This window comes from Cellulomonas sp. NPDC089187 (assembly GCF_040685135.1).
Lineage (GTDB): Bacteria > Actinomycetota > Actinomycetes > Actinomycetales > Cellulomonadaceae > Cellulomonas.
In genome coordinates this window covers 1-57,523 of record NZ_JBFBHI010000005.1, presented here as the reverse complement: position 1 = coordinate 57,523, position 57,523 = coordinate 1, and the positions used below count along the sequence as shown (strand labels likewise).

Below are 57,523 nucleotides of genomic sequence, written 5' to 3'. Positions count from 1 at the left end.
ATGAGGCCATCGTCGACCGGGCGGTGCTCCGGGTGTTGGCCCAGAAGGAGGAGCTGGGGCTGCTCGACCCCGAGGCCTACACCGACGACCCGCCCACCAGCATCGACCTGGACGACGACCGTCACCGCGCGCTGGCCCGCCGGTTGGCCGAGGAGTCGGTGGTGCTGCTCAGCAATGACGGCGTGCTGCCACTGGCCGCCCGCCGGGTCGCCGTGATCGGTCCGAATGCTGACCGTGCCGATGCCCTGATGGGCTGCTATGCCTTCGCCAACCACGTGCTGCCGCAATACCCAGGCGTCCCGTTGGGCTTCGAGGTGCCGACCGTGGTCGATGCCCTGCGCTCGGCCGGACTGGACCTGACCGTGGTGCCGGGCTGCGCGGTCGAGGGTGCGGACACCTCCGGCTTCGACGACGCGCTGGCCGCCACCCGGGATGCGGAGGTGGCGGTGGTGGTCGTCGGTGACCAGGCCGGGCTCTTCGGTCGTGGCACTGTAGGCGAGGGCAATGACGTCGAGTCCCTGGAGCTGCCCGGTGTGCAGCGTCAGCTGGTCGAAGCGCTGGTGGCGACCGGCACTCCGGTGGTGTTGGTCCTGCTCACCGGACGCCCCTACGTGCTGGACTGGGCGCTGGACGGCGATGCCCGGCCCGCTGCCGTGCTCCAGGCGTTCTTCCCCGGCGAGGGCGGTGGTCTGGCGCTCGCGGACATCCTCACCGGCACGGTGAACCCCTCCGGGCGGCTGCCGATCAGTCTGCCGCGCTCCGCCGGTGCGCAGCCGTATAGCTACCTGCACCCGGTGCTCGGCGGACCCTCGGATGTCACGTCGACGGACTCGACCCCGGTGCGGCCTTTCGGCTTCGGACTGACCTACACCTCCTTCACGCACAGTGACCTGGTGGTGGATGCCGCCGTCGCCGCCGGGGGGAGCTTCACCGCCGAGGTCACGGTCACCAACACCGGCGACCGTCCGGGCCAGGACGTGGTCCAGCTCTACGGGCAGGATCTGCACGCCACGGTGGTCCGCCCGGTGGCGCAGCTGCTCGGCTACCAGCGGGTGGCGTTGGAGCCGGGGGAGTCGACACGTCTGCGGTTCGAGGTGCCGACCGAGCGGCTGGCCTTCAGCGACCGGAGCATGACCCGGATTGTCGAGCCTGGCGACGTCGACATCTGGGTCGGGGACCACGCCGCTGCCTCCGGCGGGGGCACCGATGCCGCCCGGGACACCACCAGCGGCACCATCACCAACCAGCGCGCCAGCGTCGTTCGGGTGGTCCCGGGCACCGCCACTGACCGTGCCCGGCTGCGGGTCACCGGCGAGGTCCATCCGGTCACCGCCGCCGACTCCCGTCTAGTCGAGGTCACCCGGGTGTCGGTGCCGGCCCGCGCATGAGAGCCACCAACCCGGTGCTGTCCGGGTGCTTCCCCGACCCGAGCGTGTGCCGGGTCGGGGAGTGGTTCTACCTGGTCAACTCGACCTTCGAGTACCTACCCGGCCTGCCGATCCACCGCAGCCGGGACCTGGTGCACTGGGAACCGGTCGGCCACGCCGTCACCGACCAACTTGACCTGTCCGGACTATCGTCGTCGCAGGGCCTGTTCGCCCCGACGCTGCGCCATCACGACGGTCGGTTCTGGCTGGTCTGCACCCTGGTCGGTGGCGGCGGGCACCTGCTGCTCACCGCCGAGGACGCCGCCGGTCCGTGGTCCGCGCCGACCTGGCTCACCGGCGAGGGCATCGACCCGTCGCTGTTCTTCGACGAGGACGGTCGGGTCTGGTTCCACGCCACCCGACCTGCCGCCGACCCGCAGTGGCCCGGTCACACCGAGATCTGGCTGCGCGAACTGGTTGACGGCGCGCTGGTCGGCCCCGAGCACGTCCTCTGGTCCGGCGCGGTCCGGGACGCCGTCTGGTCCGAGGGTCCACACCTGTACCGGGTCGACGGCCACTACTACCTGCTCACTGCCGAGGGCGGCACCGAGCGTCATCATGCGGTGGTCGTCGCCCGCGCTGAGCAGGTCATCGGCCCCTATGTCGGCACCCCTGCCAACCCGGTGCTCACCCACCGCCACCTCGGTGCCGCCGCCGACATCGCCGCCGTCGGGCACGCCGATCTGGTCCAGGCACCGGACGATTCCTGGTGGGCGCTGCTGCTCGGCGTGCGCCCGTACGGCGGCTTCCATCACAACCTCGGTCGGGAGACGTTCCTAGTCCCGGTGGTGTGGGAGGACGGCTGGCCGGTGTTCTCACCGGGCGAGGGCCGGGTCCCGCGGGAGGTGGAGGTGCCCTTCGCCTCAGCGCTCGGCATCGACATCGAGTCGCCCGACCTGCCGACCACCACGGCGACGCCCACCGCGGTGACGCCCACCGGGCCGGTGCCAGCGACCAGCCCGACCCCGGCGGTCACGTCGCCCCGGTCCACGCCTGCGATCCCGCCCAGCGACCCCGCGTGGTGCGCGCCGCGCCATCTCCCGAGCGACCTGGCGACCCCGGAGCCCGACGGCTGGCTGCTCCCGGTCCGGCCTACGACTCTGGCCGACACCGCGCCCAGCAGCTTCCTCGGCCTGCGCCAGCAGCACATCGACTGCGAGCTGGTCGTCACCCTCGACCTCAGCGAGCTGGCCGCGGGGGAGTGGGCGGGCCTGGCCGTGCGCCAGTCCGAGTCCGACCACCTGACCCTGCTCACCGACGGTGTCGAGGCTCGCACCGACCTGACCCGGCACGGAACGGCCATCCCGCTCGGCCGCCTCCCGCTGGTCGAGCTCGGGCACCGCGGGCTGCCTGTGCCTGCCCCGACGAACAAGCCAGACTCCGGCTACGGCCACGGCCCCAGTCCACGTCCCGCCCCAACCGCCAACCCCAGCGTCACCGTCGCTCTGCGCGCCACCGGCCAGGATTACACCCTCCTGGCCGGACCCGACCCCGCGCGCCTGTCCCCGGTGGCCACTGCCGATGGCCGCAGTCTGGACTCCGTCAGCGCCGGTGGGTTCCTCGGGCTCTGGCTCGGCCCGTACGCCACCAGCGCCGGCCGCCCCGCCACCGGCCGGGTCCGTGCGCGCACGACCTACCGCGCACTGACGACCACCCGGTAGGGATTGGTGAGGCGGCACGATAGGGTCGGCCTCGATGACTGGGAACCCTGACCTCCGCCGGATCATCTTCCTGGACGTGGACGGCACCTTTGCCGACCACGGTGACGTGCCCCCGGGTCATGTCGCCGCGGTCCGTGCCGCGCGTGCTGCCGGACACCGGGTGCTGTTGTGCACCGGTCGACCCAAGTCGATGCTGCCCGAGCGCATCGTCGAGGCCGGTTTCGACGGCATCGTCGCCAGCGCCGGGGGCTATGTGGAGGTCGACGGCGAGCTGCTGGCCGACCGACGGTTCCCGGCGGAGATCGCCGCCCGTGCGATCGAGGTGCTCACCCGGCACCAGTGCGCCTACGTGCTGGAGGCTCCGGACGCGCTCTACGGCCCGCCGGATGTCCGCGAGCGGTTGCGCGTCGCCTGGGAGGCCCGGCTGCGCGCTGACCCCGACGAGCCCCGCCACGAGGGGCCGATCGACATCCTGGACGGCCTCACCCCGGACGTCGACCTGGCGACCGCGAGCTTCGCGAAGATCACCTGCTTCGACTCCCTGGTCCCGGTGGATCAGCTCGCGGCGGAGATGGGTCCGCAGATCACCGCGCTGCCCAGCTCCATTCCGGGGTTGGGTGACCGCGCGGGGGAGATCTACGTGGCGGCGGTGGACAAGTCCATCGGCATCCGGGATGTCATCGCCCACCTGGGTGTCCCGCGTGAGCACACCATCGCCTTCGGCGACGGACTGAACGACCTGGAGATGCTCGAGTTCGCCGGTATCGGTGTGGCCATCGAGGACGGTGACCCCGCGGTGATCGCGGTCGCCGACCGCACCGCGCCGCCGCCCCGGGCGGAGGGGCTGGTCACGGCCTTCATCGAGCTGGGCCTGATCGACGGGATCTAGTCCCGCCGGGATTCAGCCCTGCCCGGATTCGGCCTGCCGCACCGGCGCGCTCAGCGGGCCACCAGGTACGACCGGCCGTCCGGGCCGACCACCCGCACGAATCCGTCCTGCAACGCCTGATCGCGCTCGCGGTCCTCGTCGGACACGTCGCGGTCCGGGGCCAGGGGGTCGCCGATCTGTGCCGGGCCGAAGACGCTCAGCAGCGCCCGGGTGGTGCCGTCCTCGGCCTCGCCGATCACGCCCATGTCAGTTCTCCTTCATCGCGTAACCCGACCAGGGTAGGTCAGTCGGCGCGGGTCACCCGGCGCACCGCCAGCTCGACATCCGCGTCCACCGGGGGTTCGGTGTCCAGTGCCCGGTGGATGGACAGCCCCTCGATCAGCGCGTCCAGGATGCGCGCGGTGGCCGGGTCGAAGCTGCGTTCCAGCGCCTGTCTGCTGCGTCGCATCCACGCGTTGGTCAGCTCGCGGTACCGCGGGTCCCGGGCGGCCAGGGTGTACAGCTCGTGGGTGAGCACCAGCTCGTCGGTGTCCGGGAACACGTCCTGCGTGATCAGGTCGACCACCGCCTGGATGGCGGCTTCCCGGTCATCGGTGGGTAGCGCGGCGATCCGGGAGGTCCACCGGTCGCTGACCGACTCGGCGAACCGGGTGAAGGCCACGCGCAGCAGCTCATCCCGCCCGGAGAAGTGGTACGTCATCGAGCCCAGCGGCACATCCGCCGCTTCCGCCACCCGGCGCAGCGACACCCCCTCCACCCCATGTGCGGCGATCACCTCGATGCACACGTCCACGATCCGGTCGCGGCGTCCGGGGTCGTGTCGGCGCGGACGGGGGTGGGTGGGGGCGGGGGCGTCAGACATGGCTCAGATGATCTCGCGGATCACCCGGGCGGGGTTGCCGACGGCGACGACATTGGCCGGGATGTCTGTGGTGACCACCGATCCGGCGCCGATCACCGAGTTCTCCCCGATGGTGACGCCGGGGCAGACGATCACTCCGCCGCCGAGCCACACGTTGTCCCCGATCACGATGGGTTGGGCGGCTTCGAGCTTGTCGCGGCGAGGCTGGGGGTCCACCGGGTGGGTGGGGGTGAGCAGCTGGACGTTCGGGCCGATCTGGCAGTCCTCGCCGATGGTGATGGTGGCGACGTCCAGCGCGGTCAGGTTGTAGTTGGCGAAGGTCCGGGCACCGATGTGCAGGTTCTCCCCGTAGTCCACTGACAGCGGCGGCTTGATCCAGGCGTCCTCGCCGAGGGTCCCGACCACCTCGCGCAGTGTCGCCACGGCGCGCTCGTAGTCGGCGGCGATGAACTGGACCCGGTACTCCTCCAGCAGGCGCAGCGCCCGGCGGGAGATCTCCTGGCTGTCCGGGTCGTCGGCGATGTACAGGTCCCCGGCGAGCATCCGCTCCCGGTTGGTGCGTGGGTCTCCGGCGAAGTAGTCGATGGCCATAGGAACGAGCGTACACATCATCGCCCTTCGAGAACCTGGCATCCCGGGCGGCGCGAGCCTGTGCAGCGGAGAAAGCTACCGAGGGTTCGGGATTGAGTGTACGGTCGTACACATGGCTGATCCAGTGTGGCGACGCCGCCGGATGGCGACCACCGGGTTGTTCGTGCTGACCGGGCTGGCGATGGCGCTCTGGGTGGTGAACATCCCGGCGGTGCGCGAGCGGACCGGCGTCTCGAACTCGACCCTCGGTCTGATGCTCCTGCTGCTCGGAGCCGGGTCGGTGATCGGCATGCAGCTGGCCGGCTGGATCAGCGACCGTCACGGGTCACGCCGCGCGGCTGGACTCGCGGCGATCGTGATCGCAGTGACGGTGAATCTGCCCGCCCACGCGACCACCGGATGGCACCTGGCGGTGACACTGCCCCTGCTCGGGCTCGGCACCGGGGCGATCACGGTGGCGGCCAACGACCAGGCGGTCACGATCCAGGACGCCTACGGCCGCCCGATCATGTCCGCCTTCCACGGCTTCTTCTCCATTGCAGGGGCCGTCGGTGCCGGGCTGGGGGCGCTGTTCCACAGCACCGGGGTCCCGCTCTGGGCGGCGCTCGGCACCGCCTCGGTGGCAGTCGCGGTGATCGGTGGTCTGAGTGTTCCCGGTCTGATCCGACCGGACGGTGCCCCGTCACCGGACCCGGGGGTGGCACCGGCGTCCGCTGCGCCGGTGACCGAACCGTCCATCCTCGGACCCGCCGTGGCGCTGGCCGGGCTGGCCTTCTTGCTCAATCTGGCCGAGGGCACCGCCGCCGACTGGAGCGCGGTGCACGCCGTAGAGCACCTGGGACAGAGCCAGTCCGCTGCCTCCCTCGCCTACGGCACCTTCGCGGCGGCGATGACCCTCGGGCGTCTCATCGTGGACCGGCTGGTGGCCCGGGTCGGACCGGTCGCAGTCGTCCGCACCGGCTCGGCCATCGCCACGGTCGGCATCCTGGTGGTGGTCCTCGCACCGGCGTACCCGATCACCCTGCTGGGCTGGCTGGTCTTCGGACTGGGCATCTCCGGGATCGTGCCGCAGATCTTCACCGCCGCCGGTGCGCTGTCGGTGGCCCGCCGCGGCGTGGTGCTCTCCCGGGTGGTCGGCACCGGCTACGCCGGGATGCTCGCCGGACCCGCGGTGATCGGCTGGATCGCCGACGAGATCGGCATCGACCGCGCGCTGCTGACCACCGCCCTGTGCTGTCTGGCCGGACTGGCGCTCGCGGGATTCGCCCGCCCGCGGACCACCCCGGCCGCCCGCCCCGTCACTGCTCTCACCCCGGTCGATTGACCCACCGTCACGCGACCACTCGGGTCGCTGCCACCACAGAGGAGAACCCCATGGACCAGCGCGAGCGCGAGGTGCGTCGTCGGATGGACGCGCAGGAGCTGTACAAGGACGTCGGCCCCGGGCTGGAGGACCTGGAGGAGTCGCGGGTGCGGGGCAAAGAACTGGCCTGGGCCTTCAACCAGCTCGAACCCCGCGACGTCGAGGGGCGGGACCGTGCGCTACGGGAGATCTTCGGCAGCATGGGGGCAGCGGTGTGGGTGGAACCTCCGCTCTACGTCGCCTATGGCGCGCACACCCACCTCGGCACCGGTATCTACGCCAACACCGGGTTGACCATCATCGACGACGGCGAGGTCCGGATCGGTGATCGGGTGATGTTCGGTCCCCATGTCACCATCGCCACCGCGGGGCATCCGCTGCATCCGGACACCCGCAGCCAGGGCGAGCAGTTCTCCGCCCCGGTGGTGATCGAGGACGACGTATGGGTCGGCGGCAATGTCTCGATCCTGCCCGGCGTCACCATCGGTCGCGGCTCGGTGATCGCCGCGGGTGCCGTGGTCACCGCCCATGTGCCGCCGATGGTGGTGGTCGGTGGGGTGCCCGCCCGGATCCTGCGCACCCTCACCGACGCGGACCGCGAGTTCGCCTACCGGGCACCCCGGACGCTCGGCGACCCAGCCTGACCACCCCGACGACCCACCACGGTGCCACCCCGTCGGTCCACCACGGCACGCACCGCCACCCGCAGCAGTCGACGCAGCACCAGCCCCACCGCGGCCGCCACCCCGGCGATCGCCAGCACCCGGCCGTCGGTGGGGTCCAGCTGGAACAGTCGCTGCCCGAGCGGGATCGCCACCACCGCCGTCATCGCGCCGATCATCGCCACCAGCAGGGCGACCTTCCATGCCTGCAACGGCCGGGCCACGTCGATCAGGATGTCGAAGGCCACCACCACCAGCGCGAGGAACGCGGCGGTGGACGTCCGCACGGTGAAGGACGACCCGGTGCCGATCATCGACCGTGCCCCGGCATACGCCCCGTAAGCCGACACGGCCACCGCCACGCCGCCCGGGATCGCCGCGGTCAGCACCCGACCGACGAATCCGTCCCGGGCGGGTTCGCGGTTGGGTGCCAACGCGAGCACCGCCGCCGGGATGCCGATGGTGAACCAGGCGATCAGCGTGATGTGTCGGGGGAGCAGCGGGAACGGCAGCGCGGTCACGGCCACCACCAGCGCGAGCAGCACCGAGTAGACCGTCTTGGACAGGAACAGGGTGGCCACCCGCTCGATGTTGGCCACCACCCGACGGCCCTCCGCCACCACATGCGGCAGCGTCGCGAAGGAGGAGTCCAGCAGCACCAGCCGGGCCACCGCGCGGGCGGCGGGGCTGCCGCTGCCCATCGCCACACCGACGTCTGCCTCCTTCATCGCCAGCACGTCGTTGACCCCGTCGCCGGTCATCGCGACGGTGCGTCCCTGGGCGGTCAGTGCGCGGACCAGTTCCCGCTTCTGATCCGGTCGCACCCGCCCGAACACGCTGGCGGAGTCGGCGACCGCGCCCAGCTCCGTGGCGTCCTGCGGCAGATCCCGGCCGTCGACGGTGGCCTCCGCATGCGGCAGCCCGACCTGGGTGGCCACCGCGCCCACCGCCACCGGGGCATCCCCGGAGATCACCTTGAGCGTGACGCCCTGCTCGTGGAAGAAGCTCAGGGTGTCCGCCGCCTCCGGACGCACCCGCTGGTCCAGCACCACCAGCGCCACCGCGGTGAGCTCGTCGGGCAGGGCCATGCCGTCCAGCGGTCGAGCCGTGCGGGCCAGGGCGAGCACCCGCCGTCCCTGTCCGGACTCCTCGGCGGCGCGGTCCAGGGCCGGGTGGTCGGGCAGCAGGACATCGGGGGCGCCCACCAGCCAGGTGGTTTCCGCGGACTGCGCGGCGGCCCACCGCCTGGCGGAGGAGAACGGCACCCGGGCCACCGCGGACGTCGTGCTCGGCTCGGTGGCCTCCAGGATCGCCCGCATGCTCGCGTTCGGTCGGTCCTCGCCCGCCCCGATCAGCGCCAAGGCATCGAGCGCATTCGCCTCGTCACCGGTCAGCAGCACCAGCTCCCGGATCCGCATCCCGTCCTCGGTGAGCGTGCCGGTCTTGTCGAAGCAGACCACATCCACCCGGGCCAGGGCCTCCATCGCCGGGAGGTCCTGCACCAGACACTGGCGCTGACCGAGCCGGATCACCCCGACCGCCATCGCCACACTGGTCATCAGCACCAGTCCCTCGGGCACCATCGGCACCAAGGCAGCGACCATCCCGCGCAGTGCGTCGCTGAGCGGGAGGTCGGTCCGGGTCAGCTGATTCCAAATCATCAGCGCGCCCACCGGGATCAGCACCCAGGTGAGGTAGCGCAGAATCGTGTCGATCCCCGCCCGCAGACCGGAGGACGGTGTGGTGTAGGCGGCGGCTTCCCGGGCCAGCTGTGCCGCATAGGCCTGCTCACCGACCCCGGTGGCGCGCAACCGTCCGGACCCGGCCACCACCACACTGCCGGACAGCAACGGTGCCCCCGGCGCGGGTGCCAAAGCCTCGGACTCGCCGGTCAGCAGCGACTCGTCCACCTCCAGCCCGGTGCTGGTCAGCAGCGTCCCGTCCACCGGCACCTGATCCCCGGCAACGACCTCCACGACGTCGTCGACCACGATCTGCGCCGGGTCCACCTGTGCGGTGCCCTCCGCCCGGATCACGGTCACCGTGGTGGCGTTCAGGATCGCCAGCCGGTCGAGGGTCCGCTTGGCCCGGATCTCCTGCACCATGCCCACCGCGCTGTTCACCACGATCAGCAGCCCGAACAACCCGTCGAACCAGTGCCCGGTCGACGCCACCACGCAGAACAGCACGAAGTAGATCGCGTTGACCCGGGTAAAGACATTGGCGACCACGATGTCCCGGGCGGAGCGGCTGGTGACCCGTTCGACCCGGTTCACCTCGCCACGACGAACCCGCTCGGCCACCTGCGCACTGGTCAACGGCTCCACCGGATCAGGGTAGAGCCGCCGGGGTGTCAGCTCAGCGACCGAGGCCAGGAATGACGAAGGCCCGGCTCCCTGATCGGGAACCGGGCCTCAGCTGTGCCCTCGATAGGATTCGAACCTACGACCTTCTGCTCCGGAGGCAGACGCTCTATCCACTGAGCTACGAGGGCGGAACGAGGCATGACATTACCAGCCCGGCAGGGGTGGCCGTGTCACTCCTCGCCGAGCAGCCCCGACAGGTAGTCCGCGGTCTCCTGCACGGCCGCGGCGGCATCACCACGGACGATGGCGTCGACCAACCCGTCGTGGTTGTCCCCGTCCTGGAGCACCTGGGCGAAGTTGAACCGGATGTTCTCCGTGATCGCGTCGATCAGGCTCTCGTAGAGGGACAGCAGCACCGGGTTGCGGGCCGCACGGGCGATGGCGCGATGCAGGGCCAGGTCCGCCGCGACCATCCGATCCAGAGCATGGGCGGCGTAGGCCTCGGCGCGGGCATCGCGCAGTGCCGTGATCGACGCGACATCCGAGGTGGTGCGCCGACGGGCAGCCAACCGGGCCGCCTCAACCTCCAACGAGCGCCGTACCTCGACCACATCCCGCTGCCGGGCGTCGGCGATCTGCCGGCTGAACGTGACCGACAGCTCCGAGGCGCTGAGCACGTAGGTGCCCGACCCCTGCCGCCGCTCGACCAGTCCGGAGTGCACTAGGGACTGCACCGCCTCGCGCACGGTGTTGCGTCCCACACCGAGCAGCTCGACCAGGGCGGGCTCGGCGGGGATCCGGGTCCCGACCGGCCATTCGCCGGTGGAGATCCGCTCCCGGAGCTGGGACACCGTCGAATCGATCAGGCCGGTGCGTCGCGTCATGCGGGTACTCTCCCAGGTCAGGTGTGCGGCGATTCAACACGACGAGCGTCCCCGCCCGCTACGGCACGCACCCGAGCAACCCTCCCACGATCCTGGAGTCCGTCATGCCCGCGCCCGCTGCCGTCCACCCCGAGCTGCGTCCCTGGCGTGGCCGCGTGGTCGTGCTGGTCGGGGTGCTCCTGGTCGCGCTGAATCTGCGGATCGCGGTGGCGTCGGTGTCGCCGATCCTGGACCTGGTCCGGGCGGATGTGGCCCTGTCAGCGACCCAGGCGGGTCTGCTCGGCACCATCCCGGTCGCGTCCTTCGCCGTCTTCGGGGCGATGACCCCGGTGCTGGCGCGCCGGGTCGGGCTGGAACCGCTGCTGATCGCGGCGATGGCCCTGTCGGCAGCCGGCGAGATCATCCGGTCCACCGCGGATTCGGCCACCGGCTTTCTGTCCTGGACCGTGGTGGCGCTGGCCGGGATGGGCATGGGCAACGTCCTGCTGCCGCCCCTGGTCAAGCGGTACTTCCCCGATCGGGTCGGGGTGGTGACCTCCGCCTACTCGGTGATCCTCAGCGTGAGCACCGCACTGCCTGCCGCGGTGGTGGTGCCGGTAGCGGACCGCCTGGGGTGGCGGCCCGCGCTGTCCCTCTGGTCGGTGGTTGGCATGATGGCGGCCCTGCCCTGGGTCTGGGTGGTGCTCCGTTCTGCAGCCGCCCGCGCCGAACTGTCCGGGCTGCTGCGGCGCGGACCGGCGAGCACCCCGGCGTTGACCAGCCGACACCGCTCCGGCGGCCGGGTGTACCGCAGCCCGCTGGCCTGGGGGATGGCGGTGACCTTCGCGATGAACTCCCTGGGCTCGTACGCCATGTTCGCCTGGCTGCCGCAGATCCTGATCGACTCCGGCACCTCCTCGCACACCGCAGGCACCTGGCTGAGTGTCTACGCGATCCTCGGACTGCCCCCGGCGTTGATCGCGCCCATCGCGGCCAGCAAGATGCGCAATCCGATCAGCCTGGTCATCGTCTTCGTCTCCTGCTGGCTGTTCAGCTACATCGGACTGCTGGTGCACCCCTCGGGTCCGGTGTGGCTGTGGGTACTGGTCGGCGGAATCGGGCCCGGTGCCTTCCCGCTGCTGTTGGCGCTGATCAACTTGCGCACCCGCACCGCCGCGGGGGCCGCCTCGCTGTCCGGCTTCACCCAGGGCATCGGGTACACCATCGCGGCGATCGGGCCGCTGCTGATCGGCGTGCTCTACGACGCCACCGGGGATTGGACCTGGCCGCTGGTGTTCCTGATCGGGACCCTGGTGGTGCTGATGGCCGGTGCGGTGGTGGCCTGCCGCCCGGTGTTCCTGGAGGACTCCTGGCTACCGAAAGACCACGCGACCTCCTGACCGTCCCGGAGCGCGTACCAGGGACCCCGCCCGGCTCGATACCCTGGGAAGGTGACTCCCGCTGAGCTCTCCGCTTCCCTGCACGCCGCCCTGACCGCGGCGGTGGCCGACGGCACCTTTGTCCTGGCCGCCGACGACCTGCCCGCCACTGTGCACGTGGAGCGACCCCGCCAGCGCGAGCACGGCGACTGGGCCACCAACGTCGCCCTGCAACTGGCCAAGAAGGCCGGCATGAACCCGCGGGCCTTCGCCGAGGAGCTGACCCGCCGCCTGGCCGATGTGCCCGGCATCGCCGCGGTCGACATCGCCGGACCTGGCTTCCTCAACATCACCCTGGACGCCGCCGCCGCCGGTGAGCTGGCCCGCACGGTCGTGGAGGCTGGTGCGGTCTACGGCCGGGGCGAGAGCCAGTCCGGGCAGCGGATCAACCTGGAGTTCGTCTCCGCCAACCCCACCGGTCCGATCCACATCGGTGGCGCACGCTGGGCCGCCGTCGGTGACGCGCTGGCCCGGATCCTCACCGCCGCCGGTGCGGACGTCACCCGCGAGTACTACTTCAACGACCACGGGGCGCAGATCGACCGCTTCGCGCGTTCGCTGCTCGCCCGGGCACGCGGCCTGGAGGCGCCGGAGGACGGCTACGGCGGTCAGTACATCCAGGACATCGCCGACCGGGTGATCGCCGACGCCATCGCCGCGGGCCAGGGCGACCCGCGCGAGCTGTCCGACGCCGAGGCGCAGGAGGTGTTCCGGGCTCGCGGCGTCGACCTCATGTTCGACGAGATCAAGAAGGCGCTGCACGACTTCCGGGTCGACTTCGACGTGTACTTCCACGAGGACTCCCTGCACGAGTCGGGTGCGGTGGAGCGGGCTGTGACCCGGCTGCGGGAGCTCGGCCACATCTTCGAGTCCGACGGTGCGGTCTGGCTGCGCACGACGGACTTCGGGGACGACAAGGACCGGGTGATCATCAAGTCCGACGGTGAGGCCGCCTACATCGCCGGTGACCTGGCCTACTACCTGGACAAGCGCGAGCGCGGGTTCGACCGGGCGATCATGATGCTCGGTGCCGACCACCACGGCTACATCGGCCGGATGATGGCCGCCTGCGCCGCCTTCGGTGATGTCCCGGGGGTCAACCTGGAGATCCTGATCGGCCAGATGGTCAACCTGGTCCGCGACGGGCAGCCGATGCGGATGTCCAAGCGCGCCGGCACCGTGGTCGCCCTGGACGACCTGGTCGAGGCAGTCGGTGTGGATGCCGCCCGGTACTCCCTGGCCCGGTCCTCGGTGGACTCCAGCATTGACCTGGACCTGGACCTGCTGGCCAAGGCCACGAACGAGAACCCGGTGTTCTACGTGCAGTACGCGCACGCCCGCACCGCGAATGTCGCCCGCAATGCTCACGACGCCGGGGTGCAGCGAGCCGACGGATTCGACGCCGCGCTGCTGGATCACCCCTCGGAGTCGGTGCTGCTCGGGCAGATCGCCGAGTTCCCCCGGGTGGTCGCCCAGTCCGCGGAGCTGCGTGAGCCGCACCGGGTCGCCCGCTACCTGGAGGAGCTGGCCGGGGCCTACCACAAGTGGTACGACCAGCGCCGGGTCACCCCCTTCGGTGAGGAGCAGGTCTCCGACGTGCACCGCACTCGGCTGTGGCTGAACGACGCCACCCGCCAGGTGCTGGCCAACGGCCTGGACCTGCTCGGGGTGTCCGCGCCGGAGCGGATGTGAGTCCGACCAGGCTCGGTCTGCCGTGGCCTGCCTCGGCGGAGCGCGGCGAGGACGGCGCGGTCCGGGTGGCGGGGATCGACCTGCGCACCCTGGCCGAGCAGCAGGGCACCCCGGCCTATGTGCTGGACGAGGCTGACTTCCGGGACCGGGCGCGCACGCTGCGCGCTGCCTTCGAGGCCGCCTTCGGCGCGGTGGACATCTACTACGCCGGGAAGGCCTTCCTGTCGGTGGCCGTAGCCCGCTGGGCGCATGAGGAGGGCCTGCGGGTGGACACTGCCACCGGTGGCGAGCTCGCGGTGGCCCTGCGTGCGGGGGTGCCCGGTGCGGACATCGGCCTGCACGGCAACAACAAGTCAGATGCTGAGCTGACCCGGGCGCTGGATGCCGGGGTCGGTCGGATCATCGTCGACTCGTTGCCCGAACTGGACCGGATCGCCGCGCTGGTCCGGTCCCGCGGCGGTGAGCCAGCACCCGTGATGGTCCGGGTCACCACCGGGGTGCACGCCGGTGGGCACGAGTACATCTCCACCGCGCACGAAGACCAGAAGTTCGGGCTGTCCATCGCCGGGGGAGCGGCGCTCGACGCCCTGCTGCGGGCGGTGGAGCTGCCGGAGCTGCGACTGCTCGGCATCCACTCGCACATCGGTTCGCAGATCCTTGACCCGGAGGGCTTCACCGTCGCCGCCCGCGCCGTACTGGCTCTGCGGGCGGAGCTGGCGGCCCGCACCGGGCTCCTGGTCCCCGAGGTCGACCTCGGCGGCGGATTCGGCATCGCCTACCTGCCCGGTGAGGTCCCGCTGGACCCCGAGCGGATGGCCAAGGACATCGCCGCCGCCGTGAGCGATGCCTGCGCCGACCTGGGTACCCCCGCGCCGCGGCTGTCCTTCGAGCCCGGCCGCACCATCGTCGGTCCCACCACGCTCACCTTGTACCGGGTGGGCACGGTCAAGCCGGTCCGCCTCGACGACGGCCGGGTCCGCACCTACGTCTCGGTCGACGGCGGGATGAGCGACAACATCCGTCCCGCGCTCTACGGCGCCGACTACACCGCTGCTCTGGTGAACCGGACCGGCACCGCGGAGACGGTGCTGGCCCGGGTGGTCGGCAAACACTGCGAGAGCGGCGACATCGTGGTGCACGAGGTGCAGCTGCCCGCCGATATCACCGCCGGCGATCTGCTCGCGGTCGCCGCCACCGGTGCCTACGGTCGGTCGATGGCCTCCAACTACAACCACGTGCCACGGCCCCCGGTGCTGGCGGTGCGGGACGGCAGCGCTCGGGTTCTGATCCGTCGGGAGACCGAGGACGACCTGTTGGGGCTCGATCTGGGTTGATAGCATCTCCTATCAGGAGGTGCCGCGATGGCCGAGGACGATGCACTGACCGGAGTGGACCGAGCACTGCTCGACTACCTGGACGACGTGGGCGACTACGCCGACCGCCTGCGCCAGGAGGCCTCCCGGGCGCTGACCCGGGCGGTGCGCCAGGCCGCGGACTTCGGTTGGAGCCAGCGCCGGATCGCCGCTGCCATCGGCCGCAGCCAGCCGGAAGTCGCACGACTGCTCCGCGCCACCCAGCCGCCGCTGGTCGAGTACGCGATCACCATGCCCGACCACCGGACGAGCGCGACCAGCACCCCCGAACCTGACCAGCCGAGTGACAACGCCGCACCGGAGCCGACGCCGACCGAGCGCAAGCACAGCACGCTGACCTGGGTGCTGCGCGACAAGCGGGATGAGATCGTCCGGATCGCGGCCGAGAACGGGGCGCACAACGTGCGGGTGTTCGGCTCGGTGGCCCGAGGGGAGGACGACGCCGACTCGGACATCGACTTCCTGGTGGACTTCGATGAGGGTGTCGGGCTCTTCGACCGGGCCGGCCTGATGCTCGCACTGGAGCAGTCGCTCACCCGACCGGTCGACGTGGTGAGTGCGGGGGCGTTGATGCCTCGGGTCGCCCGGCACGCGCTGCCCGAGGCGGTCACGCTATGACCCGGGACCCCGCCCTGAACCTGGGCCTCGCGCTGGACCACTTGGCACTGCTCGAGGGCTACCGAGTCGATCCGACCCTGGTGAACACCGCAGCGGCCTTCGACGCGGTGTGCATGCGGCTCCAGGCGTCGATCGAAGCCGCCTCGCGTGTGCCGCGGGAATGGCTCGAGGAGGAGTTCGGCGACCGATGGCCGCACATTCGCGGTCTGCGGAACGTCATCGCGCACACCTACGAGGGGGTGGACGATGCCGTGGTACGTGATGTGGTCGAGCGCCAGCTGCCGCTCTTCGCCGCGGGGCTGCACCGCCTGATCGACCGCCACGCCCCCGGCCTGGAACCCGAGCTGCCCTGACCCGCGCCCACGCTATGGATACCCGCCTGCACCCCACCCCCGCGCCCCTATCCTGGGCGTCGGCCGCAGGAACCGACTCGATCCGAACGGAGACACGGTGAGTCAGCAGCACACGCCCGACGCCCCGACCGCGCACACCCCGGTGCGGGTGGCACTGCTCGGCTGTGGGGTGGTGGGCACCGAGGTGGTGCGCCTGTTGACCACGCAATCCGCGGATCTGGCCGCCCGGGTGGGTGCGCCGCTGGAGCTGGTCGGCATCGCGGTGCGCGACACCACTGCCCCCCGGGACCCGGTCGTGGACGGGGCGCTGCTCACCGACGACGCGGAGTCGCTGGTTGACCGCGCGGACGTGGTGGTGGAGGTGGTCGGTGGCATCGAGCCCGCTCGGACCCTGCTGCTGCGCGCCTTGCGCAACGGTGCCTCGGTGGTGACCGCGAATAAGGCGCTGCTCGCCGAGGACGGCCCGACCTTGTACGCCGCCGCCGACGCCGCCGGGGTGGACATCTACTTCGAGGCGGCTGTGGCCGGGGCGATCCCGCTGGTCCGCCCGGTGCGCGAGTCGCTGACCGGTGACCGGGTGCGTCGGGTGCTCGGCATCGTCAATGGCACCACCAACTTCGTGCTGGACCGGATGGCCACCGACGGGCTCGACCTGGACGTCGCGGTCGCCGAGGCACAGCAGCTCGGTTACGCGGAGGCCGACCCCACCGCCGACATCGAGGGCTATGACGCCGCGGCCAAGGCGGCGATCTTGGCCTCGCTGGCCTTCCACACTCGGGTGTCGCTCGCCGATGTCGACCGGCAGGGCATCACCGGGGTCACCGCGCAGGACGTCGCCTGGGCCGCCCGCACCGGTCACGTGGTCAAGTTGTTGGCCATCGCCGAACACCGCCCGGCCGACGGTGACACCCCCGAGGGTGTGCAGGTCCGGGTGCATCCGGCGTTGGTGCCGACCGAGCACCCGTTGGCCGGTGTGCGCGGCTCCTTCAACGCGGTCTTCGTCGAGGCGGAGGCGGCCGGAGAGCTGATGTTCTACGGCCGGGGTGCCGGCGGTGCACCGACCGCCTCCGCGGTGCTCGGTGACTTGGTCTCGGTGGCCCGCCACCGGGTGCACGGTGGTCGTGGCCCGGCGGAGTCTTTCTACGCCGCGCTGCCGGTGCTGCCTGCTCGTGCCGCCCGGACCCGCTACCAGATCCGACTCGATGTCGCCGACCGCCCGGGGGTGCTGGCCCAGGTCGCCACCATCCTGGCCGAGCACGGGGTGTCCATCGAGGCGGTCCGGCAGTCCGTCGAGTCCGCCGGGTCGGTGGCCCGACTGGTGATCACCACACACGAGGCGACCGAGGCGGCCTTGTCCGCCACCGTCGCCGCGATTGCCGAGCATGACGCGGTCCGCGAGGTCGTGTCCGTCCTGAGGGTTGAGGGAGTCTGATGGCCAAGCAGTGGCGTGGCGTGATCGCGGAGTATGCCGACCGGCTGCCCGCCCACGTCCAGGACCGGGTGATCACGCTCGGCGAGGGAGGCACCCCGTTGGTCGCCGCCCCCGCACTGTCCGAGCTCACCGGCGCGCAGGTGTGGGTGAAGGTCGAGGGGATGAACCCGACCGGCTCCTTCAAGGACCGGGGCATGACCACCGCGATGTCGGCCGCGGCCGGCCGGGGTGCCAAGGCGGTGGTCTGCGCGTCCACCGGGAACACCTCGGCCTCCGCGGCGGCCTATGCCACCCACGCCGGGATGCTGTGTGCGGTGCTGGTGCCGGACGGCAAGATCGCGATGGGCAAGCTCAGCCAGGCGATCGCGCACGGGGCGCGGCTGCTGCAAGTGGACGGCAACTTCGACGACTGTCTGATCGCGGCACGCAAACTCGCCGAGGTGTACCCGGTCGAGTTGGTGAACTCGGTCAACCCGGACCGGATCGAGGGCCAGAAGACCGGCGCCTTCGAGGTGGTGGACGCGCTCGGGGACGCCCCGGACATCCACGCACTGCCGGTGGGCAACGCCGGGAACATCACCGCCTACTGGAAGGGCTACCGCGAGTACGCGGGTCTCGACGCGGGTGCCGAGCACGGCGCGGTGGCCACTCGGACCCCGGCGATGTGGGGATTCCAGGCGGCAGGTGCCGCGCCGATCGTCGCCGGACACCCGATCACCGAGCCGGAGACCATTGCCACTGCGATCCGGATCGGCAACCCGGCCTCCTGGCAGCAGGCCGAGCAGGCGCGGGATGTCTCCGGTGGTCTGATCGAGGCGGTCACGGACGAGCAGATCCTGCGTGCGCACCGCATTCTGTCCTCGCAGGTGGGTGTGTTCGTGGAGCCCGCTTCCGCAGCGGGAGTCGCTGGGGTGTTGGCCGCCGCGGAGCAGGGGCGCGTCCCGGCTGGTGCGCGGATCGTCATCACCGTCACCGGTCACGGCCTGAAGGACCCCCAGTGGGCACTGCGGACCGATGACGGCGGCGAGGTCGAGACGGTGCGGGTGCGCCCGGACGTGGTGGAGATCGCCGCCGCGTTGGGCCTCGACTGAGGCCCGGCGGTGCGACTGGGAGCTGACCGGGTCCGGGTGCGGGTGCCCGCGACCAGTGCGAACCTCGGCCCGGGCTTCGACACCGCCGGTATGGCGCTCGGCCTGTACGACGATGTCGAGGTCCGTGCCCTGGGGGTCTCCAATGTGATCGTCGACGTGATGGGGGAGGGCGCGGACGACCTGCCGGACGGTGAGGATCATCTGGTGGTCCGGGCACTGCGCCACGCCCTCGACCATGTGGGAGCGCCCCAGACCGGGGTGCAGCTGATCTGCCGCAACCGGATCCCGCACGGTCGCGGACTCGGCTCCTCTGCCGCCGCGGTGGTGGCCGGCATCCTGGCCGCCCGGGCGCTGGTGTCCGAACCCGAGTCGCTGGACGACGCCGTCGCCCTGACCCTGGCCACCGAGCTGGAGGGCCACCCGGACAACGCGGCACCCGCCCTGCTCGGCGGCGCGACTCTGGCCTGGACGGACGGACCGGATGCCCACGCGATCCGGGTCGACGTGCACCCCTCGGTGGTCCCGATCGCCGTGGTGCCATCGCACCGACTGTCCACCAGCCACGCCCGCGGTGTGCTGCCCGCGCAGGTCCCCCATGGTGACGCCGCTTGGCAGGCCGGACGTTCTGCGCTGTTGGTCGAGGCGCTGGGCCGTCGACCGGAGCTGTTGTTCACCGCCACCGGTGACCGACTGCACCAGGAGCAGCGCCGCGGTGCCATGCCCGAGTCGCTGGCTCTGGTCGACGCCCTGCGCGCCCGGGGTATCCCCGCGGTGGTCTCCGGAGCGGGGCCGACCGTCCTGGTGTTGGCTCGCTCGGATGCGCCCGCCGAGCTGCCGGCGGACGAGCGGCCCACTGACGCCGATCAGGCACTCACCGAGGTCTTCGGCGGTGCGATGGGCGGCTGGCGGATCCTGCGGTTGGGGCTCAGCGCCGAGGGCGCCCTGTGGCGTCGACTGCCCTGAATGCCGGTGCTATGCTCCAGCTGTTCCTCGGGCATCGTCCGACGGACCCACCACGACACACTCCCGCCGTTCGATGCCGCAGGAGGGGTGGGACACCACGTGCTACGGCCGGGAACATCCAGCCCCACATGCCACGTCAGTGACGTGGGCTGTGCGGCCTCCGTTGCGATCCGCCCGGAGCGAGGCGGACGCCGACCGTGCCCCGAAGGTGGGCAGTGGTCCCCGACGAGGGGGAAGGGTCCTTCGTGACAGACACCATCGAGTCCGCGTCGAGCGCACGCTCGGGCGGCTCCATCTCCGCTCTGCCCAAGCCCGAGTTGCAGGCGTTGGCCGCCCAGCTCGGGATCACGGGCACGTCCAGGATGCGCAAGGACGCCCTGGTCGAGGCCATCCAGTCCCGTTCCGGCGGAGGCACGGGGCAGTCGCGGAGCAAGAAGACGACCGCGGAGCAGCCCACCGAGGCACCCGCGCGCAGCCGCCGCGCCACCCGTCCGGCCGAGGCTCCGGCCGACAGCCAGGACGGCCAGTCCGCCGACGGACGTCCGTCGCGATCCACTGGCGCGGCAGCCGATGAGCGTGCGGCCCGCGGTGCCCGTGCGACCCGTGCGACCCGTGCCGAGGGCAGTGACACGACTGAGGACACCGGCTCGCGCGGTCGCACCGCCCGTGCCGCCCGGGGAGGCAAGGCCGACCGCGCCACGACCGACGGTGCCTCCGGCACGCAGGAGGTGCTCGCCGATCTGGAGGCAGCTCTCGATCGTCAGCAGAGCCACCAGGGCCAGAGCGACGCCCCCGGTGCCACTCGCGGTGATGAGGGCGGCGAGCGTCGCTCCCGTCGTGCGGGCCGTACCGCCGGCGCCCCGGTGATCGACGTCGACCTGCCTGAGGGCCCCACCGGTGGTGAGCGCCGGGAGCGTCAGGACAAGAACCAGGACGGTCAGCGCCAGCAGCGGCAGGGGAACGCCGGGCAGCAGAACGGTCAGAACCGGGCTGATGACGATGACGAGCGCGGTGGCCGTCGTCGTCGCTCCCGCGACCGGTACCGCGACCGCAACAAGCGCAACCGCCGTGGTGGGCAGGACTCGTCCTACGAGGAGATCGAGCTCACCGAGGATGATGTGCTGGTCCCGGTCGCCGGCATCCTGGACGTGCTGGAGAACTACGCCTTCGTCCGGACCAGCGGGTACCTGCCGGGTTCCGGGGATGTGTACGTGCCGCTGGCCCAGGTCCGCAAGGCCGGTCTGCGTCGCGGTGATGCGATCACCGGTGCGGTGCGCGCCCCCCGTGAGGGTGAGTCTGTGCCGCAGCAGCAGGGCAACCGGCCGAATAAGGCGAATGCGCTGGTCCGGCTGGACACGATCAACGGCATGTCGCCCGACCTGGCCCGCCAGCGTCCGGAGTTCAGCAAGCTGACCCCGCTGTACCCGCAGGACAGGCTGCGGCTCGAGCACGATGCCAGCCACATCACCCCGCGGGTGATCGACATCGTCGCCCCGATCGGCAAGGGCCAGCGCGGTCTGATCGTCGCGCCCCCGAAGGCCGGCAAGACGATCATCATGCAGCAGATCGCCAACGCGATCACCGCGAACAACCCCGAGGTCCACCTCATGGTCGTGCTCGTCGACGAGCGCCCCGAGGAGGTCACCGACATGGAGCGGACGGTCAAGGGTGAGGTCATCGCCTCGACCTTCGACCGCCCCGCCTCGGACCACACCATGGTCGCCGAGCTGGCCATCGAGCGGGCCAAGCGCCTGGTCGAGTTGGGTCAGGACGTTGTGGTGCTGTTGGACTCGCTGACCCGTCTGTCCCGGGCGTACAACCTGGCGGCCCCGGCCTCCGGGCGCATCCTGTCCGGTGGAGTGGACGCCTCCGCGCTGTACCCGCCCAAGCGGTTCTTCGGCGCGGCCCGCAACATCGAGAACGGCGGCTCGTTGACCATCCTGGCCTCGGCCCTGGTGGAGACCGGTTCCAAGATGGACGAGGTCATCTTCGAGGAGTTCAAGGGCACCGGGAACATGGAGCTGCGGCTGTCCCGCTCGTTGGCGGATAAGCGGATCTTCCCGGCGGTGGACGTGAACGCCTCCGGCACCCGCCGCGAGGAGATCCTGATCGCCCCGGACGAGCTCAAGATCGTCTGGAAGTTGCGCCGGGTGATGGGTTCGCTGGATCAGCAGCAGGCCATCGAGCTTCTGCTCGGCAAGCTGCGTGAGACCAAGTCGAATGTGGAGTTCCTGCTGCAGGTGCAGAAGACCACGCCGTCAGTGCACGGCAAGACCGAGGACTGACACCGGCTCGACCCGAACGAACGGCGACGACCCGACCCGGGTCGTCGCCGTTCGGCGTTCGCGCGGAGCGCTGCTCAGCGTCGACGTTCCAGCCCCTCCTGGTACCAGGCCAGGGTGCGCTCGGTGATCGCCCCGGCCTCGAACCGCTGCGCCGCACGCCGCTGGTGGGGCACCACAGCCGACCGCCCGGCCGGGTCGTCGATCCAGCGGGCGAGCAGCCGGGCGAAGCCCGCAGTGTCCCGAGGGTCGACCAACTGCGACTCCAGACCGGCCATCGTCGTGCGGTAACCCGGGTTGTCCCCGGCGATCACGACCCCGGTGGCCACGGCCTGCGCCTCCACCACCGAGATGCCGAAGCTCTCCCCACCGAGTGAGGGCAGCACCACCAGATCGGCACCGGCGAGCAGCGCGGTCTTGTCCTCCTCGGCCACGAATCCCGGGAAGTCCACCCGCTCGGCGATCCCGGCCGCGTCGACCTGGCGGCGGAGCGCCTCTACCAGGGGTCCCCGCCCGGCCATCGTCAGCGTCCACGCTCGGGTGGGGTCGGCTGCGTGCAGGGCCGCCGCCGCTGCGACCAACTCCCGTGGCCCCTTGCGCTCCACCAGCCGGCCGAGGAACACGATGCGCGGCGGGCCGTCATGGGTCACCGCCTCCGGTTCGGGCAGCTCCACCGGTGCCCCGATCACCGGCACCACCCGCCGATATGCGCCCTCGGCGGACTCCTGCGCCGCCTCGGACAGCGCGGAGAGCATGTCGAAGCGGCGCAGCCTTTGGCGCTCCAGCACACCGAGCGCGCGGATACCCCACCGGGTCAGCGCGTCCTGCGGGTAGATCATGAACGAACCACAGACGGCGGTTCTCGGCCCCACCGCGGACACCAGCTGCCCGGCCAGCACCGGGCTGTACGGCATCGCCACATGCAGCACATCCAGGTCGAGTCGGCGCACCAGCGCCCGCGCGGTGGAGCGACGCAGTGGCAGGGGAGTGCCCAGCCGGTTCCCGTTGAACTTCACACTGACCGTGCGGGAGAGGACGTGCAGATTCGGCAGGTCGGTGCGTTCGGTGCTGGAGGTCAGGTAGTGCACCTCGTGCCCCAGCGTGGTCAGGCGACGTCCCAGCGTGAGGATGATCTGCTGCACTCCGTCCGGCCGGTCGAGTCCGTCGTCGATCACCAGGCCGATACGCAGCATGGCCGCCATCGTAGGGGCGCGGTCGGTCGATCCATCCCGTCGACCGGGAAGATTTCGCCCGGCGTTGCTGTTCTGGCACAATGTTCCGTCGGTCTGCGGTTCACGTGCACGGGCCCGTGCACGACCCGGAGACACTCTGACTAGGAGAGCACCCCATGAAGTCTGGTATCCACCCCGAGTACGTGGTGACCACGGTGACCTGCACCTGTGGCAACACCTTCACCACCCGGTCCACCGAGACCTCCGGCGAGATCCGCGCCGACGTCTGCAGCGCCTGCCACCCGTTCTACACGGGCAAGCAGAAGATCCTGGACACCGGTGGCCGTGTGGCCCGGTTCGAGGCGCGCTACGGCAAGCGCTCCAACTGACGACCCTGGCGCCGGTGACGGCGGGCATGAGCGCCCGCGGTCACCGGCGCTTGTCATGTCCGCACCCGGGACGGGGAGTCCGATGAGTGAGTCCTTCGCGGCAGCGCGACCCATGCTGGACGAGCACGCCCGGATCGAGCAGCAGTTGGCCGATCCGGCGGTGCACGCCGATGCCGCCGAGGCCCGACGACTGGGCCGCCGCTACGCCGAGCTGGGCCGTGTCGCCGCTGCCTACCGCGAGTGGGCGACCGCTGAGCAGGACCGCGCCGACGCCACCGAGCTCGCCGAGTCCGATCCTGCCTTCGCCGCCGAACTGCCCGGCCTGGTCGCCGCCGCCGAGCAGGCCGCCGACCGGCTGCGTCGGGTGCTGGTGCCCCGTGACCCCGATGACGCCCGGGACGTGATCCTGGAGATCAAAGCGGGAGAGGGCGGTGAGGAGTCCGCGCTGTTCGCCGGGGACCTGTTGCGGATGTACCTGCGGTTCGCCGAGCAGCGCGGCTGGAAGACCGAGGTGCTGGAGTCCACCGGCTCTGACCTGGGCGGCTACAAGGACGTCCAGGTCGCGGTGAAGGCACGCGGTACGGTCACCGACCCCGCGGAGGGGGTGTGGGCGGCCCTGAAGTACGAGGGCGGCGTACACCGGGTGCAACGGGTACCGGTGACCGAGTCCCAGGGCCGGATTCACACCTCGGCCGCCGGGGTGTTGGTCTTCCCGGAGGTCGAGGACCCCGGTGAGGTCGAGATCGACCCGAATGACCTGCGGATCGACGTCTACCGTTCCTCGGGGCCGGGTGGGCAGTCGGTGAACACCACCGACTCCGCGGTGCGGATCACGCACCTGCCCACCGGCATCGTGGTGTCGATGCAGAACGAGAAATCTCAGCTGCAGAACCGCGAGCAGGCGATGCGTGTGCTCCGCGCACGCCTGTTGGCCGCGCAGCAGGAGGCCGCCGCTGCCGCTGCCAGTGCCGCCCGGCGCTCGCAGGTGCGCACCGTCGACCGCTCGGAGCGCATCCGCACCTACAACTTCCCGGAGAACCGGATCGCCGACCACCGCACCGGCTTCAAGGCGTACAACCTGGATGCGGTGTTGGACGGCGAGCTCGGCCCGGTCATCCAGTCCGCCATCGACGCCGACGAGGCCGCCCGCCTGGCCGCCGCCGGGCAGGACGCATGACCACCCCGACCCTGCGAGACATGGTCGACGGTGCCGCCCGGTTGTTGGCCGATGCCGGTGTGGGCTCCCCGCGGCACGACGCGATGGCGCTGGCCGCCCATGTGCTGGATCTGCCGCGGATCGACCTCATCCTCCCGCCACCGGTGCCGGAGGGTTTTGCTGCCGCCTACGCCGAGGTGGTGGACCGGCGTCGTCGCCGGGAGCCGCTGCAGCACATCGTCGGAACCGCGGCGTTCCGCTATCTGACCCTGCGGGTCGAGCCCGGGGTGTTCGTCCCCCGGCCGGAGACCGAGACCGTGGCGCAGCTGGCGGTGGACGAGGCGGCCCGCCTGGTCGGTCTGGGGCACGACCCGGTCGTCGTCGACCTGTGCTGTGGTGCCGGGGGGATCGCGCTGTCGGTCGCCTCCGAGGTGCCCGGTTGCCAGGTGTGGGCCGTCGACGCGTCACCGGCGGCGGTGGACCTGACCCGGCGCAATGCGGCGGAGGCCGGTGTTGATCCGACCGTCCTGCTCGGCGACGTGCGCGACCCCCAGCTGCTGTCGGAGTGGAACGGGCGGGTGGACGTGTTGGTCTCCAATCCGCCGTACATCCCGCCGGACGCGGTGCCGGTCGATCCCGAGGTGCGTGACCACGACCCCGACCTGGCCCTCTATGGCGGGGGAGCGGACGGCCTGGACGTGCCCCGTGCAGTGATGGCGGCAGCGGCACGACTGTTGGTGCCCGGAGGACTGTTGGTGATGGAACACGCGGAGGTCCAGGACGCTCAGGCCCGCACCGCCGCGGTGGCGACCGGCGCCTTCGTCGAGGTGCGGACCGCCCCGGACCTGACCGGTCGCCCGCGCACCCTGGTGGCGCGACGCGCGGACACGGTGGGCGAGCCGTCACCTGCTCTCAGCTCGACGTGACAGACTCACACCCCGTGAGTGCCGACTCAGTTCTGGACGCCACCGACCCCGCCACGTGGGGACCGGCCATCGACGCTGCGGTGCACACCGTGTCACGCGGCGGGTTGATCGTCCTGCCCACCGACACCGTCTACGGCATCGGAGCCGATGCCTTCACCCCGGAGGCCGTGGCCGCGCTCCTGGCCGCCAAGGGCCGGGGTCGACAGCAGCCACCGCCGGTACTGATGCCCGATGTCGCCACCCTGGACGGGTTGGCCACCTCGGTGCCCGACGCGGTGCGCGACCTGGCCGCCGCGTTCTGGCCCGGTGGTCTGACCATCATCGTGCGCGCCCAGCCGTCCCTGGTCTGGGACCTGGGCGAGACCCACGGCACCGTCGCCCTCCGGGTGCCCGACCACCCAGTGTCGCTGGCCCTGCTCAAGCGCACCGGCCCGCTGGCGGTCTCGTCGGCCAATAAGACCGGGCAGCCCTCGGCGCTCGACGTGACCGAAGCGCATGAGCAACTCGGCGACGCGGTGCGGGTCTACCTGGACGGTGGTCCGACCCCGGGCGGGGTCGCCTCGACCATCATCGATGCCACGGGTGACGACCTGCGCGTGGTCCGTCAGGGCGCGATCAGCATGGAGGACCTCCGGGCGGTGGCCCCGGTGGAAGGCGACGCCGGCCAGTGAGGGTCTACGTCCTCCTGCTGCTGATCGCGGCGGCGTCCACCTACCTGCTGACGCCGCTGGCCCGCTGGTGCGCGCTGCGCTGGGGTGCTATCACCGCGGTCCGCTCCCGGGACGTGCACACCATCCCGACCCCCCGACTGGGCGGTCTGGCGATGCTGGTCGGCATGCTGGTGGCCCTGGCCTTCGCCACCCAGATGCGCTTCCTGTCCGACGTCTTCATCAACCCCAATCCGGTGATCGGGGTGGTGATCGCGGCCGTCATGGTCTGTCTGCTCGGGGTCGCAGACGACATCTGGGATCTGGACTGGATGACCAAACTGGTCGGCCAGGTGTTGGCAGCCCTGGTGATGGCCTCCCAGGGAGTGCAGCTCTACCAACTGCCCATCGGCGGCGTGGTGCTCGGCTCGGACCGGATCTGGCTGGTGCTGACCGTGCTGACCGTGGTGATCGCGATGAACGCGGTGAACTTCGTCGACGGCCTGGACGGCCTGGCCGCGGGGCTGATCGCCATCGGCGGGGCCGGGTTCTTCCTGTACTCGTACTGGCTGACCGTCAACGCTGGCTCCACCAGTTACGCCAGCCTCGCGACCATGATCATGGCGCTGCTGGTCGGTGCCTGTCTGGGCTTCCTGCCGCACAACTTCCATCCGGCGCGGATCTTCATGGGTGACTCCGGCTCGATGCTGATCGGGCTGATGATCGCCGCCGCCGCGATCCGGGTGACCGGTCAGATCGACCCCGGCACCCTGCCCCGGCAGTCCTTCCCGGCGTTCCTGCCGATCCTGCTGCCGGTGGCCGTGCTGATCCTGCCGCTGCTGGACATGGGCATGGCGGTGATCCGGCGGATCGGCTCCGGTAAATCGCCCTTCCACCCGGACCGGATGCACCTGCACCACCGGATGCTGGCGCTCGGTCACAGCCATCGTCGGGCCGTGGTGATCCTGTACGTGTGGACCGCCGTCTTCACCGGCACCGCCGTGGCCCTGGTCTGGTTCAGCACCACCGCCGTGCTGATCGGCACCGGCGTCGGTGTGGTGGTCGCGCTGCTGCTGACCCTGGGCCCGCTGCGCGGTGGGTCGACCGGTACCCCGGACAGCGCGGATGCCGCCCCCGACGACGACGCCCCCGCGCCCCCTGAACGCCCGGTGCCGCTGGCCCGGACCGCACTCACCGACCCGAGGACGCACCCGTGAGCAACGATCCGACCGTGCCCGACCCCGCCGCACCGGCTGTCCCCGCGGACCGGGCAGCCGCGCCGGAGACCACTGCGCAGGCCCCGCAGACCCCCGAGCAGATCCGGGCCGCCAAGGAGCGCGCGATCCTCGCTGCCACCGCCGCGCCCCAGACCGCGCCGGTGTACCGCACCGCCCTGCGCCACACCCTGCTGCTGAGCGCCGTCCTGGTCGTGGTCGGTGGCGGCATCGGTCTGGCGGTCTCCGGGACTCCCGGGTTGTGGGGTGCGCTGATCGGGGCGGGCCTCGCGCTGCTGTTCTCCGGCGCGACCCCGCTGTCGATGCTGGTGACCGCCGGCTCCACCATCCAGCGGATGACCGCCGTGGTGATGGGAACCTGGTTGGTCAAGGTGATCGTCGTGATCGGTGTGCTGGTGGTGCTGCGCGGCCTGGACTTCTACGACAGCACCGTCTTCGGCATCGTGCTGCTGGCGGGCGTAGCCGCCTCGGCGTTCCTCGACTACCGTGCGGTCGTGGGTACCCGAGTGCCCTACATCTCGCCGGTACCGCCCAACTCTGAACAGATGTGATGTACCAGTCATTCTGTGAGTTAGGCTGCACCCCGTCCGACAGCCACTACGGTGCCGGCTGAGCCCCTATGACCTCAGGAGCCTGAACCTTTGTTCAACCTCGTGCCTTCGATGATGTCCGCCGCGGGGGACGAGTCCGGGTTCCACGTGCCCACCATCGGGGAGTTCTTCCCTGACGCGATCCTGTTCGAGGGGACCCCCTTCGAGTTCAACCGGATCATGATGGTCCGGGTCATCGCGACTCTCGTCCTCTGTCTGCTCTTCATGCTTGCTGCCCGCCGGGTCCGCCTGGTGCCCGGCCGCGGCCAGAACATGGCGGAGATGGCGCTGGACTTCGTCCGGGTGCAGATCGCTGAGGAGATCCTCGGCAAGGAGAACGCCCGCAAGCACTTGACCCTGCTGACGGTCCTGTTCTTCACCGTGCTGGCCATGAACATCACCGGCGTGATCCCCGGGCTGAACATCGCCGGGTCCTCGGTGATCGGTCTGCCGCTGGTGCTGGCGATCATCGCCTACGTCGCGTTCATCGTGGCGGGCATCCGGGCACACGGTGTCGGGGGCTACCTCAAGGAGTCCCTGTTCCCGGCCGGTGTGCCATGGCCGGTGTACATCATCCTGACGCCGATCGAGTTCATCTCGACCTTCGTACTGCGGCCGGCCACGCTGACCATCCGTCTGCTGGTGAACATGGTCTCCGGCCACCTGCTGCTGGTGCTGTGCTTCGCCGCGACTCACTACCTGTTCTTCGAGGCCACCGCTGCCTTCAAGGCGATCGGTGCGGTGACCCTGGCCGCCGGCCTGGCCTTCACCCTGTTCGAAATCTTCATCGCGGCGCTGCAGGCGTACATCTTCACCCTGCTGACCGCGGTCTACATCCAGCTGTCCGAGTCGCACCACTGACCGGACGCCCCTCGTACCCATCGTCGGCGCCCTGCCGACTCACGCGTTCCGCCCCGACCGCCGGGGCGCACAACGGAAGGAATCACGATCGTGGAGATCACCGGAAACCTCGCCACCATCGGCTACGGTCTCGCTGCGCTGGGCCCCGGCATCGGCCTGGGCATCATGGTCGCCAAGACCCAGGAGGCGACCGCTCGTCAGCCTGAGGTGGCCGGTCTGCTGCGGACCAACATGTTCATCGCCCTGGCCGCCATCGAGGCGCTCGGCCTGATCGGCTTCGCGGCCGGCTTCGTCTTCTGAGACTGATGTCCGCCATCATCACCGCCGCCGAGGAGGGACAGCAGTCCCTGCTCCTTCCGGCGACCTACGACATCGTCTGGTCGCTGGTCTGCGCGGTCGTGATCGCCGTGGTGTTCATCAAGGTCCTGCCCAAGTTCCTCAAGGTGCTCGATGAGCGCACCGCGAAGATCGAGGGTGGCCTGGAGCACGCGGCCGACGCTCAGGCCGAGGCACAGCAGCTGCTGGAGGAGTACAAGCAGCAGCTTGCCGAGGCGCGGGCCGAGGCCGCCCGGATCCGGGATGACGCCCGGACCGAGGGTGCGGCGATCGTGGCCGAGCTGCGCGAGAAGGCCCAGTCCGACGCCAGTCGGATCCTGGAGACCGCACAGCGCCAGATCGAGGCCGAGCGGCAGCAGGCCGCCGAGTCGCTGCGTCAGGACGTCGGTGACCTCGCCGTCGAGCTGGCGTCGCGGATCGTGGGCGAGTCGCTGTCCGACCAGGCCCGGCAGACCCGCGTGGTCGACCGGTTCCTGGATGAGCTGGAGACCGAGGCCAGCACCATCAGCAGTGAGTCGGGGCGCTGATGCGCGCCGCGAGTGAGGCGTCCCTGGCCGCCGCGTCCGAGCGCTTCGAGCTGCTCTGGCAGCAGGTCGGGGCGGATGCGGCCGTGCTCGGTGGCCAGGTGCTGGCCTTCGCCGACGTGGTGCGCGGATCGGGTGCGCTGCGGCGTGCCCTGACCGACCCCGCGGCCCCGTCCGAGGCGAAGGCCGCCCTGGTGGGCAACCTGCTCGGATCCGGCGCGGACGGCCGCGTGGTCGACCTGCTCGCCGGTGTGGTCCGTTCCCGCTGGTCCACCGAGGCCGATCTGGCCGAGGCGCTCGAACAGCTGGGTCGCCAGGCCGTGCTGGCAGGTGCCCAGGCCGAGGGCGCGTTGGACACCGTCGAGGAGGACCTGTTCCGTGCCCAGCGGTTCCTGGTCGGACAGCGGGACGTGCGGGAGGCCCTGGCCGCCCGGTCGACGCCCGCTGCGGCCCGGGAGGAGCTGATCCGGCAGCTGTTCGGCCCCGTGGTGCACCCGCGGACGCTGACTCTGCTGGAGCGGATCACGCATCAGAGCGACACGGCGGGCAGCGTCTCGGCGGTGGCCGCCCTCGCGGATGCCGCAGCCGAGCGTCGCTCGCGCACCGTCGCGGTGGTCACCAGTGCCACCGCACTCACCCGGGAGCAGGAGGACCGCCTCCGGTCCGGCCTGGCCCGGGCCTATGGCCGCCAGGTGCAGCTGAACATCACCGTGGACCCTGCGGTCCTCGGCGGGATGCGGGTCCAGGTCGGTCCGGACGTCATCGACGGCACCGTCTCGGCGCGGGTCGCCGATGCCCGCCGCCGTCTGGCCGGATGACCCGGCGCAACCAGAATCTGACCGTCTCCCACGCTGGAGCGGTTTCGACAGGAGAGAACAATGGCTGAGCTGACCATCGGGCCGGACCAGATCAAGGCTGCGCTCGACAGCTTCGTGAAGTCCTACGAGCCCACCGCCGCCGCCTCCGAAGAGGTCGGTCGCGTCACCCTGGCTGCCGACGGCATCGCGCAGGTCGAGGGCCTGCCGGGTGCGATGGCCAATGAGCTGCTGCGGTTCGAGGACGGCACGCTCGGCCTGGCGTTGAACCTGGATGTCCGGGAGATCGGTGTCATCGTCCTGGGCGAGTTCAGCGGCATCGAGGAGGGCCAGGAGGTCCGCCGCACCGGTGAGGTGCTCTCGGTTCCGGTGGGCGACAACTTCCTCGGGCGTGTGGTGGACCCGCTGGGTCAGCCGATCGACGGCCTGGGCGAGATCACCGCGGACGCTCGGCGCGCGCTGGAGCTGCAGGCCCCCGGCGTGATGGCCCGCAAGTCGGTGCACGAGCCGCTGCAGACCGGCATCAAGGCCATCGACACGATGATCCCGATCGGCCGCGGGCAGCGTCAGCTGATCATCGGTGACCGGCAGACCGGCAAGACCGCGATCGCCATCGACACGATCATCAACCAGAAGGCCAACTGGGAGACCGGCGACCCGACCAAGCAGGTGCGCTGCATCTACGTCGCGGTCGGCCAGAAGGGCTCCACCATCGCCTCGGTGCGCGGTGCCCTGGAGGAGGCCGGTGCGCTGGAGTACACCACCATCGTGGCCGCTCCCGCCTCGGACCCCGCGGGCTTCAAGTACCTGGCGCCGTACACCGGCTCGGCCATCGGCCAGCACTGGATGTACGACGGCAAGCACGTCCTGATCATCTTCGACGACCTGTCCAAGCAGGCCGAGGCCTACCGCGCGGTCTCCCTGCTGCTGCGTCGTCCGCCGGGCCGCGAGGCCTACCCCGGTGACGTCTTCTACCTGCACTCCCGCCTGTTGGAGCGTTGCGCGAAGCTCTCCGACGAGTTGGGCGCGGGCTCGATGACCGGTCTGCCGGTGATCGAGACCAAGGCGAATGACGTCTCGGCGTACATCCCGACCAACGTCATCTCCATCACCGACGGCCAGATCTTCTTGCAGTCCGACCTGTTCAACGCGGACCAGCGCCCGGCGGTCGACGTCGGTATCTCGGTCTCCCGTGTCGGTGGTGACGCGCAGATCAAGGCGATGAAGAAGGTCTCCGGCACGCTGAAGCTGGACCTGGCCCAGTACCGGTCGCTGGAGGCGTTCGCGATGTTCGCCTCCGACCTGGACGCGGCCTCCCGCGCCCAGCTGACCCGGGGTGCCCGCCTGATGGAGCTGCTCAAGCAGCCGCAGTACTCCCCGTACCCCGCGGAGGAGCAGGTCGCCTCGGTCTGGGCCGGCACCAAGGGCAAGCTGGACGATGTCCCGATCCAGGACGTCGCCCGGTTCGAGTCCGAGCTGCTGGACCACCTGCGCCGCAACACCGACGTGCTGTCCACCATCATCTCCACCGGCAAGCTGGAGGAGGACACCGAGGACGCTCTGGCGGCCGCGGTGGAGGAGTTCCGCACCGGCTTCCTCAAGGGCGACGGCACCCCGCTGGTGGGTGGCGACGAGGAGGAGTCCGAGACCCCGGTCGAGCAGGAGCAGATCGTCCGTCAGAAGAAGGGCTGAGCATGGCCGGTCAGCAGCGGGTCTACCGCCAGCGCATCAGGTCGACCCAGTCCCTCAAGAAGATGTTCCGTGCCCAGGAGCTGATCGCCGCCTCGCGGATCGGTCGCGCCCGGGACCGGATGACGGCAGCCACTCCCTATGCCACCGCGATCACCCAGGCGGTCTCCGCGGTGGCCACCCACTCGGATGTCACGCACCCGCTGCTCGCGGAGCGGGACGACACCACCCGGGTGGCGGTGCTGCTGATCGCTTCCGATCGAGGCATGGCCGGCTCCTACTCTGCCAGCGTCATCCGGGAGACCGAGGCGTTGATCGAGCGGTTGCAGGCTGAGGGCAAGCAGATCGCGCTCTACGTCTCCGGACGTCGGGCCGAGGCGTACTACACCTTCCGGCACCGTGAGCTGGCGGCGTCCTGGACCGGACAGTCCGACGCCCCGTCCGCGGAGCTGGCAGAGGAGATTGCCTCGCGCCTGCTCGCCGACTTCGCGGCCCCGGCCGACGAGGGCGGCGTGTCCGAGCTGCACATCGTCAGCACCCGGTTCCAGAACATGGTGACCCAGCGTCCCCAGGTGATCCGGATGCTCCCGATGGAGGTCGTCGACGGTGTGGCCGAGCCCGGCGAGGGTGAGGCATTGCCGCTCTACGAGTTCGAGCCCAGTGTGGAGGAGGTGTTGGACGCGCTGCTGCCGCGGTACGTCCGCACCCGGATCTACTCCTGCCTGCTGCATGCCGCGGCCTCGGAGCTGGCCTCCCGGCAGCGCGCGATGCACACCGCCACGGAGAACGCCGAGGACCTCATCCGCACCTATACCCGGCTGGCCAACCAGGCCCGTCAGGCCGAGATCACCCAGGAGATCAGCGAGATCGTGTCGGGAGCCGACGCACTCGCCTCCTGACAGTTCCGCAGACCAGAACCCCCACGCCGCCCGCACGCGGCGGCAAAGATAAGTGAGGCAGACATGACCGCCACCACCGTCGACGCGAAGGACACGGCCACGCCGGGCGTGGGCCGCGTCGCACGCGTGATCGGGCCCGTCGTGGACATCGAGTTCCCTGCGGACCAGATCCCGGAGATGTACAACGCGCTGACCGTCGACATCGACCTGTCCGGTCAGGGCGAGGGCGAGGGCGCATTCACCATGACCCTCGAGGTCGCCCAGCACCTGGGTGATTCGCTGATCCGTGCCATCGCGCTCAAGCCGACCGATGGTCTGGTGCGCGGGGCCAAGGTCACCGACACCGGGGCACCGATCTCGGTGCCGGTGGGCGACATCACTAAGGGCCACGTGTTCAACGTGACCGGTGAGGTGCTCAACCTGGCCGAGGGCGAGAAGCTGGAGATCACCGAGCGCTGGCCGATCCACCGCAAGCCGCCGGCCTTCGACCAGCTCGAGTCGAAGACCACCATGTTCGAGACCGGCATCAAGGTCATCGACCTGCTCACCCCGTACGTCCAGGGTGGCAAGATCGGCCTGTTCGGCGGGGCCGGCGTGGGCAAGACCGTGCTCATCCAGGAGATGATCCAGCGCGTCGCCCAGGACCACGGTGGTGTGTCGGTGTTCGCCGGTGTCGGCGAGCGCACCCGTGAGGGCAACGACCTGATCGGTGAGATGGAGGAGGCCGGGGTCTTCGACAAGACCGCCCTGGTCTTCGGCCAGATGGACGAGCCGCCGGGCACCCGTCTGCGGGTGGCGCTGTCTGCTCTGACGATGGCGGAGTACTTCCGCGATGTGCAGAAGCAGGACGTGCTGCTGTTCATCGACAACATCTTCCGGTTCACCCAGGCCGGCTCGGAGGTCTCCACCCTGCTCGGGCGCATGCCCTCCGCGGTGGGCTACCAGCCGAACCTGGCGGACGAGATGGGCCAGCTGCAGGAGCGGATCACCTCGACCCGTGGGCACTCGATCACCTCGCTGCAGGCGATCTACGTCCCCGCGGACGACTACACCGACCCGGCGCCGGCCACCACCTTCGCCCACCTGGACGCCACCACCGAGCTCTCCCGTGAGATCGCCTCGCGTGGTCTATACCCGGCCGTGGACCCGCTGGCCTCGACCAGCCGCATCCTCGACCCGCGGTACGTCGGCCAGGAGCACTACGACGTGGCCACCCAGGTGAAGTCGATCCTGCAGCGCAACAAGGAGCTGCAGGACATCATCGCGATCCTCGGTGTGGACGAGCTCTCGGAGGAGGACAAGACCGTCGTGGCCCGTGCCCGCCGGATCCAGCAGTTCCTCTCCCAGAACACCTACATGGCCGAGAAGTTCACCGGCGTGGTGGGCTCCACCGTGCCGGTGGCCGAGACGGTCGAGGCCTTCAAGCGGATCGCCGCCGGCGAGTTCGACCACATCGCCGAGCAGGCCTTCTTCAACATCGGTGGCCTGGAGGATCTGGAGCGCAACTGGGCCCGGATCCAGAAGGAGTACGGCGTCTGATGGCCAAGAAGCTCGAGGTCGACCTGGTCGCCGCGGACGGCTCCCTCTGGTCTGGTGCCGCCCGTGCGCTGACCGCGCCCGCCACCGACGGTGAGATCGGCATCCTGCCGGGCCACACCCCGGTGCTGTCCGTGCTCGGCACGGGTCAGGTGCGGATCACGACCGAGGGCGGCTCGACTCAGCAGTGGGTCGTCGCCGGCGGATTCCTGTCCGTCGACGACGACCAGGTCACGGTGGTGGTGGACGGGGTCGTCGAGACCCCCGGTTCGGCCGCCTGATCCATCCGTGTCCGGGGTCCACATCGCGCTGATCGCGCTGTTTGTCGTGGTCGCGCTGCTGGCGGTCGGGGGCGTCGCGTTCTCGCGTTGGCACACCCTGACCCGTCGGGTGGGCTCGTTCTCCTGTGCTGTGCGCGCCGGGGGCCGTCTGGTCCCCGGCGTCGCGCATTACGGGGCCAGGAGTCTGTACTGGTTCACGCTGCGGTCGCTGTCGTTCAGGGCCCGTCGGACCTGGGCCCGTTCGGCGCTGAGCGTGCTGGAGCGCACTCCGTTGCAGGAGGGGCGTCCCGGATCGCCGCTGCTGGTGCGCTGCCGGGTGGCCGGCGGCCCGGTCGGCATGGAGGAGACCGTCGACCTGGTGATGTCCCGGGAGGCCTACGCTGGACTGACCTCCTGGTTGGAGGCCGGGCCGACCGCCCCGCACCTGGTGATCTGAGTAAGGAATCGCATGCGTCTGCTCGTCGCCCGCTGTGCCGCCCGGTACAGCGGCCGCCTGAACGCCCACCTGCCGCTGGCCACCCGACTCGTGGTGGTGAAGGCCGACGGCTCGGTGCTGCTGCATTCGGACGGTGGCTCCTACAAGCCGCTGAACTGGATGAGCCCGCCGTGCACGTTGCGCACTGCCCCCGCTGAGGGTGAGGCCCTCGAACGTGGCGTCGAGCAGGTGTGGACCGTGCAGCACACCAAGAGCGATGATCGCCTGGTGATCGAGATCCACGAGGTCCTGCACGACTCCGAGCACGATCTGGGCGTGGACCCGGGGCTGATCAAGGACGGCGTCGAGGCGCATCTGCAAGAGCTGATGGCCGCGCAGATCGAGGTCCTGGGCGTGGGGCACACCCTGGTCCGCCGTGAGTACCCCACGGCGATCGGCCCGGTGGACATCCTGGCCAAGGATCCAGCCGGCGGCACCGTCGCCATCGAGATCAAGCGCCGGGGCGACATCGACGGCGTCGAGCAACTGACCCGCTATCTGGAGCTGCTGAACCGGGACCCGCTGCTGGCCCCGGTACAGGGCGTGTTCGCCGCACAGGAGATCAAGCCGCAGGCCCGGGTGCTGGCCACCGACCGGGGCATCTCCTGCCTGGTGCTGGACTACGACGCGATGCGCGGCGTCGACGACGTCGACTCCCGGCTGTTCTGAGCTGCACACGTAGGTCGGATGGCCGTGGCCGTCGTGAGGTGCGGCGGTCCACAATGGTCCGGTGAGCGAGCGCACCCTTCAGTCCCCGACCCTGCTGCGTGGCCAGGTCGTCACTCCGACCGAGGTTCTGCCGGACGCCGTCGTGGTGCTGACCGGCGACCGGATCGCCTGGGTCGGACCGGTGGAGCAGGTGCCGGGGGAGTGGCGCGACGGGTTACCGGACGCCCCGGCGGCGGGCACCACTGTCCTGCCCGGTCTGGTGGATATCCACGATCACGGCGGCGGCGGTGAGTCCTTCCCGGATGCGACCACGGTGGAGCAGGCCCGGACCGCGGCGCGCGAACATCTGCGGCACGGCACCACCGCCCTGGTGGCCTCGCTGGTGACGGCACCGCGGGATGTCCTCCTGTCCCGCGCGGCGCTGTTGGCCGATCTGGTGGACGCCGGTGAATTGGTCGGCATCCACTCCGAGGGCCCGTTCCTCAGCGCGGACCGGTGCGGGGCACAGAACCCGGGCGACATGCTGACCGGTGACCCGCAGCTGGTGGCGGACCTGGCCGCGGCGGCTCGGGGGCATCTGGTGACCATGACGGTGGCACCGGAGGTGCCCGGGGTGGCGGATGGTGACGCCGCTCACGCCGACGTGATGGCGGCGTTGGTGGCTGTCGGTGCGCTGCCGTCCATCGGGCACACCGATGCTCACGCCCCGGTGGTCGAGGCGGCGGTGGCCCGTGGGCGTGCGCTGCTGGCCGGGGGAGCGCAGGCTGAGGCCGCGGGTGGCACCTCCCGCGCCGGTCGGTCGCCGCGCCTGACCGCGACCCACTTGTTCAACGGCATGCGTCCCCTGCACCACCGCGACCCCGGCCCGATCGCGGCCTGTCTGGCGGCAGCGGCCCGCGGTGAGCTGGTCGTGGAGTTGGTCGCGGATGGCACGCACCTGGACCCGGTGACGGTACGCAGCGTCTTCGACCTGGTCGGTGCCGAGTCGATCATGCTGGTCACCGATGCGATGGCCGCGGCGGGCATGGCCGATGGTGACTACCGGCTCGGGCCGATGGCGGTGCGGGTCGGGGAGGGTGTCGCCCGGCTGATCTCCGAGGACGGCAGCTCCGGGGCCATTGCCGGGGGCACCGCGCATCTGCTGGACGTGGTGCGGGCGACCGTGGACGCCGGGGTGTCGTTGGTGTCGGCGGTGCGCTCGGCGGCCACCACCCCCGCCCATGTGCTCGGTCGGGAGGACCTGGGCGCGCTGGTGGCCGGGCGTCGCGGCGATGTGGTGGTGACAGACGGGGCTCTGGTCCCGGTGGCGGTGTACCGGGCCGGGGACCTCATCACGGTCTGATCCGCACTCATCGAGCGGATGCGCCTTACTCAAAGGGCGCATCGGTTCCGAGCGCTCTCCCTATCCTGCGGTGGTTTGCCTGACGACCGCCCCCAGGAGAGATCTCGATGAGCCAGCCCACGCCCGACACCAGCACCACCGACGAGGACGGCCCGCTGTCCTCCGCGTTCTGGGCGTTGATCTGCGCGGCGTTGGCGGTGGCCCCGCACATCCCGATGGTCTGGGAGCAGATTGCTGACCCGGACGCGCGTGGACGCCGGTCGGGGTGGAAGCGCCTGATCGACTGGATCGGGCCCTGGCCGATCACTGTGGTCTTCGCGATCGGTGCCCTGGTGCTCGGGTACAGCGTGGTGTCCTCGCTGCGTCGCTCCCGGCGCTGAGTCGGCCCGACGGAGGCCCCCGCCGCGGTTCGGTCCGCGACGGGGGCCTCGTCATGTGCTGACCTGCCGTCTAGGCCGTCTAGGCCGTCTAGGCCGTCTAGGCCGTCTAGGCCAGGTGGGGCTGCCGTGCCCACCACAGGTGCACTGTGGCTGTCCCACCCGTCCTGCGCCATCGAAACGTTTCGCCCAGAGCGGACCGATCGGCGTCGGATCAAGAGATGATCACCCCATCGAAGCGTTTCCGCGCCATCTCTAGACCGCGATTAGTTCGGCGGTTAGAGTAACGGCGCGCGAAGCGCTTCGACCCCGCAACGGTGTGGGGCCGTGCCGTCGAGGAAGAGGGCAGTGGAGTGGTGGTGACCATGCAGGATGTCGCTCGGCATGCCGGTGTCGCCCTGTCCACCGTCTCCGCGACGCTCACCGCCGCCCGCCCGGTCTCCGCGGCCACCCGCGCCAGGGTGCAGGCCTCGATGGCTGAACTGGGCTACCGACCCAATGCGCTGGCCCGCGGCCTGGCCACCAAGCGCAGTCACGTGCTGGCGCTGGCCTTCCCGATGGGGCCCGCCGGGCTGTCGCGCACCTCGGCGGAGTTCGTGCTCGGCGCCACCGAGGAGGCCCAGGGCCGGGGCTACCAGCTGGTGCTCTGGCCGTTCGCCGCGGCTGATGCCGTCGGCCTGCTGGATGTGGCGGCACAAGGCCTGGCCGACGGCGTGCTGTTGATGGAAGTCGCCTTGACCGATCCTCGCGTACGAGCGCTCACCGCCGCGGGCATCCCGCAGGCACTGATCGGCCGCACCGTCGACGCCGGGCTCCCGGTGGTGGACATCGACTTCGACGCGACACTGTCGGCCGCGGTGCGCCACCTGGCAGGGCTCGGCCACCGGCGGATCGCCTTCATCAACCACGCTCCGCACCGGGTCACCGAGGGGCACGGGCCCACGGTGCGGGCCGCAGAGGCGTACCGCCGCAGCTGTGCTGCCCTCGGCATCCAGGCTCGGGAGTTGCACGTCGACGAGTCGGTGCCGGGTGGGCGACTGGCGGTCGAGGACCTGTTCGACCGCGCCGAGCCACCCACCGCGCTGATCGTGATGAACGAGGACGCCGCCTTCGGGGTGATGGCCGAGTTGGGGGCCCGTGGCGTGCGGGTCCCCGCGGACCTGTCGGTGGTGGCCGTGATCTCCACCCCCGCGGTCGCCGGCCAGTCGGTGCCGCCGCTGACCACCTGGCATGCCCCCGGCGTCGCGCTCGGCCGCGCCGGCGTGGACACCCTGCTGACCCTGCTCGACACCGGCGAGGTGCCCGCGCCGGTCCTGATCGGCTGCGAGCTGGTCGACCTCGGCAGCACCGGACCGGTGCCCGCGCTCGACCCCGCAGCCCTCGCCCCAGACCCCCGGTGAGTCACCGGTCGCACGACACCCTGCAGTAACTCGATGAGGAGGAACGACGTGAAGGCTCAGCGCACCAGGTACGTGGCGGGCGCCCTGGCGCTCGCCCTGCCCCTGGCCCTGGCGGCCTGTGGTGGGGACAACAGCGGCGGGGGTGGGGGCTCCGACGCCGACACGCTCACTGTCTGGCACTACGAGAACGACGAGTCCGCGATGGGACAGGCGTGGGCCCGTGCCATCGAGATCTTCGAGGAGGAGCACCCGGACGTCACCGTCAAGGTGGAGAACCAGACCTTCGAGCAGATCCAGAAGAACGCGTCCATCTTCCTGACCGGTGACGATGTGCCGGACGTGATGGAGTACAACAAGGGCAACGCGACCGCCGGTCAGCTGGCGTCCCAGGGGCTGATCAGCCCGCTCACCGACGAGGCAGAGTCCCGCGGCTGGGGCGATATCCTGCCCGCCTCGATCCAGACCACCGGGATGTACGACGAGCAGGGCCTGATGGGCTCCGGCGACTGGTACGGGGTGGCCAACTACGGCGAGTTCGTCGGCAACTTCTACAACAACGACATGTTCGCCGCCAACGGCATCGAGATCCCGACCGACTTCGAGTCCTTCGAGGCGGCGCTGGCGGCGTTCAAGGCCGCGGGCATCACTCCGCTGGCCGAGGCCGGGTCGGAGTACCCGATGGGTCAGCTCTGGTACGAGCTGGTGCTGCACTACGGCGACCGCGACCTGGTCGACGACTACCAGCTGTTCGCCGATGACGTGGACTTCGAGGGTGAGGCCTTCACCCAGGCCACCGAGAAGCTCGACGAGTGGATCAAGGCCGGCTACATCGCCTCCGACTCCGCCGCGCTGACCGCGGAGGACATGGGCGTGTCCTTCATCAACGGCACCTACCCGATCATGGTCTCCGGCTCCTGGTGGTTCGGTCGCCTGAACGAGGAGATCCCGTTCAAGTGGAGCCAGACGCTGTTCCCGGGCAATGACCTGCACCCGGGTTCTTCCGGCAACCTCTGGGTCGTCCCGGAGAACGCGGCCAACAAGGACCTCGCCTATGACTTCATCGACATCACGCTGAGCGAGGAGGTCCAGGAGATCCTCGGCCAGGCCGGTGGTCTGCCGGTGGCCGGTGACGCCTCGACCATCACGGACGAGAAGACCAAGGAGATGACCGAGAACTTCACCACGGTCCTCGACGAGGACGGTCTGGCGTTCTACCCGGACTGGCCGGTGGCGGGCTTCTACGACGTCCTGGTTTCGGAGATGCAGTCGCTGATCAACCAGTCGAAGACGCCGGAGCAGGTGCTCGACTCGCTGTCTAGCGCCTATGAGCAGGGGAAGACGGATCTGCTCGAGGGCTGATTCCTCCCGTCGGCCCCGCCGTCGCTCGGGCGGCGGGGCCGACGCAGCCCCTATCCCTTCACCCCCTGCGGAGATTTGATGTCCACCACCACCGCCACACCGCGTCGTCGGAAGAACCGGGGCCGGCTGGGCTATGTGCCCTACCTGTTGCCCGGGCTGATCGGCTTTGTCGTCATCATCCTGATCCCGTTCGGGATGAACATCTACTACTCCCTGCACAAGTGGAAGGGCGGCAACGCCCCGATGCGCTGGTACGGCCTGGGCAACTACGCCGACCTGATGCGGGACGAGCAGTTCTGGACCTCGTTCAAGAACTCCATCGCCATGATCGGCGCGATGGTCGTCGTGCCGACCGTGATCGGTCTGCTACTGGCCACTGTGCTCTTCGACGTCCTGGGCAAGAGGTTCGGACCCCGGGTCGCCTCCACCCTGCGCGCGCTGTACTACCTGCCCCAGATCCTCCCGGTCGCGGTGGCCGGTGTGCTGTGGAACTGGATCCTCAACTCCCAGACCGGTGCGGTGAACGTCATCCTGCGCGGGATCGGCATCGACAACCCGCCGAACTGGCTGGGCTCCACCGACACCGCGTTGCCCAGCGTGATGCTGGTGCTGATCTGGATCCAGATCGGCTACCCGGTGGTCATCTTCATGTCCGCCCTGCAGCGGGTCGACCCCGAGCTGTACGAGGCTGCCGAGTTGGACGGCGCGGGTTGGTGGCACCGGTTCCGCGCGATCACCCTGCCGCAGATCAAGCCGGAGACCTTTGTCATCACGCTGACCTGCACCGTGGCTGCATTGAAGGTCTTCGGACCGATCTACGTGCTGACCCGCGGCGGCCCGGAGAGTTCCACGCTGGTGCCGAGCTACTACTCGTACCTGAACTTCTTCGACAAGTCGAAGGTCGGCTACGGCGCCGCCATCGCCAACGTCCTGACGGTGCTGATCATCGTGGTCGCCGTCGTCATCATGGTGCTGCAGGCCCGCAGCGCCCGCCGCGAGGAGGAGGGGCACTGATGGCCACCCAGATCGAGACGCTGCCTGCCGCCGGATCGGTGGGTTCGGGCGCGCTGCCCCGCAAGTCGAAGTCCCGCGACATCGACCGTCGTCACCGCCGGGGTGCCGCCCGCTGGTTCGTGCTGGCCGGGGCGATCATCGTCGCGGTGTTGATGATGATCCCGTTCGTCATCATGGTGCTGAACGCCTTCAAGTCCCCGGCGGACTACTCCACCAACGGGCCGCTCAGCCTGCCGCAGGAGCTGTACACCGACGGTCTGGTCAACTTCTGGGAGCGGACCAACTTCCCGCAGAAGCTGCTGAACTCAGTGTGGATCTCCAGCTTCGTGGCGATCTTCGCGGTGGTCGTCTCCCTGCTCAGCGCGTATGCGATCGGCGTCGGCAGGATCAAGGGCCGGATGTCGCTGGTCACCCTGTTCCTGCTGGCGAACATGCTCCCGCAGGAGGTGCTGGTCTACCCGCTGTTCCAGATGGCGCAGAAGGTCGGGCTGAGCAACAACCAGTGGTCGATCATCCTGATCTTCACCGTGATCCAGGCGGCCTTCGGCACGTACCTGCTGTCCTCAGTGCTAGGCACCTTCCCGAAGGCGCTGTTGGAGGCCTCGGCGCTGGACGGCGCGGGCAAGTGGCGCACGCTGTGGAGCGTGGTCTTCCCGGTGGTCCGCCCGACGATGTCGGTGCTGGTGATCTTCTTCTTCATCTGGACCTGGAACGAGTTCTTCATCCCGCTGGTCATGCTGACCACCAATGCCACCCAGACCATCCCGGTGGCGCTGGCGTCGCTGCAGGGCGACCGGATGATGGATGCGCCGACCACCAACGCCGGCGCCCTGGTCTCGATGATCCCGGCGATCATCTTCTTCGTGATCTTCCAGCGGACCCTGACCCGCGGCATCACGGCAGGCGCCGTCAAATAGGCGTACGGCGAGGCCCGACACGTCGATGCACGTGCCGGGCCTCGCACTTGCTACAGTCGTTCCCGGCGAGTCGAAGCGCTTCGACGGCGGTCGAGACGCCGGCCCCAGATCAAGGAGGATCATGAAGTTCACCGACGGCTACTGGATGACCCGACCGGGCGTGAGTCTGCTCCGCCCGGTGGGACTGGACGAGGTGGTGGCCGGCGACGGTTCTCTCACCGTCTACGCCGCCACCGCCAAGCTCACCAAGCGCGGCGACACCCTCAACCGCCCGCTGATCACCATCACCCTGGACTCCCCGGCCGAGGGCGTGCTCGGCGTCACGGTGGAGCACTTCCGGGGCGCCAACGACCCCGGTCCGCACTTCCAGCTCCACGACACCGGACTCCCGGTCGCCAAGGTCGAGACTCCTGCGGACGGCCCCGCCACGCTGACCACCGGCAACCTGACCGCCACCGTCTCCACCGAGGACGGCTGGTCGCTGGACATCGCCGTCGACGGCCGCCGGGTCACCGGCTCGGATGCCCGCGGTCTGGCCATCGTCGACGACAACGGCACCAGCTACGTGCGCGAGCAGCTCGACCTCGGCGTCCGCGAGCACCTCTACGGCCTGGGCGAGCGCTTCACCGCCTTCGTCAAGAACTCCCAGACCGTCGACGTCTGGAACGCCGACGGCGGCACCTCATCGGAGCAGGCGTACAAGAACGTGCCCTTCCTGGTCTCCGACAAGGGCTACGGCGTCTTTGTCGACCATCCCGAGCACGTCTCCTTCGAGATCGGCTCCGAGGCGGTGTCCCGCACCCAGTTCAGCGTGCCCGGCCAGCGGCTGCGCTACTACGTCATCGCCGGACCGGACCCCAAGGACGTGCTGCGCCGCTACACCGCCCTGACCGGCCGCCCCGCCGCGGTGCCGGACTGGTCCTACGGCCTGTGGCTGTCCACCTCCTTCACCACCTCCTACGACGAGGACACCGTGATGTCCTTCATTGACGGGATGGCGGACCGGGGGCTGCCACTGAGCGTCTTCCACTTCGACTGCTTCTGGATGCGGCAGTTCCACTGGAGCGACTTCGTCTGGGACCCGGCGACCTTCCCGGACCCGCAGGGGCTGCTCGCCCGCTTGCACGAGCGCGACCTCAAGGTCTGCGTCTGGATCAACCCATACATCGCCCAGCGCAGCTATCTCTTCGATGAGGGTCGTGAGCTCGGCTACCTGGTGAAGAACCCGGACGGCTCGGTCTGGCAGTGGGACCTGTGGCAGGCCGGGATGGCCCTGGTCGACTTCACCAACCCGGAGGCGGTCGCCTGGTTCCAGAGCAAGCTGCGCGCGCTGCTGGACATGGGCGTCGACTGCTTCAAGACCGACTTCGGTGAGCGGATCCCCACCGACGTGGTGTGGCACGACGGCTCCGACCCGCAGGCGATGCACAACTACTACACGCACCTGTACAACAAGGCGGTGTTCGACCTGCTGGTCGAGCAGCGCGGTGAGGGCGAGGCGGTGCTCTTCGCTCGCTCCGCCACCGCCGGTGGTCAGCAGTTCCCGGTGCACTGGGGTGGTGACTGCGAGTCGACCTTCGTGTCGATGGCTGAGTCGTTGCGCGGTGGGCTGTCGTTGTCGATGAGCGGCTTTGGCTACTGGTCGCATGACATCGGCGGCTTTGAGGGCACCCCGGACCCGGCGGTGTTCAAGCGCTGGCTGGCCTTCGGTCTGCTGTCCAGCCACTCCCGGCTGCACGGCTCGACCTCCTACCGGGTGCCGTGGGCATTCGACGAGGAGTCGGTGGAGGTCACCCGCCGGTTCACCGAGCTGAAGCTCTCGCTGATGCCCTATCTCTCCCGGGTCGGTCGCACCGCCCATATCGAGGGCCTGCCGGTAATGCGGCCGATGGTGCTCGAGTTCCCCGGGGACCCCGCCACCGCCACCGTCGACACCCAGTACATGCTGGGGGAGAGCCTGCTGGTCGCCCCGGTGTTCTCCGCCGACGGCGAGGTCGACGTCTACGTGCCCGACGGAACCTGGACCAGTCTGCTCGACGGGTCCACGGTCACCGGCCCGCGCTGGCACCGACAGCAGCACGACTTCCTCTCCGTGCCGCTCCTGGTCCGCCCGGACACGGTTCTGCCCATCGGTGCCCGCACCGACCGCCCGGACTACGACCACGCCGACGGGGTGACCCTGCGCGTCTTCGAACTCGCCGACGGGCACGAGTCCACCACCACCGTGGGCGACGTGACCTTCCGGGTGACCCGCACCGGCGACACGATCACGGCAGTCGCCACCGGGGCCACCGCCGGATGGTCGCTCCAGCTCGGCGATCGGATCGTCACCGCCGACGGCGACATCGCCACCATCTGAGCGCCACGCCGGCCGCGCTCTCGTCACCGGGGGAGCGCGGCCGGCTCAGGCCTCGGGTGTCGCCACCGATCCGCGCTCGGTGAGCTCCGGCGACACCAGGCGCGTGCTGGTCAGCTCATCGCCACCCAACTGGGCCATCACCATCTCCACCGCCACCCGGCCAATGTCCTCGCCCGGCACATCGATCCCGGTCAGCGGCTTGGCCAGCGCGGTGCCGGTGTCCGCGGCCCCGATCGCCACCACGGAAATGTCCTCCGGCACCCGAACCTCGAGGCGTTCCAGTGTTGACATCACACCGGGCAGCGCCAACTCGTTGTGCACGACCAGGCCCGTCACGCCAGGTGTGGTGTCCAGGACGCGTTCCACCGCATCGACACCACCGACGAAGGTCGGCTCGCAGGGCAGCACCGCGCACTCGGCCCCGCGCAGCTCGGCCTCCTCCAGTGCGCCCGCCCGCATCCGGATCGCATAATTCGCGCGACGGTCGAACCGGTCCTGCGAGGCACCGATCAGCGCTACCCGACGGTGTCCGGCGTCAGTCAGTCTGCGCACCGCCATCCGCCCGGCGGCGGTGAAGTCCAGGTCGACGCAGGACAAGCCACTCGGGTCCGAGGGCACACCGATCAACACTGAGGGCTGCTTCATCGCGCGCAGTGCTGGCAGGCGCTCATCCTCGGCCTCCACATCCATCACGATGATCGCGTCCGCCATCGAGGAGGACGCCACGCGGTCGACCCCGCTGCTGTCGTCCTGGGTCAGCAACAGCACATCGTGGTCGTACGCCCGGGCCGCGGTCACCGCCCCACCGACGAAGCGCATGATGATCTGCACGTTCACCCCGGGCCGGAAGGGCACCATCAGGGCGATCACGTTGCTGCGGCTGGATGCCAGAGCACGCGCACCCGCATGCGGGCGGTAACCGAGCTCGCGGATGGTCCGTTCCACCCGCTCCCGCGTGCGTGGGGAGATCGGCCGCTTGCCGCTGAGTACGTAGCTCACCGTGGAGGCCGAGACCCCCGCCGCCTTCGCCACGTCATCAATCGTCGCCATGGTGCCCACCCTAGTGCGGGCCGAAGCGGTTCGACCGGCTTGTGCCGCGTCACGAAGCCGAACGAAGCGCCACAACCCGCCAGATCGTCGAATTCCTGATCGATCACTCGTCGCCGGGGCTCGCGGGAGCGTTCCCACCGCGCTATCGTATCGTTTCGATACCTGCCGACACCGTCGTCAGCACCGGGGCCGCGACCCCCGTGCCGTCGATGGATCCCGACCGAAGGACCCGCATGCCCGCCACCCGCCCGTCCGGACGCCAGTTCCCCGCCGACTTCGTCTGGGGCTCTGCCACCGCCGCCTACCAGATCGAGGGTGCCGCCACCGAGGCTGGTCGCGGACCGTCGATCTGGGACACCTTCTCCGCTGTGCCCGGCGCCGTCCTGAACGGCGACACCGGTCTGGTCGCCGACGACCACTACCACCGGGTTCCCGAGGACATCGCGCTGATGCAGCAGATCGGTCTGGAGGCCTACCGCTTCTCCATCTCCTGGGCCCGGGTGCAGCCGGACGGCTCGGGGGAGTGGAACGAGGAGGGCATCGCCTTCTACGTCGACCTGGTCGACCGTCTGCTGGCCGCCGGGATTAACCCGGTCGTCACCCTGTACCACTGGGACCTGCCGCAGCCGCTGGAGGACGAGGGCGGGTGGACCAACCGGCGTACCGCGTACCTCTTCGCCGAGTACGCCCGCAAGATGGCCCAGGTTCTCGGAGACAAGATCGAGATCTGGACCACCCTGAACGAGCCCTGGTGCTCGGCCTACCTCGGCTACGCCTCCGGAGTGCACGCCCCCGGTCGTCAGGACCAGGCCGCCTCGCTGGCTGCCGTGCACCACCTCAACCTGGCGCACGGCCTGGCCGCCAGCGCCATCCGCGAGGAGCTCGGCGAGGACACCACCGTGTCCATCACGCTGAATCTGCACGTCACCCGCGCGGACAGCGACTCCGCCGAGGACCTGGCCGCCCGGCACAAGATCGACCTGATCGCGAATGAGGTCTTCTTGCAGCCGCTGATCGAGGGCCACTACCCGGAGGAGATCTTCGAGCAGACCGCCGCGGTCTCCGACTGGTCCTTCATCCAGGACGGCGACCTCGACCTGATCTGTCAGCCGCTCAGCCTGCTCGGCGTGAATTACTACTCCACCGGTCGGGTCCGCGCGCTTCAGGGCGAACCGCAGATCGGCGACGGCAGCCCCGGTGTCGACGGCCACAAGTCCTCGGCGGTCAGCACCTGGGTCGGCGCGGAGGACGTCGAGTGGCTGCCGCAGCCCGGCCCGCACACCGCGATGGGCTGGAACCAGGAGCCGCAGGGGCTGACCGACCTGCTGGTCTCCCTGCACCAGCGCTATCCCGAGCTGCCGATGGCCATCACGGAGAACGGTGCCGCCTTCGCCGACGAGGTCTCTGCCGATGGTCGGGTGCATGACGAGGACCGCGTCAGCTACCTGCACGACCACATCGACGCCGTCGGTGCCGCGATGGACCAGGGTGCCGACGTCCGGGGGTACTTCGTCTGGTCGTTCCTGGACAACTTCGAGTGGGCCTACGGTTACGACCGCCGGTTCGGCATCGTCCGCGTCGACTACGACACCCTGGAGCGTCTGCCCAAGGACTCGGCGCATTGGTACGGCGAGCTGATCCGCACCCGCACCATCGCCCCGGTGGAGACCGCCGCCGAGCTGTCCTGACCCTCCGACCGGCCGTCGACGGCTGGACAGTCGCGCCGTCGATCGACCAACCCTGCACCGCCCGCCCCGGCACGTCCCGGCGGCGGGCGGTGCGCTGTTCGCAGCGCCGGGGTCATCTCCCGGCTCCGGCGCGCGTCATTAGCGGTCCGTCCCAGCAGGACGGCTACCTCGCGGACCGCGCCCCGCCGCATCGGGGAGAATGGGCGGCGTGCCACGTTCCCGTCGCTCCGGCAAACGCCCCTACAGCGCCGAGCACATCCCGCTCGACCTGGACCGCCTGGGCGGTATTCGCCGCGCCGAGTCCGGCCCCGACGGCGAGTGGACCACCCAGCGGGTCGGTGGCTCCGACCGCACCTTCCGCTGCCCGGGCTGCGATCAGCTGATCGCCACCGGCACGCCGCATGTGGTCGCCTGGCGGGCGGACAGCATCCTCGGCGACGCCGCCGCGTTGGACAACCGTCGCCACTGGCACACCTCCTGCTGGCAAGCCCGCCTGCGCCGTCGCCCCGGCCGCTGACTAGGCTCGGCGGTGATGAGCACCGAGATCCGTTCCATGACCGTCCTGCCCGCACGCCGGGAGGACATCGAGCTGCACACCGCTGACGGCCTGACCCTGGTCGGCGAGCTGGCCACGCCGGTGAACCCCGACGGCAGCCCGCGCACACCGGCGGCCACCCTCGTCACGCTGCATCCGCTGCCCACTCACGGCGGCTACATGGACTCCCACGTCCTGCGCAAAGCCTCCTGGCGACTGCCCGCGCTGGCCGACATCGCCGTGCTCCGCTTCAACACCCGCGGCACCAGCAGCCCGCGCGGCACCAGCGAGGGCGCATTCGACGAGGGCCGTGCCGAGCGATTCGACGTGCACGCCGCCATCGAGTTCACCGAATTCCACGACCTGCCGCACCCGTGGCTGGTCGGCTGGTCCTTCGGCACCGAACTCACTCTGATGCATGGCCTCGACCCGCTCATCGAGGGCGCGATCCTGCTGTCACCGCCGCTGCACCGCGCCACCGATGCCGACCTCGACGCCTGGTCCGCCGACGGTCGTCCGCTGGTGGCCCTGATACCCGAGCACGACGACTACCTGCGACCGGAGCAGGCACGCGAACGCTTCGCCCGGGTGCGACAGGCCGAGATCATCGGCGTCGATGGGGCCAAGCACCTGTGGGTGGGGGAGCCCTCCGTTAGGCGGGTGCTGAACGAGATCGTCGGACACGTCCGCCCCGACTTCCCGCTGCCACTGCCCACCACCTGGGACGGCCCGGTCCAGCAGGCCGACCCGGAGGAGGACCGATGAGGCTCACCACCCACACCCTGCGCTCGGGCACCGGCACCCCGGTGGTGCTACTGCACGCCTTCCCCCTCGACGCCCGGATGTGGGCCGAGATGGCGGCGCTGCTCCCGGCGGGCACCCCGGTGATCGCGGTCGACCTGCCCGGCATGGGTGCCTCGCCGCTCCCCGACACCCTGGCACCTGCGTCCACCCCGTCATCCGACATCACCCCCTCATCCGACACCGCCCCGTCGCTCGACACCGCCGCCGATGCCGTCGCCGCGCTCTGGACCGAGGGTGGCCCGCTCGACCGTCCAGCGGTCGTCGCGGGCCTGTCGATGGGCGGCTACGTGGCTCTGGCCCTCGCTGAGCGCCATCCGGAACTGATCGCCGCCCTCGCTCTGCTCGACACCAAGGCCGTCGCCGACACCTCGGAGGCTGCTGCCCATCGCCGCCGGATCGCCGACGAGGCCGAGCACACTGACTCGGTCGACCCCGTCCGCCCGATGGTGAACACCCTGCTCGGTGAGAGCACGCGCGCCACTCGCCCCGATCTGGTCGCTCAGGTCGCCGACTGGATCGAGGACCAGCGCCCCGCAGGGATCGCCTGGTCCCAGCGCGCCATGGCCGCGCGCGCCGACCGAACGTTGGTGCTGCGCAGCTGGAACCGTCCTTCGCTGGTGCTGGTCGGAGCCGAGGACGGCCCGACTCCGCCGGAGCAGGCCACCGCGATGGCAGCAGAGCTCGGCACCGAGCCGGTGATCGTCCCGGCCGCAGGACACCTCACCGCGTTGGAAAGCCCGCTGATCGTCGCCGAGGCGCTCAGCGCCCTGCTCGCCCGGCTCTGACCTCGGGGCAGGGAACTGCCCCGAGGTCAGAACGACAAGACCGCAACCGCCGCACCGTGGGCCGACGAGCCAGGTGTCGCTCTCACTCGTCGCCGAGCACTCGGGCCAGTGCGATCGGCAGGTCCAACGATTCGCCGTCCTTCCCGCCGGCCCCGATCACCAACGGAGGGTCCTGCGGCTGCACCTGCACCCCGCGCCACCGCGCCGCCACCGATCCCGGCACGGTGAGCACGTAGAACTCCCCGTCGGCACCGACCGCCACCGTGCGGTCGCGGCGCAGGTACCACCCGTTGATCCCCGTGCGGAACGACCCACGTCCGCCATACCCCTGCGCGCGCAGCGGCTCCGGGGCCACCCCGCGCTCGCGGGCCTGTGCCACGAACTCGCGGATCAGCTCCCGGGCGCGCTGTGACTCCGCCTGCTGCCGGGCGACGAGCGCCGCCTCATGTGCCGCAGCCGCCTCCCGACGCTGCTCACGCCAGTCGGCGGCTGCGGACTCGGTCACTTCTGCTCGGCCCCGTCGTCCGTCGTCGCCGGTGCGTCCTGCGCATCCGCCGCGGCGTCGGCGGCCTCCGCGCCCGTCGTGGCCGCGCTGTCCTTCGCGTCCTTCGCCTCTGGTGCGGGGGAAGCGTCCGGCGCGGAGCTGTTCGTGCTCCCTGCCGCATCACCGCTGGGCACCGCGCTGGTGTCCGTGTCGTCGGCCGATGCCGGTTCGCTTGCTGGGCTCTCCACGCGCGCGGCCTTCTTCGGCCCGGCAGCAGACACCGGTGCCGGGCGGGTCTTCGCCTTGGCCGGGGTGCGCGCCGGCTTGGCGGCAGCCGGAGCCGCAGCCTCTCGCTCGAACTTCTCCTGCGCCCGGTCTGCGCGCTCCAGGGTCTGCCGGTTCGGCACCGGGTCGGAGCCGAGCAGGTTGCGCAGCTCGTCCAAGTAGGTGGTGATCGACTCGCGCTGACGGTTCAGGTCCTCGACCTGGCGCTGGGCGGTGGTCCGCTCCCGCTCCGCCTCACTCATCGACTCCGACAGGGTCTTCTCGGCGTGCTCACGAGCCTCGGCCACCACCCGGTCGGCGTTCTGGCGGGCGTTCGCCAGCAGCTCCTTGGCCTGGTTCTGCGAATCGATCCGCACCTTCTCCGCCTGCTCCAGTGCGGCAGCGACCCGCTGCTCAGCAGCTGCGGCGTGCGCCTCGGCATCGGAGACCAGCTTCTCGGTCTCGGCCCGGGCGACCTCGTGCCGCTCGGCATCGGCACGCTCGGCTTCCTCGCGCTGCGCCGCGATCGACAGCGTCGCCTCGGCCAACGCCTGTCGTGCCTCCGCCTGCATCGCCTCGGCCTCGGACCGCGCCCGGTTGGTCAGCTCCTCCGCCTGACGACCCGCCTCGGTCAGCTGGCGTTCGACCTGCAACCGGGTCTGCTCACGCGACTCGTCGGTCTCGCGCTGGGTGGTGGTGCGCAGCTCGTCGGCCTCGCGCTGGGTGCGCTCGCGCAGCTCCGTGGTCTCGCGTTCGGCGGTGGCCCGCAGCTCAGCGGTGTACTGCTCCGCCTGAGAACGCTGCGTGCTGGTCTCGTGCTCCGTGCGCTCGCGCAGCTCGGTGGTCTCGCGTTCGGCGGCGGCGCGCAGCTCAGCGACGTACTGCTCGGCCTCCGCACGCACCGCGCTCAGCTCATGCTCCGCCTGTTGCCGGGTGGCGGCGATCTCCTCGGCGACCTGCGCACGCAGCTCGGCGGTCTCCCGATCAGCGGTTGCCCGGACGAACCCGGAGTACTGATCCGCCTCAGCGCGCACCGCGGCGGTCTCGGCCGCGACCTTCTGCTGCAACTCGGTGGCGGAACGCTCCGCCGCGGAGCGGACCTGGTCGGCGTAGGCATTGGCCTCCGCCCGGACGCGGGTGACCTCTTCCCCGGTGAGCTGGCGCAACTCGGCGACCTCGGTGGCGGCAGTCGTCCGCTGCTCGGCGGCCCACCGCTCGGCCTCGGCCCGCAGCTCGGCGACCTCGGTGGTGGTCTGCTGTCGCAGAGCCGAGGTCTCCTGCTCCGTGCGCTGCCGCAGCGCGGAGGTGTCCGCGTCGGCGCGCTGGCGCAGATCCTGGTCGTAATGCTCGGCCTCGGCGCGCAGCGCGGCGGTCTCGGCCTCGGCGGCGCTCCGCAGCTGCTCGGCAGCCTGCTCGGTGCTGATCCTCAGCTCCGTGGTCTCCCGCTCGACCGTGGCCCGCAGGGTGCCGAGCTCGCGCTCCAGGGTGGCCCGGCGCTCGCTGGCCTCCGTGGCCTGTGCGGTCTGGATACGAGCGGCCTCGCGCTCGGCGGAACCGACCATCTCCTCCGCGCGACGCTGTGCCGCAGTCAGGACGCTCTCCGCCTCGGCGTGGGCGGTGGTGCGCTCCTCGGTGGCTTCCCGCTTGGCCGTCGCGATCAGTTCCGCGACCTCATTTTCCGCCCGTGCCCGCAGCTGGCCCGCAGCCAGTCGAGCCCGGGCCAGGGCGTCCGAAGCCTGAGCATTGGCCTGCTGCACCACGTCGGAGGACTGCTCCTCGGCGGAGCGCAGGAGCATCTCGATCCGGGAACCCAGACCGGAGTACGTCGGGCGCTCGGCCTCCCGCAGCTGACGGTGCGCCTCGGACAACTCCCCGGAGATCTGGAGCACCCGCTCGTCCATCGAGGCGACCTGCGACCGCGCCTCGTTGAGCGCCTTCTCCAACTCGGTCATCCGCGCGTCGACCTGTTCACGGTCGTAACCGCGGAAGTTGACGACCGGGAACAGCATGCGGTCCTCTGGCACGGAAGATCCTCCTGGAGCAGGCAGCGGGGCTCCCTGTGGACGGGAGAGACGCGCGCGTCGGCCACGGACGGCGTCCGCGTTCCAGCGTATCCGTACCCGAGGACACAGCGGCAGTGAGCGCCGGAGCGGCGGTCGGTACCGGGGGAGTGGACCGGTGAGCTCCTGTGATGTCGCCGTGGCCTGTTCAGCTGCCTATCCTGGTGCGTCACGTCAGGAAGGAACATGCGTGCTTCAGCGATTCATCGCGGCCCTGCTCGGGCTGCTGGGCATCGCCGCCGCGGCTCTGGGGATCGCCTCGGCGACGGCCTGGCGTGCGGACGACCCCTTGGTGGCCACGGCGACCGCCGACGCCCAGACCCTGATCACCGAACCCGGTGTGCTTGAGGTGGCCGGAGACCCGGTCACTGTCACGGTGCGCGCGTCCGGGTCGCCGGTGGTCCTCGCGGTCGGACGGGACACCGACGTCGCTGCCTGGGTTGGTGACGATCCGCACCAACTGGTGACCGGCCTGGCTGATTGGCACGACCTGGCGCTGACCGACGGGACCGCAGCGGAGCCCTCTGCCACCGCCACATCAGAACCGACCGACCCGGCCGGGGAGCCGAGCCCGTCGCCGTCCGCGACCGAGCAGTCCGACACCGCCGCCACCGCTGCCGACCCCACCGGATCGGATATGTGGATCACGGAGGTCACGGGCGAGGACTCCGCGACGCTGGAATGGACCGCGCCGAGTTCCGGTCGCTGGTCGCTACTCGCGGTGAGCCTGGGCGACACCCCGCCGACTCTCGACCTGTCCTGGCCGCAGGAGGTCACCACTCCGTGGCTGTGGCCCGGAGTTGCGGTCGGCGTCCTTCTGCTCGCCATCGCCGCCATCCTGTTCATCCGCATCCGTCGCGCCGATCAAGGCACCGACTGGCACGACGTCACCACGGGCATGATCGCGGTCGTCACCCCGACCGGTACGCCGGGAACCGATGCGCCCGCCCCTGTCACCGGCCCGCTGCCGCAGGTCGACCCGACCACCGGTGCCTTCCCTCTGATCGACCCCGCTACCGGTCAGCCGCTGACCCGCCGGCAGATCCGTGAGGCCGAAGCAGCCGCCCAGGCTGCCCGCCGCAGTCGGCGCGGAGCGACCGGCGCGATCCCGGTTGTCACCGGTGCGATCCCCACCGTCGCAGCCGCCGAGCCGGACTCCGATCACTCGTCCGTCGCTGACTCCGATCCCAGCAGCCCGAGCGACATCCCCGCCGCGGCTGGAGCCCCGTCGACGGCATCGCAGCCCCACCCCACCACCGACGCCGAGGGGACCAACGCCGCACCCGCCTCGGGCGACTCCGCCGACCCGTCCCTGGCCAGCACCGCGGCGTCAGCGCACGCGGACGACCTTCGCCCCACCGCCGCGACGAGCGCCGACGACGCCCCATCCGCTACCGCCGCGCCCGCCCAGGCCTCGGCCGACGCTGTCCCCGCGGACCGCCCCGACCCCGGGGTGGTCGACCCGACCGTCCCCGACCCGGCCCCCGCAACGACACAGTCGGCACCTGCGGTCGACACCACGGGCGCAGCGCACACGGATGTCACCGCGGAGCCGTCGAGCCCGAAGCGCTCCTTGCTGAGCCGATTCCGTCGCCGCGCGGCGGTCGAAGAGCCCTCCGCCCAGAGCGACCCGTCGAGCCCGATCGACGCCGACCACACCGACCCCGGCACGTCGTCGACCGCCACGGGTGCCGACCCCGCGTCGACCCACACCCCGCCGTCCGCTGAGGACAGCACGACCACTCGGCCGGACCCGGGCGACCGCCCCTGGGGCACTCCGGTGGCGTTGACCCCACCCGGTGCCGCCCCGACGACTCCCGCCCGCGGTGGCTCCCCGTCGTCAGAGTCCTCGGCCACGGACATCACCGCCGAGTCCGCTGCGCGCCCCTGGGGAACTCCGGTCCGTCCTGGCACGACGGCCGGACCTCGGATGAGCGCCACCACCGACGCCACATCAGGTGCCGCTGCCACCCCTGCCGGGCCCCTACCCGCGACCAGTTCCGCGCCGGTGACCAGCCGATCGATACCCGAGGACGACGCACCGCCCTCGGGCGGGGCTACACCCGACACCGGCCCCACACGGCTCGCCGCGACCGAGGGGGCCGCGTCGTCGTCGCACCCGAGCGAGGCCGCGACGACCGCCGCGACCCCCGAGGTGGCAGCGTCAGTCGTCGCGGATGACACGGAGCCGTCCCGTCGCCGCGGGCTGGCAGGACTGATGCCCTGGCGACGTCGCGATGAACTCCAGTCCGCCGCCCCGACTGAGGAGACTGCGCCCGTCGCCTCTCCGGTCGCCACCGGTCCGGTAGATGACGAGGAGGAGCCAGCCGTCCCCGGCGTCGACGAGCAGGACGAGAACCTGACCACCACCCAGCGCGCCGACTCGTGGCGGCGGATGTGGGGCTTCCCCGCCGATGCCGGCGACCCGCAACCCGGACCCAGCACCGCACCGGATGCCCCTGCCCCGCATGACGCGCCACGTCCCGACCGGGAGGAGGACCGATGAACGCCCACCGCCGCACCAGCGCCATCGCCCTGGCTCTCGCCACCGTCGTCGCTCTGGGCGCGTGCGCTCAGCCCCTGCCGGAGCCGCAACCTGAGCCCGTGCCCGCACAGGCCCCTCCGGTGTTGGACGCGACCCAGTCCGCTGCCGTCCTCGGCAAGGTGGGGGAGGTCCTCGCCGACAGCGATGCCGCTCTGGACCCCAGCGGTCTTGACGCTCGGCTGACCGGCCCGGCCCTGGCCATCCGCGGCGCGGAGTACACCCGTGCGCAGGCCACGAATGGTGAGCGCACTCCGGTCGCCATCCCGACGCAGGCGCAGACCACCATCACCCCGGACACCACTGCCTGGCCCCGTACGCAGATGGTCGTGACCGAGCAGCCTGCCGACCTGCAAGCGCCACTGCTCTTGGTTCTGGTCCAAGAGAACCCACGCGCCGACTACGAGTTGTGGGGATGGGCGCGTCTGGGGGAAGGCGTCCAGATGCCGGCCACTGCCGACCCGGAGATCGGCAGCCCGGAGCTCGCGGCGGATGACGATTCCTTGCTGCTCAGCCCGCAGGACACGGTCGCTCAGTTCGCTGACGTGCTGACCAACGGTGACGCGTCTGCTTACGCCGGGACCTTTGGTGCCAGCTTCTTCCGCACCGCGATCGAGGGTGCCCGCGCCCAGACGGTGGCCGGCCTGCAAGCGGTGGCATCGGTGACGGAGACCGTGGCGGCGGAGCCGGGGGCGATGGCTCTCGGAACAGCCGACGGGGGAGCCATCGTGGTTGGCCAGATGACCACGGTCACCACGGCCACCCTGAGCCAGGGCAGCATCACCCTGAACGATCCCCTCGATGCGGCTCTCGCCGGTAGGGACAGCGTCAGCCAGAACCTGGTGCGCACCTGGACCGACGTTGTTGCCTTCTACGTCCCACCCGCCGGCAGCGACTCCGGGGTGCAGGTGCTCGCCGCCGAGCATGCGCGAACCGGCGTCACCGGCCAGTGACACCTTGACCCAGTAGAGCAGGAGCGAAAGCAGCATGACCGAGAACCCCACCGGTGGACCGCGGCTCAACATGCGTGGTGCAGTGGATCTGTCGAGCCTGGCCCGTCCGGCGACCCCGCCGCCGGGAACCCCCGGTGGCCTGCCGACACCGGGTGCGTGGGTGGTCGATGTCGACACCGAAGGGTTCCCCGCGCTGGTGCAGTCGTCGACCGGATACCCGGTGATCGTCCTGCTCTGGGCGTCGTGGAGCGAGGCGAGTGTGAAGCTCGCGGCTGACCTCGGGAGCCTGGTCGGTCAGTACAACGGACGTCTCCAACTGGCGCGGATCGATGCCGACGCTAACCCGCAGGTGGCGGCCGCGTTCCAGAGCCAGTCCGTGCCGACCGTTGTCGCCGTGCTGGCCGGGCAGCCTCTCCCACTGTTCCAGGGAGCCCCCGAGCTCGACCAGATCAAGGGTGTCTTGGACCAGGTGTTGGAGGCCGCCGCCGCGAATGGCATTACCGGAACAGTGCCTGGCGCACCGTCCGAGCCGGCGGCTGCCGAGCCCGAGCCGGACGAGCCACCGCTGCCCCCGTTGCACCAGGCGGCCTACGACGCGATCGAGCGCGACGACTTCGGTGCTGCGGCCGCTGCATATGAGCAGGCGCTCAAGGAGAACCCCCGCGATGACATGGCGCGTGCCGGACTGGCACAGGTGGGACTGCTGAGCCGCACCCGTGACGCCGATCTCTCCGCCGCGCGGACCGCCGCAGCCCAAGCTCCCCAGGACCCGGACGCCCAGATGGCAGTCGCCGATCTTGATGTGTTGGGTGGACAGGTCGAGGACGCCTTCGCCCGACTGATCGACACCATCCGCGTCACCTTCGGACCGGATCGGGAACGGTTGCGCGTTCGACTGGTCGAACTCTTCGATGTGGTCGGTGCCGAGGATCCGCGGGTGCAGCAGGCGCGACGCGCGCTGGCGAGTGCCCTGTACTGAGCCCACGCACCTGAGTGCCCTACTGGCCCCGGTCCGCCTCCCGCGAGGGACGGGCCGGGGCCATCGTCATGGGGTGCACCCCTCGGCGACGCACCAACGCGGCGGACATGAGGGCCGACGCTGGCATGAGGGTTCCCGTGCTGCGGTGTTCCAGCCGGGGCCGCGCGTTGCTGACCTGCACCTGCGTGACCGCCGTCACGCGAGGGCGAGTTGACGATCGATCCGGCCGGTGCGTAATGTTCTCGACGTCGCCCGGCAGGGAGGAACGGACACCGCGGATCAACCCGGTGGCTGGTCCCCCGGGTGGCCACCCCCTTCGGAAGAACCTCATCGGGACCTTCGGGCCCCGAACACGGTGCTGTCGGAGTGGATCCAGACAGCAGGACGAGTCCACACGGACTTGACCGGCTCGAAAAGATCCGATAAGTTTGAACGGTTGCCTCCGGTCAGAAGCCCGCCAGGGTTGATGAGGGATGCGCGTCTGTTCTTTGAGAACTCAACAGTGTGCCTAAGTAGTTGATGCCAAATGGCTCAGCGCTTCGGA

General features: G+C 70.5%; 53 protein-coding genes and 1 tRNA gene (1 of these 54 cut by a window edge). 44 read left to right on the top strand and 10 right to left on the bottom strand.

Translation table 11 applies throughout. The annotated features are described in order from the left end of the window. The 3 genes in view from AB0N78_RS14375 to AB0N78_RS14365 are tightly spaced (at most 34 nt apart) and all read left to right on the top strand, a layout consistent with a single transcriptional unit that may run on beyond the window. Positions 1-1,388, top strand: the 3' portion of a protein-coding gene (locus AB0N78_RS14375) for a glycoside hydrolase family 3 N-terminal domain-containing protein (protein WP_363391641.1). Its footprint begins 1,015 nt before the window's first position; the window shows 1,388 of its 2,403 coding nt (coding positions 1,016-2,403); its start codon lies off the left edge, out of view; it ends in the stop codon at positions 1,386-1,388. After that, positions 1,385-3,088 (top strand): family 43 glycosylhydrolase, encoded by a 1,704-nt coding sequence (locus tag AB0N78_RS14370; RefSeq protein ID WP_363391638.1) that lies wholly within the window; start codon positions 1,385-1,387, stop codon positions 3,086-3,088. Before AB0N78_RS14375 ends, AB0N78_RS14370 begins: the two co-directional genes overlap by 4 nt. A 34-nt stretch (positions 3,089-3,122) precedes the next feature. After that, complete coding sequence (locus tag AB0N78_RS14365; protein ID WP_363391635.1) at positions 3,123-3,977, top strand: HAD hydrolase family protein; 855 nt, start codon at positions 3,123-3,125, stop codon at positions 3,975-3,977. A 50-nt stretch (positions 3,978-4,027) separates the two neighbouring features. On the opposite strand, the gene AB0N78_RS14360 is transcribed toward AB0N78_RS14365, so the two are convergent. From AB0N78_RS14360 to AB0N78_RS14350, 3 genes are read right to left on the bottom strand one after another with little or no spacing between them, the layout of a single operon-like run. Further along, complete coding sequence (locus tag AB0N78_RS14360; RefSeq protein ID WP_363391632.1) at positions 4,028-4,222, bottom strand: hypothetical protein; 195 nt, start codon at positions 4,220-4,222, stop codon at positions 4,028-4,030. Between the two features lie 38 nt (positions 4,223-4,260). Next, positions 4,261-4,839 (bottom strand): TetR family transcriptional regulator, encoded by a 579-nt coding sequence (locus AB0N78_RS14355; protein ID WP_363391629.1) that lies wholly within the window; start codon positions 4,837-4,839, stop codon positions 4,261-4,263. Positions 4,840-4,842: 3 nt separating this feature from the next. Then, positions 4,843-5,430 (bottom strand): sugar O-acetyltransferase, encoded by a 588-nt coding sequence (locus AB0N78_RS14350; RefSeq protein ID WP_363391627.1) that lies wholly within the window; start codon positions 5,428-5,430, stop codon positions 4,843-4,845. Between the two features lie 112 nt (positions 5,431-5,542). Here AB0N78_RS14350 and AB0N78_RS14345 point away from each other — a divergent pair, with 112 nt between their 5' ends. After that, positions 5,543-6,754 (top strand): MFS transporter, encoded by a 1,212-nt coding sequence (locus tag AB0N78_RS14345; protein ID WP_363391624.1) that lies wholly within the window; start codon positions 5,543-5,545, stop codon positions 6,752-6,754. A gap of 50 nt (positions 6,755-6,804) precedes the next feature. Next, on the top strand, positions 6,805-7,437 hold the full coding sequence (locus tag AB0N78_RS14340; RefSeq protein WP_363391621.1) for a sugar O-acetyltransferase: 633 nt from the start codon (positions 6,805-6,807) through the stop codon (positions 7,435-7,437). On the opposite strand, the gene AB0N78_RS14335 is transcribed toward AB0N78_RS14340, so the two are convergent. From AB0N78_RS14335 to AB0N78_RS14325, 3 genes are all read right to left on the bottom strand, one after another. Beyond that, the gene (locus tag AB0N78_RS14335; RefSeq protein WP_363391618.1) at positions 7,401-9,782 is read right to left on the bottom strand and encodes an HAD-IC family P-type ATPase; all 2,382 of its coding nucleotides are present in this window, start codon (positions 9,780-9,782) and stop codon (positions 7,401-7,403) included. The genes AB0N78_RS14340 and AB0N78_RS14335 overlap by 37 nt on opposite strands. Positions 9,783-9,876: 94 nt before the next feature. Next, positions 9,877-9,949 (bottom strand) — tRNA-Arg (locus tag AB0N78_RS14330). 42 nt (positions 9,950-9,991) lie between these two features. Next, a complete protein-coding gene (locus AB0N78_RS14325) occupies positions 9,992-10,645 on the bottom strand; it encodes an FCD domain-containing protein (RefSeq protein WP_363391616.1) in 654 nt (217 codons plus the stop codon). 104 nt (positions 10,646-10,749) lie between these two features. Here AB0N78_RS14325 and AB0N78_RS14320 point away from each other — a divergent pair, with 104 nt between their 5' ends. From AB0N78_RS14320 to rho, 9 genes are all read left to right on the top strand, one after another. Next, positions 10,750-12,024, top strand: a complete 1,275-nt coding sequence (locus AB0N78_RS14320; protein ID WP_363391613.1) for an MFS transporter — start codon at positions 10,750-10,752, stop codon at positions 12,022-12,024. A gap of 51 nt (positions 12,025-12,075) precedes the next feature. Further along, positions 12,076-13,755, top strand: coding sequence for an arginine--tRNA ligase (gene argS / locus AB0N78_RS14315; protein WP_363391610.1), 1,680 nt, complete (start codon positions 12,076-12,078; stop codon positions 13,753-13,755). Beyond that, complete coding sequence (gene lysA, locus AB0N78_RS14310) at positions 13,752-15,089, top strand: diaminopimelate decarboxylase (protein ID WP_363391607.1); 1,338 nt, start codon at positions 13,752-13,754, stop codon at positions 15,087-15,089. Before argS ends, lysA begins: the two co-directional genes overlap by 4 nt. A 27-nt stretch (positions 15,090-15,116) precedes the next feature. Next, on the top strand, positions 15,117-15,746 hold the full coding sequence (locus tag AB0N78_RS14305; protein ID WP_363391604.1) for a nucleotidyltransferase family protein: 630 nt from the start codon (positions 15,117-15,119) through the stop codon (positions 15,744-15,746). Continuing rightward, complete coding sequence (locus AB0N78_RS14300; protein ID WP_363391602.1) at positions 15,743-16,099, top strand: HepT-like ribonuclease domain-containing protein; 357 nt, start codon at positions 15,743-15,745, stop codon at positions 16,097-16,099. The genes AB0N78_RS14305 and AB0N78_RS14300 overlap by 4 nt, the downstream gene beginning before the upstream one ends. 97 nt (positions 16,100-16,196) lie before the next feature. Further along, positions 16,197-17,531 carry a homoserine dehydrogenase gene (locus AB0N78_RS14295; RefSeq protein WP_363391599.1) on the top strand — a complete coding sequence of 445 codons (1,335 nt, stop codon included), beginning with the start codon at positions 16,197-16,199 and terminating at the stop codon, positions 17,529-17,531. Continuing rightward, complete coding sequence (gene thrC, locus AB0N78_RS14290) at positions 17,531-18,622, top strand: threonine synthase (RefSeq protein ID WP_363391596.1); 1,092 nt, start codon at positions 17,531-17,533, stop codon at positions 18,620-18,622. The genes AB0N78_RS14295 and thrC overlap by 1 nt, the downstream gene beginning before the upstream one ends. A gap of 9 nt (positions 18,623-18,631) precedes the next feature. Next, on the top strand, positions 18,632-19,585 hold the full coding sequence (gene thrB, locus AB0N78_RS14285; RefSeq protein WP_363391593.1) for a homoserine kinase: 954 nt from the start codon (positions 18,632-18,634) through the stop codon (positions 19,583-19,585). Between the two features lie 245 nt (positions 19,586-19,830). After that, positions 19,831-21,870 carry a transcription termination factor Rho gene (gene rho / locus AB0N78_RS14280; RefSeq protein WP_363391590.1) on the top strand — a complete coding sequence of 680 codons (2,040 nt, stop codon included), beginning with the start codon at positions 19,831-19,833 and terminating at the stop codon, positions 21,868-21,870. A gap of 74 nt (positions 21,871-21,944) precedes the next feature. Here the strand turns inward: rho and AB0N78_RS14275 are convergent, their stop codons facing one another. Further along, positions 21,945-23,060, bottom strand: a complete 1,116-nt coding sequence (locus tag AB0N78_RS14275; RefSeq protein WP_363391588.1) for a glycosyltransferase family 4 protein — start codon at positions 23,058-23,060, stop codon at positions 21,945-21,947. 155 nt (positions 23,061-23,215) lie between these two features. On the opposite strand from AB0N78_RS14275, the gene rpmE reads away from it, so the two are divergent. The 23 genes from rpmE to yicI all read left to right on the top strand — a co-directional run bounded on the left by rpmE (position 23,216) and on the right by yicI (position 44,835). Then, positions 23,216-23,428 (top strand): 50S ribosomal protein L31, encoded by a 213-nt coding sequence (gene rpmE / locus AB0N78_RS14270; protein WP_169164814.1) that lies wholly within the window; start codon positions 23,216-23,218, stop codon positions 23,426-23,428. Between the two features lie 82 nt (positions 23,429-23,510). Beyond that, a complete protein-coding gene (prfA, locus tag AB0N78_RS14265) occupies positions 23,511-24,605 on the top strand; it encodes a peptide chain release factor 1 (protein ID WP_363391584.1) in 1,095 nt (364 codons plus the stop codon). After that, positions 24,602-25,510, top strand: coding sequence for a peptide chain release factor N(5)-glutamine methyltransferase (prmC, locus tag AB0N78_RS14260; RefSeq protein ID WP_363391581.1), 909 nt, complete (start codon positions 24,602-24,604; stop codon positions 25,508-25,510). The genes prfA and prmC overlap by 4 nt, the downstream gene beginning before the upstream one ends. A gap of 14 nt (positions 25,511-25,524) precedes the next feature. Continuing rightward, positions 25,525-26,181: an L-threonylcarbamoyladenylate synthase gene (locus AB0N78_RS14255; RefSeq protein ID WP_363391578.1), complete on the top strand. Its 657-nt coding sequence runs from the start codon at positions 25,525-25,527 to the stop codon at positions 26,179-26,181. Then, positions 26,178-27,374 (top strand): MraY family glycosyltransferase, encoded by a 1,197-nt coding sequence (locus tag AB0N78_RS14250; RefSeq protein ID WP_363391575.1) that lies wholly within the window; start codon positions 26,178-26,180, stop codon positions 27,372-27,374. Before AB0N78_RS14255 ends, AB0N78_RS14250 begins: the two co-directional genes overlap by 4 nt. After that, positions 27,371-27,943, top strand: coding sequence for a hypothetical protein (locus AB0N78_RS14245; protein ID WP_363391573.1), 573 nt, complete (start codon positions 27,371-27,373; stop codon positions 27,941-27,943). Before AB0N78_RS14250 ends, AB0N78_RS14245 begins: the two co-directional genes overlap by 4 nt. Before the next feature lie 90 nt (positions 27,944-28,033). Then, positions 28,034-28,843, top strand: a complete 810-nt coding sequence (atpB, locus tag AB0N78_RS14240; protein WP_363391570.1) for a F0F1 ATP synthase subunit A — start codon at positions 28,034-28,036, stop codon at positions 28,841-28,843. Between the two features lie 81 nt (positions 28,844-28,924). Continuing rightward, positions 28,925-29,143: an ATP synthase F0 subunit C gene (gene atpE / locus AB0N78_RS14235; protein WP_363391696.1), complete on the top strand. Its 219-nt coding sequence runs from the start codon at positions 28,925-28,927 to the stop codon at positions 29,141-29,143. Positions 29,144-29,148: 5 nt separating this feature from the next. Beyond that, a complete protein-coding gene (locus AB0N78_RS14230) occupies positions 29,149-29,706 on the top strand; it encodes a F0F1 ATP synthase subunit B (RefSeq protein ID WP_363391567.1) in 558 nt (185 codons plus the stop codon). Beyond that, entirely contained in the window at positions 29,706-30,521 is an 816-nt protein-coding gene (locus AB0N78_RS14225) for a F0F1 ATP synthase subunit delta (protein WP_363391564.1), read from the top strand. The genes AB0N78_RS14230 and AB0N78_RS14225 overlap by 1 nt, the downstream gene beginning before the upstream one ends. Positions 30,522-30,581: 60 nt before the next feature. Continuing rightward, positions 30,582-32,210 carry a F0F1 ATP synthase subunit alpha gene (atpA, locus tag AB0N78_RS14220; RefSeq protein WP_363391561.1) on the top strand — a complete coding sequence of 543 codons (1,629 nt, stop codon included), beginning with the start codon at positions 30,582-30,584 and terminating at the stop codon, positions 32,208-32,210. Positions 32,211-32,212: 2 nt separating this feature from the next. Beyond that, positions 32,213-33,106 (top strand): F0F1 ATP synthase subunit gamma, encoded by an 894-nt coding sequence (locus AB0N78_RS14215; protein WP_363391559.1) that lies wholly within the window; start codon positions 32,213-32,215, stop codon positions 33,104-33,106. Positions 33,107-33,169: 63 nt separating this feature from the next. After that, positions 33,170-34,645, top strand: coding sequence for a F0F1 ATP synthase subunit beta (gene atpD / locus AB0N78_RS14210; RefSeq protein WP_363391556.1), 1,476 nt, complete (start codon positions 33,170-33,172; stop codon positions 34,643-34,645). Next, positions 34,645-34,923: a F0F1 ATP synthase subunit epsilon gene (locus AB0N78_RS14205; RefSeq protein ID WP_363391553.1), complete on the top strand. Its 279-nt coding sequence runs from the start codon at positions 34,645-34,647 to the stop codon at positions 34,921-34,923. Before atpD ends, AB0N78_RS14205 begins: the two co-directional genes overlap by 1 nt. A gap of 7 nt (positions 34,924-34,930) precedes the next feature. Continuing rightward, complete coding sequence (locus tag AB0N78_RS14200) at positions 34,931-35,359, top strand: DUF2550 family protein (RefSeq protein WP_363391550.1); 429 nt, start codon at positions 34,931-34,933, stop codon at positions 35,357-35,359. A gap of 12 nt (positions 35,360-35,371) precedes the next feature. Further along, positions 35,372-36,067: an endonuclease NucS gene (gene nucS, locus AB0N78_RS14195; protein ID WP_363391547.1), complete on the top strand. Its 696-nt coding sequence runs from the start codon at positions 35,372-35,374 to the stop codon at positions 36,065-36,067. Between the two features lie 61 nt (positions 36,068-36,128). Continuing rightward, positions 36,129-37,409 (top strand): amidohydrolase family protein, encoded by a 1,281-nt coding sequence (locus AB0N78_RS14190; RefSeq protein WP_363391545.1) that lies wholly within the window; start codon positions 36,129-36,131, stop codon positions 37,407-37,409. 107 nt (positions 37,410-37,516) lie between these two features. Continuing rightward, the gene (locus AB0N78_RS14185; RefSeq protein ID WP_363391542.1) at positions 37,517-37,789 is read left to right on the top strand and encodes a hypothetical protein; all 273 of its coding nucleotides are present in this window, start codon (positions 37,517-37,519) and stop codon (positions 37,787-37,789) included. Positions 37,790-38,151: 362 nt separating this feature from the next. Then, entirely contained in the window at positions 38,152-39,186 is a 1,035-nt protein-coding gene (locus AB0N78_RS14180; RefSeq protein ID WP_363391693.1) for a LacI family DNA-binding transcriptional regulator, read from the top strand. A gap of 33 nt (positions 39,187-39,219) precedes the next feature. Then, a complete protein-coding gene (locus AB0N78_RS14175; protein ID WP_363391539.1) occupies positions 39,220-40,545 on the top strand; it encodes an extracellular solute-binding protein in 1,326 nt (441 codons plus the stop codon). A 78-nt stretch (positions 40,546-40,623) separates the two neighbouring features. Continuing rightward, positions 40,624-41,559 carry a sugar ABC transporter permease gene (locus tag AB0N78_RS14170; protein ID WP_363391536.1) on the top strand — a complete coding sequence of 312 codons (936 nt, stop codon included), beginning with the start codon at positions 40,624-40,626 and terminating at the stop codon, positions 41,557-41,559. Then, positions 41,559-42,476, top strand: coding sequence for a carbohydrate ABC transporter permease (locus AB0N78_RS14165; RefSeq protein WP_363391533.1), 918 nt, complete (start codon positions 41,559-41,561; stop codon positions 42,474-42,476). The genes AB0N78_RS14170 and AB0N78_RS14165 overlap by 1 nt, the downstream gene beginning before the upstream one ends. A 121-nt stretch (positions 42,477-42,597) precedes the next feature. Further along, positions 42,598-44,835 (top strand): alpha-xylosidase, encoded by a 2,238-nt coding sequence (yicI, locus tag AB0N78_RS14160; RefSeq protein WP_363391530.1) that lies wholly within the window; start codon positions 42,598-42,600, stop codon positions 44,833-44,835. Positions 44,836-44,880: 45 nt separating this feature from the next. Here yicI and AB0N78_RS14155 read toward each other — a convergent pair whose 3' ends face one another. Continuing rightward, positions 44,881-45,885, bottom strand: a complete 1,005-nt coding sequence (locus AB0N78_RS14155; protein ID WP_363391529.1) for a LacI family DNA-binding transcriptional regulator — start codon at positions 45,883-45,885, stop codon at positions 44,881-44,883. A 233-nt stretch (positions 45,886-46,118) separates the two neighbouring features. Here AB0N78_RS14155 and AB0N78_RS14150 point away from each other — a divergent pair, with 233 nt between their 5' ends. The 4 genes from AB0N78_RS14150 (at position 46,119) to AB0N78_RS14135 (ending at position 49,697) form a co-directional block, all read left to right on the top strand. Further along, entirely contained in the window at positions 46,119-47,573 is a 1,455-nt protein-coding gene (locus AB0N78_RS14150; protein ID WP_363391525.1) for a GH1 family beta-glucosidase, read from the top strand. Between the two features lie 208 nt (positions 47,574-47,781). Further along, complete coding sequence (locus tag AB0N78_RS14145) at positions 47,782-48,090, top strand: hypothetical protein (protein WP_363391522.1); 309 nt, start codon at positions 47,782-47,784, stop codon at positions 48,088-48,090. Positions 48,091-48,105: 15 nt separating this feature from the next. Next, entirely contained in the window at positions 48,106-48,873 is a 768-nt protein-coding gene (locus AB0N78_RS14140; RefSeq protein ID WP_363391519.1) for an alpha/beta hydrolase, read from the top strand. Continuing rightward, positions 48,870-49,697, top strand: a complete 828-nt coding sequence (locus tag AB0N78_RS14135; protein ID WP_363391516.1) for an alpha/beta hydrolase — start codon at positions 48,870-48,872, stop codon at positions 49,695-49,697. The genes AB0N78_RS14140 and AB0N78_RS14135 overlap by 4 nt, the downstream gene beginning before the upstream one ends. An 82-nt stretch (positions 49,698-49,779) precedes the next feature. On the opposite strand, the gene AB0N78_RS14130 is transcribed toward AB0N78_RS14135, so the two are convergent. Together AB0N78_RS14130 and AB0N78_RS14125 are read right to left on the bottom strand one after the other, a co-directional pair. Then, a complete protein-coding gene (locus AB0N78_RS14130) occupies positions 49,780-50,202 on the bottom strand; it encodes a hypothetical protein (RefSeq protein ID WP_363391513.1) in 423 nt (140 codons plus the stop codon). Next, a complete protein-coding gene (locus AB0N78_RS14125; RefSeq protein WP_363391510.1) occupies positions 50,199-52,469 on the bottom strand; it encodes a hypothetical protein in 2,271 nt (756 codons plus the stop codon). Before AB0N78_RS14125 ends, AB0N78_RS14130 begins: the two co-directional genes overlap by 4 nt. A gap of 226 nt (positions 52,470-52,695) precedes the next feature. Here AB0N78_RS14125 and AB0N78_RS14120 point away from each other — a divergent pair, with 226 nt between their 5' ends. Genes AB0N78_RS14120 through AB0N78_RS14110 form a run of 3 tightly spaced genes read left to right on the top strand, consistent with a single transcriptional unit; the run spans position 52,696 to position 56,979 of the window. Further along, entirely contained in the window at positions 52,696-55,011 is a 2,316-nt protein-coding gene (locus AB0N78_RS14120; RefSeq protein WP_363391507.1) for a hypothetical protein, read from the top strand. Further along, positions 55,008-56,000 (top strand): hypothetical protein, encoded by a 993-nt coding sequence (locus tag AB0N78_RS14115; RefSeq protein ID WP_363391504.1) that lies wholly within the window; start codon positions 55,008-55,010, stop codon positions 55,998-56,000. The genes AB0N78_RS14120 and AB0N78_RS14115 overlap by 4 nt, the downstream gene beginning before the upstream one ends. Positions 56,001-56,034: 34 nt before the next feature. Beyond that, a complete protein-coding gene (locus AB0N78_RS14110; protein WP_363391501.1) occupies positions 56,035-56,979 on the top strand; it encodes a tetratricopeptide repeat protein in 945 nt (314 codons plus the stop codon). Positions 56,980-57,523: the final 544 nt, after the last annotated feature.

Excerpts from the sequence above, each read along its gene's own strand:
- AB0N78_RS14370 (WP_363391638.1), top strand. The coding sequence starts at position 1,385 with ATGAGAGCCACCAACCCGGTGCTGTCCGGGTGCTTCCCCGACCCGAGC.
- AB0N78_RS14365 (WP_363391635.1), top strand. The coding sequence starts at position 3,123 with ATGACTGGGAACCCTGACCTCCGCCGGATCATCTTCCTGGACGTGGAC.
- AB0N78_RS14360 (WP_363391632.1), bottom strand. The coding sequence starts at position 4,222 with ATGGGCGTGATCGGCGAGGCCGAGGACGGCACCACCCGGGCGCTGCTG.
- AB0N78_RS14355 (WP_363391629.1), bottom strand. The coding sequence starts at position 4,839 with ATGTCTGACGCCCCCGCCCCCACCCACCCCCGTCCGCGCCGACACGAC.
- AB0N78_RS14350 (WP_363391627.1), bottom strand. The coding sequence starts at position 5,430 with ATGGCCATCGACTACTTCGCCGGAGACCCACGCACCAACCGGGAGCGG.
- AB0N78_RS14345 (WP_363391624.1), top strand. The coding sequence starts at position 5,543 with ATGGCTGATCCAGTGTGGCGACGCCGCCGGATGGCGACCACCGGGTTG.
- AB0N78_RS14340 (WP_363391621.1), top strand. The coding sequence starts at position 6,805 with ATGGACCAGCGCGAGCGCGAGGTGCGTCGTCGGATGGACGCGCAGGAG.
- AB0N78_RS14325 (WP_363391616.1), bottom strand. The coding sequence starts at position 10,645 with ATGACGCGACGCACCGGCCTGATCGATTCGACGGTGTCCCAGCTCCGG.
- AB0N78_RS14320 (WP_363391613.1), top strand. The coding sequence starts at position 10,750 with ATGCCCGCGCCCGCTGCCGTCCACCCCGAGCTGCGTCCCTGGCGTGGC.
- AB0N78_RS14305 (WP_363391604.1), top strand. The coding sequence starts at position 15,117 with ATGGCCGAGGACGATGCACTGACCGGAGTGGACCGAGCACTGCTCGAC.
- AB0N78_RS14300 (WP_363391602.1), top strand. The coding sequence starts at position 15,743 with ATGACCCGGGACCCCGCCCTGAACCTGGGCCTCGCGCTGGACCACTTG.
- thrC (WP_363391596.1), top strand. The coding sequence starts at position 17,531 with ATGGCCAAGCAGTGGCGTGGCGTGATCGCGGAGTATGCCGACCGGCTG.
- AB0N78_RS14275 (WP_363391588.1), bottom strand. The coding sequence starts at position 23,060 with ATGCTGCGTATCGGCCTGGTGATCGACGACGGACTCGACCGGCCGGAC.
- rpmE (WP_169164814.1), top strand. The coding sequence starts at position 23,216 with ATGAAGTCTGGTATCCACCCCGAGTACGTGGTGACCACGGTGACCTGC.
- prfA (WP_363391584.1), top strand. The coding sequence starts at position 23,511 with ATGAGTGAGTCCTTCGCGGCAGCGCGACCCATGCTGGACGAGCACGCC.
- prmC (WP_363391581.1), top strand. The coding sequence starts at position 24,602 with ATGACCACCCCGACCCTGCGAGACATGGTCGACGGTGCCGCCCGGTTG.
- AB0N78_RS14230 (WP_363391567.1), top strand. The coding sequence starts at position 29,149 with ATGTCCGCCATCATCACCGCCGCCGAGGAGGGACAGCAGTCCCTGCTC.
- AB0N78_RS14225 (WP_363391564.1), top strand. The coding sequence starts at position 29,706 with ATGCGCGCCGCGAGTGAGGCGTCCCTGGCCGCCGCGTCCGAGCGCTTC.
- atpA (WP_363391561.1), top strand. The coding sequence starts at position 30,582 with ATGGCTGAGCTGACCATCGGGCCGGACCAGATCAAGGCTGCGCTCGAC.
- AB0N78_RS14215 (WP_363391559.1), top strand. The coding sequence starts at position 32,213 with ATGGCCGGTCAGCAGCGGGTCTACCGCCAGCGCATCAGGTCGACCCAG.
- atpD (WP_363391556.1), top strand. The coding sequence starts at position 33,170 with ATGACCGCCACCACCGTCGACGCGAAGGACACGGCCACGCCGGGCGTG.
- AB0N78_RS14205 (WP_363391553.1), top strand. The coding sequence starts at position 34,645 with ATGGCCAAGAAGCTCGAGGTCGACCTGGTCGCCGCGGACGGCTCCCTC.
- nucS (WP_363391547.1), top strand. The coding sequence starts at position 35,372 with ATGCGTCTGCTCGTCGCCCGCTGTGCCGCCCGGTACAGCGGCCGCCTG.
- AB0N78_RS14185 (WP_363391542.1), top strand. The coding sequence starts at position 37,517 with ATGAGCCAGCCCACGCCCGACACCAGCACCACCGACGAGGACGGCCCG.
- AB0N78_RS14180 (WP_363391693.1), top strand. The coding sequence starts at position 38,152 with ATGCAGGATGTCGCTCGGCATGCCGGTGTCGCCCTGTCCACCGTCTCC.
- AB0N78_RS14175 (WP_363391539.1), top strand. The coding sequence starts at position 39,220 with ATGAGGAGGAACGACGTGAAGGCTCAGCGCACCAGGTACGTGGCGGGC.
- AB0N78_RS14170 (WP_363391536.1), top strand. The coding sequence starts at position 40,624 with ATGTCCACCACCACCGCCACACCGCGTCGTCGGAAGAACCGGGGCCGG.
- AB0N78_RS14165 (WP_363391533.1), top strand. The coding sequence starts at position 41,559 with ATGGCCACCCAGATCGAGACGCTGCCTGCCGCCGGATCGGTGGGTTCG.
- yicI (WP_363391530.1), top strand. The coding sequence starts at position 42,598 with ATGAAGTTCACCGACGGCTACTGGATGACCCGACCGGGCGTGAGTCTG.
- AB0N78_RS14155 (WP_363391529.1), bottom strand. The coding sequence starts at position 45,885 with ATGGCGACGATTGATGACGTGGCGAAGGCGGCGGGGGTCTCGGCCTCC.
- AB0N78_RS14150 (WP_363391525.1), top strand. The coding sequence starts at position 46,119 with ATGCCCGCCACCCGCCCGTCCGGACGCCAGTTCCCCGCCGACTTCGTC.
- AB0N78_RS14140 (WP_363391519.1), top strand. The coding sequence starts at position 48,106 with ATGAGCACCGAGATCCGTTCCATGACCGTCCTGCCCGCACGCCGGGAG.
- AB0N78_RS14135 (WP_363391516.1), top strand. The coding sequence starts at position 48,870 with ATGAGGCTCACCACCCACACCCTGCGCTCGGGCACCGGCACCCCGGTG.
- AB0N78_RS14115 (WP_363391504.1), top strand. The coding sequence starts at position 55,008 with ATGAACGCCCACCGCCGCACCAGCGCCATCGCCCTGGCTCTCGCCACC.
- AB0N78_RS14110 (WP_363391501.1), top strand. The coding sequence starts at position 56,035 with ATGACCGAGAACCCCACCGGTGGACCGCGGCTCAACATGCGTGGTGCA.